This window comes from Roseibium sp. R5, from assembly GCF_055755305.1.
In genome coordinates this window covers 2,677,373-2,734,192 of sequence record NZ_CM146910.1, presented here as the reverse complement: position 1 = coordinate 2,734,192, position 56,820 = coordinate 2,677,373, and the positions used below count along the sequence as shown (strand labels likewise).

54 protein-coding genes and 1 riboswitch (2 of these 55 only partly in view) are annotated in these 56,820 nt (G+C 56.7%); of the genes, 25 read left to right on the top strand and 29 right to left on the bottom strand.

The genetic code is table 11. The annotated features are described in order from the left end of the window. On the top strand, positions 1 to 241 hold the 3' end of the coding sequence (dgcN, locus tag AC0J4F_RS12740) for an N-acetyltransferase DgcN (RefSeq protein ID WP_133946496.1). It extends 773 nt beyond the left edge of the window; the window shows 241 of its 1,014 coding nt (coding positions 774-1,014); the start codon falls outside the window, past its left edge; it ends in the stop codon at positions 239 to 241. Then, positions 238 to 1,221, top strand: a complete 984-nt coding sequence (dgcA, locus tag AC0J4F_RS12735; protein ID WP_473023652.1) for an N-acetyl-D-Glu racemase DgcA — start codon at positions 238 to 240, stop codon at positions 1,219 to 1,221. The genes dgcN and dgcA overlap by 4 nt, the downstream gene beginning before the upstream one ends. Positions 1,222 to 1,231: 10 nt before the next feature. Here dgcA and AC0J4F_RS12730 read toward each other — a convergent pair whose 3' ends face one another. Then, positions 1,232 to 2,407 carry an MFS transporter gene (locus AC0J4F_RS12730; RefSeq protein ID WP_133946491.1) on the bottom strand — a complete coding sequence of 392 codons (1,176 nt, stop codon included), beginning with the start codon at positions 2,405 to 2,407 and terminating at the stop codon, positions 1,232 to 1,234. Between the two features lie 119 nt (positions 2,408 to 2,526). Between AC0J4F_RS12730 and AC0J4F_RS12725 the strand changes: the two genes are divergently transcribed. Then, positions 2,527 to 3,699: a protein phosphatase CheZ gene (locus AC0J4F_RS12725; protein WP_473023651.1), complete on the top strand. Its 1,173-nt coding sequence runs from the start codon at positions 2,527 to 2,529 to the stop codon at positions 3,697 to 3,699. 173 nt (positions 3,700 to 3,872) lie between these two features. On the opposite strand, the gene AC0J4F_RS12720 is transcribed toward AC0J4F_RS12725, so the two are convergent. The 4 genes from AC0J4F_RS12720 to AC0J4F_RS12705 form a co-directional block, all read right to left on the bottom strand. Then, a complete protein-coding gene (locus AC0J4F_RS12720; RefSeq protein ID WP_209174100.1) occupies positions 3,873 to 5,204 on the bottom strand; it encodes a globin-coupled sensor protein in 1,332 nt (443 codons plus the stop codon). Positions 5,205 to 5,506: 302 nt separating this feature from the next. Continuing rightward, entirely contained in the window at positions 5,507 to 6,517 is a 1,011-nt protein-coding gene (locus AC0J4F_RS12715) for a threonine ammonia-lyase (RefSeq protein ID WP_473023650.1), read from the bottom strand. Positions 6,518 to 6,645: 128 nt separating this feature from the next. After that, positions 6,646 to 7,683, bottom strand: coding sequence for a glycosyltransferase family 4 protein (locus AC0J4F_RS12710; protein ID WP_209178633.1), 1,038 nt, complete (start codon positions 7,681 to 7,683; stop codon positions 6,646 to 6,648). After that, positions 7,680 to 8,483, bottom strand: coding sequence for a UDP-2,3-diacylglucosamine diphosphatase (locus AC0J4F_RS12705; RefSeq protein WP_133946480.1), 804 nt, complete (start codon positions 8,481 to 8,483; stop codon positions 7,680 to 7,682). The genes AC0J4F_RS12710 and AC0J4F_RS12705 overlap by 4 nt, the downstream gene beginning before the upstream one ends. Positions 8,484 to 8,744: 261 nt before the next feature. Here AC0J4F_RS12705 and AC0J4F_RS12700 point away from each other — a divergent pair, with 261 nt between their 5' ends. Then, entirely contained in the window at positions 8,745 to 9,524 is a 780-nt protein-coding gene (locus AC0J4F_RS12700; protein WP_473023649.1) for an SDR family oxidoreductase, read from the top strand. A gap of 59 nt (positions 9,525 to 9,583) precedes the next feature. Here AC0J4F_RS12700 and AC0J4F_RS12695 read toward each other — a convergent pair whose 3' ends face one another. The 4 genes from AC0J4F_RS12695 to thiM form a co-directional block, all read right to left on the bottom strand. Continuing rightward, the gene (locus AC0J4F_RS12695) at positions 9,584 to 10,897 is read right to left on the bottom strand and encodes an OmpP1/FadL family transporter (RefSeq protein WP_473023648.1); all 1,314 of its coding nucleotides are present in this window, start codon (positions 10,895 to 10,897) and stop codon (positions 9,584 to 9,586) included. Positions 10,898 to 11,499: 602 nt separating this feature from the next. Then, a complete protein-coding gene (locus AC0J4F_RS12690) occupies positions 11,500 to 12,609 on the bottom strand; it encodes a TRAP transporter substrate-binding protein (protein WP_473023647.1) in 1,110 nt (369 codons plus the stop codon). Beyond that, on the bottom strand, positions 12,606 to 13,418 hold the full coding sequence (thiD, locus tag AC0J4F_RS12685; protein WP_133946470.1) for a bifunctional hydroxymethylpyrimidine kinase/phosphomethylpyrimidine kinase: 813 nt from the start codon (positions 13,416 to 13,418) through the stop codon (positions 12,606 to 12,608). Before thiD ends, AC0J4F_RS12690 begins: the two co-directional genes overlap by 4 nt. A 33-nt stretch (positions 13,419 to 13,451) precedes the next feature. Continuing rightward, a complete protein-coding gene (gene thiM, locus AC0J4F_RS12680) occupies positions 13,452 to 14,225 on the bottom strand; it encodes a hydroxyethylthiazole kinase (RefSeq protein WP_473023646.1) in 774 nt (257 codons plus the stop codon). 68 nt (positions 14,226 to 14,293) lie between these two features. Next, positions 14,294 to 14,404, bottom strand: a riboswitch (TPP riboswitch). A gap of 137 nt (positions 14,405 to 14,541) precedes the next feature. Between thiM and AC0J4F_RS12675 the strand changes: the two genes are divergently transcribed. Continuing rightward, entirely contained in the window at positions 14,542 to 14,778 is a 237-nt protein-coding gene (locus AC0J4F_RS12675) for an Lrp/AsnC ligand binding domain-containing protein (protein WP_040450828.1), read from the top strand. Positions 14,779 to 14,822: 44 nt separating this feature from the next. Here the strand turns inward: AC0J4F_RS12675 and AC0J4F_RS12670 are convergent, their stop codons facing one another. Further along, complete coding sequence (locus AC0J4F_RS12670) at positions 14,823 to 15,824, bottom strand: DMT family transporter (protein WP_473023645.1); 1,002 nt, start codon at positions 15,822 to 15,824, stop codon at positions 14,823 to 14,825. Between the two features lie 357 nt (positions 15,825 to 16,181). Between AC0J4F_RS12670 and AC0J4F_RS12665 the strand changes: the two genes are divergently transcribed. Next, a complete protein-coding gene (locus AC0J4F_RS12665) occupies positions 16,182 to 17,195 on the top strand; it encodes a putative transporter (RefSeq protein ID WP_209178639.1) in 1,014 nt (337 codons plus the stop codon). A gap of 52 nt (positions 17,196 to 17,247) precedes the next feature. Here the strand turns inward: AC0J4F_RS12665 and AC0J4F_RS12660 are convergent, their stop codons facing one another. Beyond that, positions 17,248 to 18,321 carry a tartrate dehydrogenase gene (locus AC0J4F_RS12660; protein ID WP_473023644.1) on the bottom strand — a complete coding sequence of 358 codons (1,074 nt, stop codon included), beginning with the start codon at positions 18,319 to 18,321 and terminating at the stop codon, positions 17,248 to 17,250. Positions 18,322 to 18,460: 139 nt separating this feature from the next. Between AC0J4F_RS12660 and AC0J4F_RS12655 the strand changes: the two genes are divergently transcribed. Together AC0J4F_RS12655 and AC0J4F_RS12650 are read left to right on the top strand one after the other, a co-directional pair. Beyond that, complete coding sequence (locus AC0J4F_RS12655) at positions 18,461 to 19,375, top strand: LysR family transcriptional regulator (RefSeq protein ID WP_473023643.1); 915 nt, start codon at positions 18,461 to 18,463, stop codon at positions 19,373 to 19,375. 153 nt (positions 19,376 to 19,528) lie between these two features. Further along, the gene (locus AC0J4F_RS12650) at positions 19,529 to 20,524 is read left to right on the top strand and encodes a TAXI family TRAP transporter solute-binding subunit (protein WP_473023642.1); all 996 of its coding nucleotides are present in this window, start codon (positions 19,529 to 19,531) and stop codon (positions 20,522 to 20,524) included. 52 nt (positions 20,525 to 20,576) lie between these two features. Here the strand turns inward: AC0J4F_RS12650 and AC0J4F_RS12645 are convergent, their stop codons facing one another. Next, positions 20,577 to 23,543, bottom strand: coding sequence for an HD domain-containing phosphohydrolase (locus AC0J4F_RS12645; RefSeq protein WP_473023641.1), 2,967 nt, complete (start codon positions 23,541 to 23,543; stop codon positions 20,577 to 20,579). A gap of 176 nt (positions 23,544 to 23,719) precedes the next feature. After that, the gene (locus AC0J4F_RS12640; RefSeq protein WP_473023640.1) at positions 23,720 to 26,017 is read right to left on the bottom strand and encodes a xanthine dehydrogenase family protein molybdopterin-binding subunit; all 2,298 of its coding nucleotides are present in this window, start codon (positions 26,015 to 26,017) and stop codon (positions 23,720 to 23,722) included. 266 nt (positions 26,018 to 26,283) lie between these two features. Here AC0J4F_RS12640 and AC0J4F_RS12635 point away from each other — a divergent pair, with 266 nt between their 5' ends. Then, positions 26,284 to 27,279 (top strand): DMT family transporter, encoded by a 996-nt coding sequence (locus AC0J4F_RS12635; protein ID WP_473023639.1) that lies wholly within the window; start codon positions 26,284 to 26,286, stop codon positions 27,277 to 27,279. Between the two features lie 53 nt (positions 27,280 to 27,332). Here AC0J4F_RS12635 and AC0J4F_RS12630 read toward each other — a convergent pair whose 3' ends face one another. Together AC0J4F_RS12630 and AC0J4F_RS12625 are read right to left on the bottom strand one after the other, a co-directional pair. Then, entirely contained in the window at positions 27,333 to 28,994 is a 1,662-nt protein-coding gene (locus tag AC0J4F_RS12630) for a long-chain-fatty-acid--CoA ligase (RefSeq protein WP_166672607.1), read from the bottom strand. A gap of 285 nt (positions 28,995 to 29,279) precedes the next feature. Further along, on the bottom strand, positions 29,280 to 30,437 hold the full coding sequence (locus tag AC0J4F_RS12625) for an AAA family ATPase (protein WP_473023638.1): 1,158 nt from the start codon (positions 30,435 to 30,437) through the stop codon (positions 29,280 to 29,282). Between the two features lie 166 nt (positions 30,438 to 30,603). On the opposite strand from AC0J4F_RS12625, the gene AC0J4F_RS12620 reads away from it, so the two are divergent. Next, positions 30,604 to 31,149: a hypothetical protein gene (locus tag AC0J4F_RS12620; RefSeq protein WP_209174127.1), complete on the top strand. Its 546-nt coding sequence runs from the start codon at positions 30,604 to 30,606 to the stop codon at positions 31,147 to 31,149. A 12-nt stretch (positions 31,150 to 31,161) separates the two neighbouring features. Here the strand turns inward: AC0J4F_RS12620 and ade are convergent, their stop codons facing one another. Continuing rightward, on the bottom strand, positions 31,162 to 32,883 hold the full coding sequence (gene ade / locus AC0J4F_RS12615; RefSeq protein ID WP_473023637.1) for an adenine deaminase: 1,722 nt from the start codon (positions 32,881 to 32,883) through the stop codon (positions 31,162 to 31,164). A 380-nt stretch (positions 32,884 to 33,263) separates the two neighbouring features. Between ade and AC0J4F_RS12610 the strand changes: the two genes are divergently transcribed. From AC0J4F_RS12610 to eda, 8 genes are all read left to right on the top strand, one after another. Then, positions 33,264 to 34,583, top strand: coding sequence for an ROK family transcriptional regulator (locus AC0J4F_RS12610; protein WP_133946437.1), 1,320 nt, complete (start codon positions 33,264 to 33,266; stop codon positions 34,581 to 34,583). 25 nt (positions 34,584 to 34,608) lie between these two features. Then, the gene (locus AC0J4F_RS12605; protein ID WP_133946435.1) at positions 34,609 to 35,625 is read left to right on the top strand and encodes a sugar ABC transporter substrate-binding protein; all 1,017 of its coding nucleotides are present in this window, start codon (positions 34,609 to 34,611) and stop codon (positions 35,623 to 35,625) included. A gap of 79 nt (positions 35,626 to 35,704) precedes the next feature. Beyond that, positions 35,705 to 36,787 (top strand): ABC transporter permease, encoded by a 1,083-nt coding sequence (locus AC0J4F_RS12600; protein WP_473023636.1) that lies wholly within the window; start codon positions 35,705 to 35,707, stop codon positions 36,785 to 36,787. Further along, positions 36,763 to 37,560 (top strand): ATP-binding cassette domain-containing protein, encoded by a 798-nt coding sequence (locus tag AC0J4F_RS12595; RefSeq protein ID WP_208326655.1) that lies wholly within the window; start codon positions 36,763 to 36,765, stop codon positions 37,558 to 37,560. The genes AC0J4F_RS12600 and AC0J4F_RS12595 overlap by 25 nt, the downstream gene beginning before the upstream one ends. A 31-nt stretch (positions 37,561 to 37,591) precedes the next feature. Further along, positions 37,592 to 38,539 carry a carbohydrate kinase family protein gene (locus AC0J4F_RS12590; protein ID WP_133946428.1) on the top strand — a complete coding sequence of 316 codons (948 nt, stop codon included), beginning with the start codon at positions 37,592 to 37,594 and terminating at the stop codon, positions 38,537 to 38,539. 98 nt (positions 38,540 to 38,637) lie between these two features. After that, positions 38,638 to 40,113 (top strand): glucose-6-phosphate dehydrogenase, encoded by a 1,476-nt coding sequence (gene zwf / locus AC0J4F_RS12585; RefSeq protein WP_133946426.1) that lies wholly within the window; start codon positions 38,638 to 38,640, stop codon positions 40,111 to 40,113. A gap of 137 nt (positions 40,114 to 40,250) precedes the next feature. Further along, positions 40,251 to 42,071, top strand: coding sequence for a phosphogluconate dehydratase (edd, locus tag AC0J4F_RS12580; RefSeq protein WP_473023635.1), 1,821 nt, complete (start codon positions 40,251 to 40,253; stop codon positions 42,069 to 42,071). Between the two features lie 9 nt (positions 42,072 to 42,080). Next, the gene (gene eda, locus AC0J4F_RS12575) at positions 42,081 to 42,719 is read left to right on the top strand and encodes a bifunctional 4-hydroxy-2-oxoglutarate aldolase/2-dehydro-3-deoxy-phosphogluconate aldolase (RefSeq protein WP_473023634.1); all 639 of its coding nucleotides are present in this window, start codon (positions 42,081 to 42,083) and stop codon (positions 42,717 to 42,719) included. Positions 42,720 to 42,758: 39 nt separating this feature from the next. Here eda and AC0J4F_RS12570 read toward each other — a convergent pair whose 3' ends face one another. Next, a complete protein-coding gene (locus tag AC0J4F_RS12570; RefSeq protein WP_473023633.1) occupies positions 42,759 to 43,325 on the bottom strand; it encodes a PilZ domain-containing protein in 567 nt (188 codons plus the stop codon). Between the two features lie 111 nt (positions 43,326 to 43,436). Between AC0J4F_RS12570 and AC0J4F_RS12565 the strand changes: the two genes are divergently transcribed. From AC0J4F_RS12565 to AC0J4F_RS12545, 5 genes are all read left to right on the top strand, one after another. Continuing rightward, entirely contained in the window at positions 43,437 to 44,381 is a 945-nt protein-coding gene (locus AC0J4F_RS12565; RefSeq protein WP_473023632.1) for a delta-class carbonic anhydrase, read from the top strand. A gap of 165 nt (positions 44,382 to 44,546) precedes the next feature. Next, a complete protein-coding gene (pgi, locus tag AC0J4F_RS12560) occupies positions 44,547 to 46,160 on the top strand; it encodes a glucose-6-phosphate isomerase (protein WP_473026427.1) in 1,614 nt (537 codons plus the stop codon). Positions 46,161 to 46,416: 256 nt separating this feature from the next. Continuing rightward, complete coding sequence (locus AC0J4F_RS12555) at positions 46,417 to 46,686, top strand: membrane lipoprotein lipid attachment site-containing protein (protein WP_008189470.1); 270 nt, start codon at positions 46,417 to 46,419, stop codon at positions 46,684 to 46,686. A 56-nt stretch (positions 46,687 to 46,742) separates the two neighbouring features. After that, positions 46,743 to 47,012 (top strand): bacteriocin, encoded by a 270-nt coding sequence (locus AC0J4F_RS12550; protein WP_133946415.1) that lies wholly within the window; start codon positions 46,743 to 46,745, stop codon positions 47,010 to 47,012. A gap of 99 nt (positions 47,013 to 47,111) precedes the next feature. Further along, a complete protein-coding gene (locus tag AC0J4F_RS12545) occupies positions 47,112 to 47,384 on the top strand; it encodes a hypothetical protein (protein WP_133946413.1) in 273 nt (90 codons plus the stop codon). Positions 47,385 to 47,461: 77 nt separating this feature from the next. On the opposite strand, the gene ald is transcribed toward AC0J4F_RS12545, so the two are convergent. Then, on the bottom strand, positions 47,462 to 48,601 hold the full coding sequence (ald, locus tag AC0J4F_RS12540; protein WP_420340314.1) for an alanine dehydrogenase: 1,140 nt from the start codon (positions 48,599 to 48,601) through the stop codon (positions 47,462 to 47,464). 184 nt (positions 48,602 to 48,785) lie between these two features. On the opposite strand from ald, the gene AC0J4F_RS12535 reads away from it, so the two are divergent. Beyond that, on the top strand, positions 48,786 to 49,271 hold the full coding sequence (locus AC0J4F_RS12535; protein WP_473023631.1) for an Lrp/AsnC family transcriptional regulator: 486 nt from the start codon (positions 48,786 to 48,788) through the stop codon (positions 49,269 to 49,271). 85 nt (positions 49,272 to 49,356) lie between these two features. Then, positions 49,357 to 50,244 carry an SMP-30/gluconolactonase/LRE family protein gene (locus AC0J4F_RS12530; RefSeq protein WP_473023630.1) on the top strand — a complete coding sequence of 296 codons (888 nt, stop codon included), beginning with the start codon at positions 49,357 to 49,359 and terminating at the stop codon, positions 50,242 to 50,244. A gap of 41 nt (positions 50,245 to 50,285) precedes the next feature. Here the strand turns inward: AC0J4F_RS12530 and AC0J4F_RS12525 are convergent, their stop codons facing one another. The 11 genes from AC0J4F_RS12525 to AC0J4F_RS12475 all read right to left on the bottom strand — a co-directional run. After that, the gene (locus tag AC0J4F_RS12525) at positions 50,286 to 50,621 is read right to left on the bottom strand and encodes a hypothetical protein (protein ID WP_133946405.1); all 336 of its coding nucleotides are present in this window, start codon (positions 50,619 to 50,621) and stop codon (positions 50,286 to 50,288) included. Positions 50,622 to 50,855: 234 nt separating this feature from the next. Next, positions 50,856 to 51,440, bottom strand: coding sequence for a hypothetical protein (locus tag AC0J4F_RS12520; protein ID WP_473023629.1), 585 nt, complete (start codon positions 51,438 to 51,440; stop codon positions 50,856 to 50,858). Positions 51,441 to 51,539: 99 nt separating this feature from the next. Continuing rightward, a complete protein-coding gene (gene trhO, locus AC0J4F_RS12515) occupies positions 51,540 to 52,355 on the bottom strand; it encodes an oxygen-dependent tRNA uridine(34) hydroxylase TrhO (RefSeq protein ID WP_133946402.1) in 816 nt (271 codons plus the stop codon). A 138-nt stretch (positions 52,356 to 52,493) separates the two neighbouring features. Next, positions 52,494 to 52,862 carry a RebB family R body protein gene (locus tag AC0J4F_RS12510; protein ID WP_166672605.1) on the bottom strand — a complete coding sequence of 123 codons (369 nt, stop codon included), beginning with the start codon at positions 52,860 to 52,862 and terminating at the stop codon, positions 52,494 to 52,496. A 234-nt stretch (positions 52,863 to 53,096) separates the two neighbouring features. Further along, positions 53,097 to 53,426, bottom strand: a complete 330-nt coding sequence (locus AC0J4F_RS12505) for a RebB family R body protein (protein ID WP_133946398.1) — start codon at positions 53,424 to 53,426, stop codon at positions 53,097 to 53,099. A gap of 203 nt (positions 53,427 to 53,629) precedes the next feature. Next, positions 53,630 to 54,400 (bottom strand): hypothetical protein, encoded by a 771-nt coding sequence (locus AC0J4F_RS12500; protein ID WP_133946396.1) that lies wholly within the window; start codon positions 54,398 to 54,400, stop codon positions 53,630 to 53,632. Next, the gene (locus AC0J4F_RS12495) at positions 54,357 to 55,016 is read right to left on the bottom strand and encodes a hypothetical protein (protein WP_473023628.1); all 660 of its coding nucleotides are present in this window, start codon (positions 55,014 to 55,016) and stop codon (positions 54,357 to 54,359) included. The genes AC0J4F_RS12500 and AC0J4F_RS12495 overlap by 44 nt, the downstream gene beginning before the upstream one ends. Continuing rightward, positions 55,013 to 55,303 carry a hypothetical protein gene (locus AC0J4F_RS12490; RefSeq protein WP_133946392.1) on the bottom strand — a complete coding sequence of 97 codons (291 nt, stop codon included), beginning with the start codon at positions 55,301 to 55,303 and terminating at the stop codon, positions 55,013 to 55,015. The genes AC0J4F_RS12495 and AC0J4F_RS12490 overlap by 4 nt, the downstream gene beginning before the upstream one ends. Before the next feature lie 31 nt (positions 55,304 to 55,334). Beyond that, the gene (locus tag AC0J4F_RS12485) at positions 55,335 to 55,976 is read right to left on the bottom strand and encodes a hypothetical protein (RefSeq protein ID WP_133946390.1); all 642 of its coding nucleotides are present in this window, start codon (positions 55,974 to 55,976) and stop codon (positions 55,335 to 55,337) included. A gap of 36 nt (positions 55,977 to 56,012) precedes the next feature. Beyond that, the gene (locus AC0J4F_RS12480; protein ID WP_133946388.1) at positions 56,013 to 56,243 is read right to left on the bottom strand and encodes a RebB family R body protein; all 231 of its coding nucleotides are present in this window, start codon (positions 56,241 to 56,243) and stop codon (positions 56,013 to 56,015) included. Between the two features lie 77 nt (positions 56,244 to 56,320). Next, positions 56,321 to 56,820, bottom strand: the 3' portion of a protein-coding gene (locus tag AC0J4F_RS12475; RefSeq protein WP_209002121.1) for an RNA polymerase sigma factor. It continues 106 nt past the right edge of the window; only the last 500 of its 606 coding nucleotides appear in the window; its start codon lies off the right edge, out of view; the stop codon is at positions 56,321 to 56,323.

The window sequence follows — 56,820 nt, the reverse complement described above, 5'->3', positions numbered from 1 at the left end:
TGAAACACCGCTGCCAACGGTCGATCAAGTCATCGACATGACCATTCAGTGCGGCAAGCTCACCAATCCCGGCATTCGCTGTGTCGGCATTGCGGTAAACACCCAGGCTCTGGATGACGATGAGGCGCTTGCGCTTCTGGCAAAACTGGGCGAGCGCCATGGCCTTCCGGCAACCGACCCGATCCGCTATGGCATGGAAGCCGTGGTCGACAAGGTGTCCGCGGAGTTCGGCACCCCATGAGCCGCAGCGTCAGCATTGACCTTGAAAGCTTTGAGATCGCGGGCGGTTTTACAATCTCCCGCGGCAGCCGCACCCATGCCAATGTGCTCGTCACCACTTTGACGGACGGCGATCACATCGGCCGCGGCGAATGTGTGCCCTATGCGCGCTACGGCGAAACCATGGAAAGCGTTCAGGAGCAGATCCAGGAGATCTCACCGCTGTTGAAAGACGGTTTGAGCCGCCATGCGCTGCAAGAGGCAATGCCGGCCGGTGCTGCACGCAACGCAGTGGATTGCGCCCTTTGGGACCTTGAAGCCAAGCAAACCGGTAAATCGGCAGCAGAGATTGCCGGGATCGCGCCGCTTTCACCGGTCACGACCGCTTACACGATCAGTGTCGGCACACCGGAAACCATGGCAGAAAAAACGGCAAAGGCCGCACACCGCCCCTTGCTCAAGGTAAAACTTGGCGGGGCTGGCGACGATGAGCGCATCGAAGCTGTTCGCAAGGCCGCCCCGGACAGCACCTTGATCGTTGATGCAAATGAAGCCTGGGACGACAGCTGTTTCGCGACGAACATGGCAGCGTGTGAAGCCGCCGGCGTGGCTTTGATTGAACAGCCTTTGCCTTCGAAGGATGACAGCCGTCTCAAGGATTTCAGCTCAAAGATCACGATCTGTGCGGATGAAAGCCTGCACACGCGGGATGGTCTTGAGGATCTCCGCAGCCGGTATGATGCCATCAACATCAAGCTGGACAAAGCCGGGGGTTTGACGGAGGCCCTGGCGCTTCTGGATCAGGCCAAGGCGCTTGAATTTGAGATCATGGTCGGGTGCATGCTCGGCACGTCTTTGGCCATGGCCCCCGCGGTCCTCTTGGCGCAGCGGGCAGACTATGTGGATCTCGACGGGCCTCTTCTTTTAACGCAGGACCGCGAACCGGGACTGGTCTTCGAAGGCAGCACGCTGTTCCCGCCAAGACCGGAACTGTGGGGCTAACGCCTAAGTTTTAACGCACCAGGCTTGAAGCCATGCGCTGACGCACCATCGGCGTCAGCGCCAGCATCACAAGCGTTCCGGCCGCCGAAATTGCCGCCATCAGGTAAAACGGCAAATCCGGGTCCAACTCGTACAGCGCGCCACAGACACTCAAACCAATGGCCATCTGCAGGCCAATTGATGTGGCAAGCAGACCCTGGCCGGTCCCGGCCCATTTGCTCGGAACGACTTTTGCCAGAATTGCAATGGCGCCCAGATGGGCCGCGCCAAAGGTGAGCGCGTGCAGAAGCTGGATTGCGACCATCGACACCAGCGTATCCGCGAACGGGAACAGGCCCCAGCGGGCGACCGCGGCAACGCCAGCAACGATCAGGAAAACCGGCGGGTCGAAACGAAGCGCGATCTTTCCGGCAACAGTGAAAAGCGCAATCTCAGCGATCACGCCGACAGCCCACAAGATGCCGATTGTTTCGTCTGCTATCCCGGCGGCTTGCCAGTAGAGCGTCCCAAACCCGTAAAATGCCGCATGGGTTGCCTGGAACAAGCCAAGCAGGATGAGCACCGGCCAAAACCAAACCGTTTTGAAGGGCGCCTCCCCGGCCTTTTCGTCCAAACCTTCGCTTGACTCGGCTCCGCTTTGGCGCGGAAGTGACAGAACAACGCCGCCTGTCAGAAGCGATGCCATGCCAATCAGAAACAGCATCACCCAGACGGTGTCTCCGGTCGCCAGGAATCCGCCAGCAAGATTGGCAGCAACAAACCCCGCAGATCCCCAAAGGCGCATCCGTGCATAGTCCGCGCCCGTGTTGCGCGCTGCATCCAAGGCATAGGCATCACTGAGCGGAAGCACCGGCGCCTTGAAGACCATGTAGCCGATCACCCCGGCGCCCAGAACGTAAAGACCATTTCCAAGGGCGAAAAGCGCGATGAAGACGGTTCCAAGGAGAGAATAAACAAAGATGGACCACCGGCGCTGACCGGTCCGGTCCGCAAGATTTGTCAAAAGCGGGCTTGCGGCAATCCGGGCAACCGTCCCCGCGCCCAGCACAAATCCAATCTCGGCCGCGGAAAACCCCTCAAACTCCAAAATGACCGGAAAGAAAGGGAGAAACAGCCCATAGCCGAAAAAATGAACCCCGAACAGGGCGGAGACACGTGCACTGAGGGCCGACGTCAAATTCAACATGCAAACCGAACCGGATTTTGAGGCCCAAAAGAATATTAACGATTTTCAGTTTACCCTGATTTTGGAAGTGTCCGGATTGGATACCGAACGGCCCTTGCAGAGTTGAGAATCGCGCCCTGATGAAAGCGGAAACACAACAGGTAGAACCGGAGCTGATAGGCGAAGCCGAATATCAGACGCTTGAACAGACCTTGATGGAATCCGATCGAGGACGTCGGTTTCTAAAAGAGTTTTTGAACCGGAACAAGACCCCGGAAACGACCGAGATCCTCGGCGCGATCCACCGTCTTGAGAAAGTCGTCACCCGCCAGCGCAAAGTGCCGGATCTCGACAAGATTCGCCTGGATATTGCCGACATGCACGAGGCAATTGAGCGCACCAAGGCGGAGATCGCCAACATCAAGGATGACGGCGACGAAAGCAATCGCTTTGTCGACGCCTCTCATGAGCTTGATGCGATCGTGACGCAGACCGAAGGCGCCACCCAATCGATTCTGGAAGCTGCCGAGCAGATCCAGGAAAAAGCCTGGGTTCTTCGCGAAAACGGCGCAGACGATGCGACTTGCGACGATATTGATGCGAAGGCCACAGAAATCTTCATGGCCTGTTCCTTCCAGGATCTGACCGGCCAGCGCACCAACAAGGTGGTCCAGGTACTGCGATATCTGGAAAGCCGGATCAACCTGATGATCAACATCTGGGGCATCGAAGATCTGGAAGCAGATGACACCGCTGGTCCTGTCGACAGCCGCCCGGATGCCCACCTACTGAACGGCCCCCAGCGTGACGGCGCCGGTGTCTCTCAAAACAGTGTCGATGAGCTGATGTCTGTCAGCGGCGACGTGTTTGACGCCGCTTTGGACGAAGTCGCAGCGCCTGGCAACACATCTGCGAGCGAAGCTTCAGCACCAATGGGTGAAGCGGACATCGATGCTCTGATGGCGGGCGATAGCGAACCGATGGATGCGGCCGCGATTGATGACATGTTTGCATCCACGCCTGCGGCCGAGGAAACGGAGGCAGCAGATATAGCTGAAGTCGCCGATCCGGTCGCCGATGAGTTTGCTGCAGCCCACGCCGATGAAGTCTTGGACGAAGCCGCGATCGACAAACTGTTCGATGCGGAAGTCAGCGAGCCGGAAGCTGCCAACGACAGCGAACCGGCTGCGGAAACAGCAGAGGCAGAAGCTGATGCCGACTGGGCTTTGGTTGAGCAAGAAGCAGATGCCGACGACGGCGCTGACCCGCTGACGGAGCTGACCGAGGCCGAACGACAGGCTCTGTTCAACTGATCGAACTTCACACTATCAAGAGACAAGGGCGCCCATTCCAGGCGCCCTTTTTCTTTGCCTCAGCAAAGCAAATGCCACGCTCGTTTCCGTGCGCGGCATATGTCGGAGAGTTTTAAAGGCATCGTCGGCAGACCCGGAGATCTACCAACGATGCCTCCCCTCTTTGTTCAAAGTTATCCGGCTTTGATCTTGTCAAAGAACTGGTTCGCTTCTTCGCTCAGACGCGCAGCCCTGTTCTTCAAGGTCAATGACGTTTCATGGATTGTCTCAACCGTGCCATCGACTGAATCGATCGACCCGCGCACAGCGGCGATCTCATCAGTAAAGCTCTGTGTGCCCACCGCGGCTATCTGAACTGCAGAAGAAATCTCCGCCGTTGCAGACGACTGCTGCTCCACAGCCGCTGCAATGCTGTTGGCGATCTCTGACAATTCGCTGATGATCGTGGTGATCCCGTCAATATCCTGGACAGACTGCCGGGTTGCCTGCTGGATCGCCGCAATCTGTTCGGTGATCTCTTCAGTCGCCTTCGTGGTCTGACTTGCAAGCTCCTTGACCTCAGCCGCGACCACGGCAAAGCCCTTACCCATTTCGCCGGCCCGAGCCGCTTCAATGGTGGCGTTCAGCGCAAGGAGGTTGGTCTGTTCAGCAATGTCAGAAATCAAGCCGATGACAGACCCCACCTGATCTGCAAAACCGGCCAGCTTGGTGACCGATTCATTGGTGTTCTGGGCGCCTTGAACAGCTTGCTGAGCCTTTTCACGTGAATGTCCGGCCTGACGCCCGATTTCAACAATCGAAGCGCTCATTTCCTCTGTTGCCGTCGCGCTGGACTGCACACCGCTCGCGGTCTCCGCGGAGGAAGTGTCCATGGTCTGCATGCGGGTTGCGATCGAGCCGGTCTCCCGGCTGAGATCGCGGGAAGAGTTCTCCAACTCGTCAGACGTAGAGCTCAACTCGCCGACCACACCGCTGAGTGAAGTCTCGAACGTGGCAATCGCGGACTTCAGCCCGTCTTCCCGGGCAACAGCGTCCGCCACCATTTTTTCGTGGTAGGTCGAAATTGCGATGTCCATGTCCAACATCACCAGTTTGGTGATCACAGCCATGACCTTAGAGCGCTTGGCAGCAGTCATCATCCGCTTGGTCAGCAGCACTTCGGAGATCTGGGTTAAGGCAAAGGAATACCCGCCGATGTACCAGCTCGGATCAAGACCAATGCGCACATGGGCCAATCCGATCCGGATGGAGCGCTCAAGGTACGCCTCGGTCGGTCCTTCATTGAACATGCGCTCCCAATGAGAGAGCTGCGCCGAGATCAGGCGGGCCTCCTGGTCTCCGATCATTGTCGACAGATGCGGGACTGTTTTTACATGGTCGTAAAATCCGTCCATGATCCTCGGCAAATGAGAGGAAAGTGTCGGCCAGATCGATCGCGCCAGTGTGCGGTCTTCTTCGGTGAAACGGAAAAACGCCAGCCTGCCCTTTAGCGTTTGGTTCTGCATATTGGCTCCATAAACCCTGCAAGCCAGTGCTGGTCCCCCTCAGGCCAACGCTGTCCCGCGAATCAACGTAACGCGCCCCTACTTGAGGCGGGTTTTGACGGAACACCAGGTATTCAATGCCAAGGAAGACAGGACGGCAGCATCAGCAGAGATGCATATCCCCACGTTACGTAACCTCCTGGTTTTGCTTCGCAATTCAGCAGACACCACGGTTATTTCCGCACCATCCTTTCTTTCGCGAATCCTCCGAAAAAGAACAGGACAGATATTATCCGCCTAATGGGTCAGCCACTAACAGCGCGTTAACGCGAAACAGCCTTAAACAACATCTTAGGGTCGATGTTTCCGCCCGTCAGTACGACACCGACGGTCCGCTCCATTAGGTCAAGTTTCCCGGACAGCAGTGCGGCCAACGCAGCGGCGCCGCCGGGTTCGACAACCAGCTTGAGCTCGGAAAACGCAAACGCCACAGCGTCCAGAACTTGCTCGTCTGTGACCGTAAATCCTTCCCCAGCAAATTGACGCAGGATCGAAAATCCGATCTCTCCGGGACTTTCAGAAAGAAGCGCATCACAGATCGAACCGGATTTGGCGGGATTGGACAGCAATGCCCCTGCCTCCAAAGACCGTTTGTAGTCATCGAAGAATTGCGGTTCGACCGTATGGAACACCGTTTCCGCGGAAGTGTTTGCAAGCGCAAGCGCAATCCCGCTGGAAAGGCCTCCACCACCTGTGCAAGCCAGGACATCATCCAACCGCACACCAAGGTCTTTTGCTTGCGCTGCCAGTTCCAGGCCAACGGTCCCCTGCCCGGCAATAACGGCAGGATCATTGTAAGGGTGCACGAACGTCGCGCCGGTTTCGGCGCAGATCTCGGCAGCGATCTTGTCGCGGTCTTCCGTGGCCCGGTCATAACTAATGACCGTCGCACCATATCCGCGAGTGCGTTCCAGCTTCACCTGAGGGGCATCGGCAGGCATGACGATCGTCGCCGGCATGCCAAAGATCTTGGCACTGGACGCGATGCCTTGCGCGTGATTACCCGACGAGCAAGCGACGACACCCTTGGCCCGGACGTCCGGGTCCAATTGCCTCAAGCAATTGTAAGCGCCGCGAAATTTGAAAGAGCCGCTGCGTTGCAGGCATTCGGGCTTGATCAACACACGCCCGCCAACACGCTCGTCCAGAGCGGGGTTGGTCAAGAGCGGGGTTTTGACAGAAACGCCCACCAGGGCATCAGCTGCCTCCAATACATCGTCGAAATTGACGGCTACGCTGCCGGAGGAAGGTCGTTCTGCTGTCGCGCCGGTCATGGTGGCCACCTCATTCAGGATCTGAGGTGGACAGGAGTACCGGCTACCCCATGGCCTGACAACTGCAACATTGTGAGGGTTACAAAATCCCGCAGCGCCAATATCTTAAAACTTCAGAGGCTATAAGATCACTCTGCCGCGTTGGCCTGTGCCACGCCGCCAACGGCGGCGATACAATTGTCCAGGAACTGCCGGCTGCTGGCTGCCCAAGTGTAATTGAGTGCAATGTTCCGGCAGTGGTCGCGCGGAATATCGAGAGCGGCTTCACATGCCTCCGCAAGGTTTTCGGACAAAACACCAGCGCCGGTATCGCCGATCACATCCAGCGGCCCCATAACCGGGTAGGCAGCAACCGGCACCCCGCATGCCAGCGCTTCCAGCATGACATTGCCGAACGTGTCGGTTAGAGACGGGAAGACGAAAACATCAGCGCTGGCGTAATGACGCGCCAGGTCTTCACCGGTTTTCGCTCCCGTGAAGAGCGTGTCGGTGTATTCCTTCTGCAGCGTATCCAGCTGAGGCCCATCGCCAACAACGACCTTTGAACCGGACAGTTTCAGGTCCAAAAATGCCTTGATGTTCTTCTCAATCGCAACGCGGCCAACATACATGAAGACCGGCCCAGGCAAATCCTGCGGCAGGACAGAACCCTCGTAGGGTTTGAAGAGATTTTCGTCGACCCCGCGCGACCAGCGCATCAAGTTCCGGAAGCCGCGGTCTCTCAGGTCGTTCTCCAGCGAAGTCGTTGCCACCATGCAGCCGTTGCCGGCGTTGTGGAAGCGGCGCATCCAGGCGTAAGACCAGGAAAGCGGCACCGGCATCCGGGCAGAAACATACTCTGGAAACCGTGTGTGATAACTGGTGGTGAACGGCTGTCCGCGCTTTTTAGCGATCCCGGCCGCAAGCAGGCCAAGCGGCCCTTCGGTCGCAATATGCAGGTGTTCGCAGTCGAACTCATCCATCATCCGCCGCACAGTGCCCTTGTGCGTCAAAGACAAACGGATTTCTGGATATGTCGGGCAAGGAAGTGTCTTGAAAGCCTGCGGGGTCAAAAACTCCATACGAACGCCCATGGCGCGGAGTTCGTCAGCTGTGCGTTCAAGCGAGCGCACGACGCCATTGATCTGCGGATGCCAGGCATCCGTGACAACAAGAATGGAACTCATGCGGCGACCGGAGCTTCCTGTGGCTTCGCCGTTTGGGCTCCGGTTTGGGCCTGTTCTACCCATCTGATCACCTCAAAGGTTCCATCATGGTGTTCGGCAACCGCAGTGCAGCTTTCAACCCAATCGCCAGTGTTGATGTAGTGAATACCGTTGACGTCACGGCTTGCTGCATGGTGGATGTGACCGCAGATAACACCGTCAACGCCCTGACGACGCGCTTCGTCGGAAAGAGCCTCCTCGAAGCGCCCGATGAAACTGACTGCATTTTTGACTTTCAGCTTCGCCCAAGCTGACAAAGACCAGTAGGTCAGGCCAAGCCGGCGGCGCACGGCGTTCAGCACGGTGTTGACACCAAGCGCTGTGACGTAAGCCTTGTCCCCAAAGAACGCGAGCCACTTGGCATGGCGGATCACCACATCGAACTGATCCCCATGGATCACCAGATACCGCCGATTGTCGGCGGTTTCATGGATGATGCTGTCGGTGACTTCCACACCGCCGAAGTGCGTGCCTAGGAAGCTGCGTAGAAACTCGTCGTGGTTTCCAGGAATATAGACAACTCGAGAGCCCTTGCGGCCTTTTCGCAGGATCTTTTGAACCACATCGTTGTGGAGCTGCGGCCAATACCAGGACCGCTTCAACCGCCAGCCATCCGCAATGTCGCCGACAAGGTAAATTGTCTCTGCGTCATTGTCCTTCAGGAAGTCAAGCAGAAGCTCTGCCTGGCACCCGCGAGTGCCAAGATGTACATCTGAAATAAACAAGGCCCTGTAATGCCGCGATGTCTCCGAAGTGGACATTGCACGTCTCCTAGATCCATTGGACCGCTATAGACGCGATTCAAGTTTCACTATTATGACAGACGGGGTTTGAGGCGGCCTGACGTTGCGTTTTCCTAAAGTCATTGGAGGATCTTTCCCTTAGCCGCGCCAACATATGCGTTTCAGCGCGCTCACTCAGGGCCTCACAATCATGCAGGTTCATCGCTTAAGGGATAGCCGCAGCGGGTTTCCTTTCATATGGTCTCGCAAACCTCACCTTCGAAATTTGGGAGATCGATCATGGATTTGGGATTGCGCGGCAAGTCGGCAATCGTGTGCGCATCAAGCCGCGGACTTGGCAGAGGTTGCGCAGAAGCGCTTGCAGACGCCGGATGTGACCTGGTGATCAACGGGCGCGATATAGATGCCCTGGAAGCAACCCGCGCGTATCTGACGGACACCTTTCAGGTCAAGGTCAGTGTCATCGCTGCCGACGTTTCAACACCGGAAGGACAAACCGCTCTCCTGACGGTCTGCCCGGAGCCCGACATACTGGTCAACAACAATGGCGGCCCGCCTCGCAAGGACTATACAGAACTCAATCGCTCTGCCTTGCTGGAAGGCGCCATCCAGAACTTCGTGACCCCGATCGAATTGATCCAGGCGGTCACCCCCGGAATGAAGGCCCGTGGCTTTGGCAGGATCGTCAACATCACGTCCTTGTCCGTGAAGATGCCGATTGAAGGCCTGGACCTTTCCAGCGGCGCCCGCGCCGGTCTGACAGCATTCCTGGCAGGTGTTTGCCGCCAGCTGGCTCCGCATGGTGTCACGGTCAACAATCTGCTGCCAGGCAAAATGGATACGGACCGGCTGAGGGGTGGGTTTGAACGCTCCGCACAACAGTCCGGTCAGACAGTGGACGCCATTCGCGCAAGCCAGGCTGCGGAAATCCCGGCACGCCGTTTTGGAACAGCCGAGGAGTTCGGCCAGACCTGTGCCTTTTTGTGCTCCACACACGCCGGCTACATCACCGGGCAGAACATTCTCATGGACGGCGGCCTTTACCCGGCAGCATTCTGACAAAAAGCCGGCCCGCGATCGCGGGCCGGCAGAATTTTCAAAACCAGTCTGGCAGCTGATCAGAACTTGATGCGAACTGAAGCTGTCAGGATGTCGACGGAAGAGTCGACGGAACCGGTCAGCGATCCCTTCGAAGCGCTGTAGTCCTGGTGACCCGGGACAAGGTTCAGATCGGTGTCTGTACCAAAGATATGCGTGTAGCCGAGATCAAACGAGAAGTGCTCGTTGAAAACGTAGGACGCACCGGCGCTTACCCAGATACGATCGTTGTCCGGAAGGCGCGCAGACCGGATTTGATCATCGATCGGTGACCACTCATACGCTGCACCGGCGCGGAAGGTCAGCTTGTCATTGAAGTCGTACTCACCACCGAGCGCGACGAAGTAGCCGTCATTGTAGTTGAACGGCAGCGTGGTCACGGTGGCGCCGGTCGCATCAGCCGTGATCTGCGGCTCTTTCAGGCGGCTCCAGTTTGTCCACTCGAAAGTACCGAGGACACGAATGTCGTCGGTGATGCTCTGCTTCGCCGAAAGAGTGACCATGTCCGGCGTTGCAAGTACGGTTTTCACGTTCGTGACGGCCGTCGTGAACGGGTTCGCCGGGTTCGGAGCAGCGATCGTGCCATCGATGTCGGTAAAGATCGCGGAGCGGTAACCGATGCCGATTTCCGTGGTCGCGGTTGGTTTTATAGTGACACCTGCCGTCATACCAACGCCAACACCGTCACCATCAAGCTGCTGACCCGGAAACAGGGTGGCGCCAGGAATAGACGGAGAGAACGACGCGTTCGTCAGACGAACATCCGCATACTGGATCTGCGGACCAATCGCGACGGAGAACATCTCATTGATCTTGTAGCCGACAACCGGGTTCAGGTTGATCGAGAAGATCTTTGAAGAGCGGTTATAGCCTGCACCGGTCCAGTTGCTGTCGTCCGGCTTTGTGGAAAGACCGAACGGACCATTAATCCCAACGCCAAGGTAGATTTTGTCGTTGAAGTTGTAAGACGTGTAGGACGCCGGGATCCAAGCATCGTGGCCGATATCACCGGTGTCAAAAGACGTCGTGATCAGACCGGTCGGCGTGGTCAGTGAATTCGGAACGGTGTTCGAACCGGTAATGTCGGACTTTGGAATGATGAAGGCGTTGTGAGCCTCAAATACGATCTTACCGTCCATCGACGTGATGGTTGCCGGGTTCCAGAACATGGACGAAATCGACGAACTGGATGTACCGTTACCGGCGAAGGAAGTCCCTTGGTAGTATGCGCTCTGCTCGCGCAGGGCGAAACCGCCCGCAGAGGCTGCACTTGCGACGATCGAGGCAGCAATGGCTGTCGACGTCATAAGTACGATTTTCTTGGTTGCCCGCATTTTTACGTTTCTCCCAATCCTCCTCCCCCCGGGAGGAATTTGACACTGACTGCAGGGTCTAAAAGAAACGGTCGCCTTTCAACCACGAAATGCGATCTCTAATTGCAGCGCACACGGTTGCTGCGTTGCAATATACGGGTTTTCACGAAAGCCCGGCGCACGCACCAAGTGCTCGTAGCCGGATAAACATATCATCAGACACTGCTTTTGGAGGATGACCGCGACCAACCATACAAATGCACATTTTTTAGGCACATTACCAAAAGGTCACACTTAACTTTCTTTCTTTGCTGCGCGTTGCTTTCTTGTCACACATAACCTTAGGGAATACCGGCGTTTTGCGCGAGCCTGGAGTATTTTTTGGTGAGTGAATCGCTTCATTGGCAAACCAAAAAATCCCAAATCAGCATTATACACCGCCCACGATATGGCCAACCGAGTGAGATGAAAAAGTCATTCCGATGTCAGAAATGCGGATATATTTATGGTCCAAATACCCGCATTTCAGACACGATACATATGGAGTTTCGGGCTTTACGAGCCGAAACTGTAGACAACACAGGTCATGCCGCGCCCACGGCGATACTCTCTATAGTTGCAAATCAGACAAGTCCATCACGCGCGCTCAAAAACCGCCGCATGGCAATATCGCTCCAAGGCGAAAGACGCTTCAAAGCGGTCTGGTGGCTTTGATAAATGCGGTTACTCATCGGATCCTGACGGGACGTGTCCAGCAGCACTTCTCCAGTCGTTACGCGCAAGGCGTCAAGAATGTCCTCCGGATAGGAAAGGACTTCAACGCCATCTTCTTGCTGGAGCAACTGCAGGCTTCCGGCATTTTCCCAATCGCTCTCAGCAAGCGCACGTCCATTCTCAGCGCGGCACGCCTCCAATAGAATTGTCTGGAATTCCTTGGGTAAAGCATCAAAAGCTGACTGATTGAACAGTGCCTCGCCCGTCCCGTTCGGTTCGTGGAAACCAGGTGAATAATAATATTTCGCGGCCTTATGGAACCCCATGGCCCGATCCGACCAGGGGCCGAGAAATTCAGTTGCATCCAGAACACCTGTTTGGAGTGCTTGAAACAACTCACCCGGTGGCAAACCAACCGGAGCGGCCCCAAGTCTGCGCATCACCTCTCCACCCAGGCCCGGCATCCGGATCTTCAGGCCGCGCAGATCATCGAGGTTCTGGAGGGGTTTCTTGTACCAGCCGCCCATCTGAACACCGGTGTTACCCGCCATCACCGGTTTGATACCGAACGGCGCGTAAAGCTCATCCCAGAGCGCCTGCCCGCCGCCTTGCTCGATCCAGCTGATATGTTCATGCGGGAGCAGACCGAAGGGGACCGCGGTGAAATAGACGGAGGCCGGGATCTTGCCTTGCCAGAAGAACGAGGCTGTATGCGCCATGTCCGCAGTGCCGTTTGAGACGGCATCAAACACACCGAGCGCCGGCACCAGTTCGCCGGCAGCAAACAAACGGATCTTGAACGCACCACCTGAGAGCAACGCGATCTGATCAGCGATCCGCTGCGCCGTGACACCCGGACCTGGCAGGTTTTTCGGCCAGGATGTCACCAGCTTCCATTCGGTGACCGTACTTTGTGCCATCACCGCTGGGGCAGATAAAACCGATGCGCTTCCAACGGCACTGCCCACAAGCATGTCCCGGCGGCTGACGCTCTTTTTATGTTTAGAAGCACCACTCATTGTGGGCCCTCCCAAAAAGCGTGGAAGTGATGGACCGGTCCATGACCCTGTCCAATCTTGAGTTCGTCTGCATGGCGGATCGCTTCGTGGATATAGGTTTTTGCACTGGAGACCGCGCCACCAAGCGTTTTTCCCTTGGCTAGTCCCGCTGCGATAGCGGAAGACAACGTACATCCAGTGCCGTGGGTGTTGTCCGTTGCGATGCGGTCCTCACGCAACCAGAGGCTTTCATCGTCTTCAGTTATCAAAAGGTCAGCGCTTTCCGCACTGTCGCCGTGTCCGCCCTTCAACAAAACAGCCTTTGCCCCGAGGTCGATCAGCTGTTTGGCCTGGCGCTGCATGTCGATTTCGCTATGGGCGACTTCGCCCTCAAGCATGCGGGCTGCTTCATGAAGGTTGGGCGTGATGATGTCGGCCAAGGGCACCAACTTGGAAATCAGGGTTGCGACCGCACTTTCCGCCAAAAGCGGATCTCCGGATGCGGCCACCATCACGGGATCCAGGACGACCGGTCCTGTTTGATGGCGTTTCAAACCTTCAGCGACTTCCTCAATGATCGGCACCTGCGAGAGCATGCCAATCTTGGTGGCTGTTACCGCTAGGTCGGAATAGACGGCATCGATCTGCGCGCGTACGAATTCGACCGGCACATCATGGATTGCCGTGACACCAAGGGTGTTTTGTGCCGTGAGCGCCGTTAAGACGCTCGCCCCGTAAACGCCATTTGCCGAAAAGGATTTCAAGTCCGCCTGAATGCCGGCCCCACCGCCGGAATCCGAGCCTGCTATTGTCACCGCGATTGCGGTCATGGTGCCCTCCGCACAATACTATAGGAATGGATGTCAGCCGGTTTGAAGACGGCTTTCGATATCGCGGGCCGTTAGGCTGTACAGCGTGTCGAGAAGCTCTGGAACCAGACTGCCAGGTCCCCCGCTCCGGGAAGCGGCGATTTCGCCCGCAATGTTGAAGACGGACAGGCCAGATGCCGCGGCAAGCGCTGTATCTGGCTCAACGCTCGCAAACGCTGCGAGGACCGCGCCCCCCGCACAGCCGGTGGCCGTCACTCTGGCCAAAAGAGGATGACCATTGCGTAGCCGGTAGTCTTCGCCCCGGCTCTCGATCTGATCCTCTTCTCCGGTCACGGCAAAGACCGCTCCCTCCGAAATCAAAGCGTCAACCTCGGCCCGCGCATCAAAGAGCGCGGTCATCTCGGCTTCATTCGCCCGGACAAGAGACGGTAGCGTTTGCAAAAGCTCTTTGGCATAGGTACAGCGCTGCGGCGACCGATCCGCGAACACCGGATCAATGGTGATTGGCCGCCCAGCTTCCTTGGCCGCATCAATCGCAACCGGGATCGCTAAACGGCGGCTGTTGTCCAGTGTTCCGAGGTTAATCAGAAGAGCATCGGCAGATGCTGCAAAGCTCTGAACTTCCTCTGGTGCGATCGTCATGGATGGCACAGCGCCGAGCGCCAACAGGACATTGGCCGTAAAGCCCTGCGCAACCGTATTGGTGATGGCATGAACACGGGGTCTTTTTGCCCGCACCCGCTCCAGCGAGGAAAAGACCGCATCCGCCGACAGCGCCTGCGTGCTCGCGGCAATCGACAAACTCATGCCTGGCTCCTTTTCAAGTTCAAAGAGCCGGCGTTCCGCGCCATCGTTTTTCGGATAATACGTAAAAGATCAGTCATGATCTCAAATCCCTCCGCCGGTACAAGCCGGATCAGGTTCTAGGAGTTGGCCGTTCGCCTCTCAGCCCGATCCACAATTGCCGGGCACCCCCATGAGACAAAATCTGTCTACCAAGCCAGGCGCGGGTTTTCAAGTCCCACTTAGCTATCGCCGTGGTTCGAGCGCCGACAGCCGATTGACTGTTTGTTTGAGATAGGCGATGTCGGGGCACAGTTCGTTTTTGCCCGCAGGAGCCCCCATGACCCCGTTTTTCGTGATGATCAAATGTCAGCTCGGCAAAACCTATCAGGTTGCCAATGCAATCGCGGATGCCGAGATCGCTTCGGAAGTCTACTCCACCAGCGGAGACTATGATCTTCTCGTGAAGTTCTATATCGAAGACGGCACTGACATTGGACACTTCGTCAATGAGAAGGTGCACCCGATCGACGGCATCCAGGACACCAAGTCAATCATCACGTTCAAGGCGTTCTGACCATTCCGCATGTAGCCGCGCGAACTTGTCCGTGCGGCATGTCTTCAAGACTTCGAGGGTGTCGATGCCCGGCGGTCCTTGGTCCGGTCAAGGCCAAGCCGGTGCTCCCGGTAAATCACGAAGATCCCGGCGGCCATAACGATCACCGCACCCACAATCACCTCAAGAACCGGCACTTCAGCAAAGACGACCCAGCCGACCAGGATCGCCCAGAGCATGTTCACATAGTCAAACGGCGCGATGGTCGACGCATCTGCATACCGGTAGCTCTGGGTCAACAGGATCTGTCCCACACCGCCGAATAGGCCAATCATCACCAACAGTGCCGCTGTTTCCAGATCCGGGATGATCCAGGCTTGGTCCGGCCAGATCCAGCCGGCTGGAATGGTCAGAAGTGAGATCACGGTCGCCGACAAGGAAAACCAGGTGACAATGGTCGAGGTGCGCTCGGTGACGCACAGCTTCCGGACCGTGATCATGGCAAGAGCCGCAAAGGCAGCCCCCATGAATCCGACGATGGCCCCAAAGGTGGCGGAGTTGTCGAAATCCCCCTCTCCCAGATGCGGTGACAAAACGACGAGGATGCCGACAAAACCAACTGCGACCGCGCTCCACCGATAGATCCGGACAGTTTCGCCCAGCATGAAGAAGGCCAAAACAACAACAATTAGCGGTGTTGCAAAGTTGATGGCTGTGGCATCAGGCAGCGGCAGCAGGTCATAAGCGGTGAACATGCACACCATGGCCGTCAAACCGATGCAGGCGCGCACAAGATGTCCTTTTGGGTTCTGCGTCTGGAACGCAAGGCCAAGCTCTCTCCGCACCCCGACCATCATCAGAACCGGAAAGACGCCGAAAAAATTCCGCGCAAACACGAGTTCCCCGATCGGCACACGTTCAGCGGCGATCTTGAGCACCGTCACCATGGCAAAGAACACGATCGTTGAGGCCAGCTTCAGCCCGATGCCGATCAGAGGAGCCTGACGTGTCATACCTGTCGGCGCTGGCGCGCGGGACTGTTGGGTTGCGGTGTTTTTTGACGCCATAAATCGGATCCAGATACTGGCTTACACCCAGCGCTTTCCGCGCCACGCACCAGTTTTGAAAGAATAATAGAACAGCGAAGACAAAAGCGCCGCAAACAGGTTCAAATCGGTCTGCCGAGCATTTAGGTTAAGATTTGCGCAAATCGCTTCAGAAGTGAGGGGCCAGTATCTACCCCGGCCTCAATTTTTGCAATCTCGCGCGTAGCCTTGGCAAATTAAACAGGGTCTGCCGATAAAATCGGCGTGTATGACCAACGTTTCCTCTTCAAAAGCAACTGAAAACCCGGCACATACCTGCTCCTGCCGTTACGGGCTCCTATACTTATAAAAAATCCCCGATTCGAAAGGCGCCGCCCCATGTTCCGATCGTTTTTCTTGAACCGTAAATGGTTCTTCTGGGCCTGGATCATCTCGGTGGTCATCCTCGGCGCCACCCAGTACCAGGTGAACCTTAACGTCGAGATCAACGAATGGTTCGGCAGCTTTTACGATCTCATTCAGCGCGCCTTGAGTGAGCCCGGCTCCGTCACGTTCGGCGAATACATGCGCGAATTGATGACGTTTTTGTATATTGCCGCGATTTTCGTGATTGTTGCGGTGATCCTGGACTTCATCACCAAGCACTTCGTCTTCCGTTGGCGCACAGCCATGAACGACTATTACATGGCCCATTGGCATGTGGTGCGCCACATCGAGGGGGCCTCCCAGCGCGTTCAGGAAGATACCATGCGCTTTGCGCGGATCATGGAGAGCCTTGGCGTCTCTTTCCTGCGCTCTGTCATGACACTGATCGCCTTTTTGCCGATCCTCTGGGAGCTGTCAGCCAACGTCACCGAACTGCCCTGGATCGGTCCCGTGGCTCACTCACTGGTCTACGTCGCGATCATTTCAGCTGCATCCGGTACGGTGTTGCTGGCCGTGGTCGGCTTGAAATTGCCGGGCCTGGAATTCAACAATCAGAAGGTTGAAGCGGCCTACCGGAAAGAACTTGTCTACGGCGAAGACAATGAGGAGCGCGCCGATCCGCCCTCGGTGGATGAGCTCTTCGGTCATGTCCGCAAGAACTATTTCCGGCTCTTCTTCCACTACCTTTATTTCGACATCGCCAAATGGTCGTACCTGCAGGCAACTGTCCTTGTGCCCTACATTGCGCTCGGACCGACAATCGTGACCGGCGCCATTACCTTGGGCGTGATGCAGCAGATCGTGCGTGCGTTCTCACAGGTCGAAAATTCGTTCCAATACCTGGTCAATGCCTGGACCACGATCGTCGAACTGATCTCCGTCTACAAACGTCTCAGAGCCTTTGAAAGCCACATTTGGGAATACGAGCGCAACGGCAGCGTCCCACAGGAAATGCCAGCGGAGTAACAGTGGTCATGGGGAAACCGGCAGACGGGAGCCTCAGGACCTGTCTGCCTGACTACTCGTTTGATCCGTGGATCGCCCGAATAACGGCATCGGTGACTTCCCGGGTGGTGGCTTTGCCCCCGACATCGGGCGTCACAATACCTGCGTCGCAGACGCGCTCAACCGCTGTCATAAGACGCTGACTGGATGCCGCCTCACCCAGATGGTCCAGCATCTGCGACGCGGTCCAGAAGGTTGCAACCGGGTTTGCAATGCCCTTGCCCGTGATATCGAAGGCAGATCCATGAATGGGTTCGAACATCGACGGGAAGCGGCGCTCAGGATCAATGTTTGCTGTGGGGGCGACACCCAGGCTTCCGGCCAAGGCACCTGCCAGGTCAGATAAAATGTCCGCATGGAGATTGGTTGCAACGATGGTGTCGAGGCTTTTCGGGTTCTTGACCATGCGCACGGTCATTGCATCGACCAGCATCTTGTCCCACGTCACATCCGGAAACTCCTTAGCGACCTCGGCGGCGATCTCATCCCACATGACCATGCCGTGCCGTTGCGCGTTGGATTTGGTCACCACCGTCAGCTGTTTACGCGGACGGGATTGCGCAAGCTGAAAGGCATAACGCATGATCCGCGTGACACCAACGCGGGTGAAGATGGCGACCTCTGTGCCCACCTCTTCCGGCAGCCCGCGGTGCGCTCGCCCGCCATTTCCCGAATACTCGCCTTCCGAGTTCTCGCGCACGATCACCCAGTCCAGGTCTCCAACACCCACGTCGCGCAGTGGCGACGTTACGCCCGGTATAATCTTTGTCGGCCGGACATTGGCGTATTGATCGAACCCCTGACAGATCGGCAAGCGGAGCCCCCAAAGGGTAATATGGTCTGGCACATCCGGTGCGCCGACAGCCCCGAAATAGATCGCGTCGAAAGGTTTAAGCTGTTCGAGGCCATCAGACGGCATCATCTCGCCGTGCTTCTTGTACCGCTCTGATCCCCAGTCGAAAAAGGTCAGTTTGAAATCCACGTCACCGGCCCGCTGACCAAGCGCGGCCAACACTTCAGCACCCGCTTCGATCACTTCAGGCCCGATGCCGTCTGCCGGGATGGCTGCAATCTGGTAAGTGCGCATTTCAAATTCCTGTTTTCGTGAAAAGGGCTGAGAGCCCGTGCTCAAAGACCGCCGCGTCTCTTCGCACAGTTTGCAACTCCATGCAGTTGCAGCAATAGCAAATTAATCATATAAATAATTAATATAATCGAGATGCAACATGGAACTTCGTCAACTCAGGTGCTTCATCGCTGTAGCGGATACGCTGCATTTCGGCAGAGCCGCTCAAAAACTGAACATTCTTCCAGCTTCTTTGGGCCGCCACATCAAATTGCTGGAGGACAGTCTTGGTAGCCGATTGCTCACCCGCACAACCCGTAGCGTTGTTCTCACACAGTCAGGCAGCGATTTCTTGGCCGCCGCGCGAGAGATCGTGGAAAGAGCGGACAAATTGGAGGCGTCATTTCGTGAAAGCCAACGCGACAAGACATCGGTGCTGCGGATTGGAGCTATTGATAGCGCCGCAGTTGGCCTGATCCCACAGATAATCCCTCATTTCCGGGAGGCGTATCCGGGCATTGACATCCAGCTTCTTGAGCAAAAAACGATACGGCTCTTGCCGCGTTTGCTGACCGGACGTCTTGATGTTGCAATCGTTCGGCCGCCTGAAATCGTTGACCAGCGCCTGATGCTGAAGTCCCTGTTTCATGAGACAGCTGTCGTCGCGGTTCCAAGCAGCCACCCGCTGGCTGCAAAGAAAAAAATCTCGGTCGAGGACATGGCGGACGAACCCCTCATCGTTCCGGACAAGGGATCGCGGCCTCACAGTCACGATCTAACAATAAAGCTGTTTCTGGAAGCTGGTTTGAGCGCGCGCGTTGCACAAATTGCCGAAGAAAAACAAACCATCGTCAACCTGGTCAGCACGGGGGTCGGCATAGCCATTGTTCCGCGTTGGATTTCCCGGCTCGCAGTCGGCGGCGTGAAATTTGTCTCCCTGGATTTGCCATCGGGATCGGCCAGAACCAGGCTTGCGCTTTCAGTTGCCTGGGTCAGAGACACGAGAGATACGGCACGGGATGCGTTTCTTGAGATATTGCACCAACAGACGGAGCAGCTGGCCCTCTCTGCGTGACAACTATTATTCACAAAATTTATATAATCAATACGATCTGTGTCGGCTGGAGAGATCTGACTAGGCTGCTCTTTCGGTGAGAGCTATGTCTCTACCCCGCGAAGGAGGCTGCGGGGCGAGACAACAGGCTTTGCCCAAGACCCGGAGGAACACATGAAATTCAATCTGATTACCGGCGCCGTTGTGATCGCCGCCATGACCGCACTACCAGCTGCTGCCGACAATCACAGCGTGGACAAAACCGGCTGGCCGGAGAGCTTTACAGTTGGAACCGGCTCACAAGGCGGAACTTACTTTGGATACGGAACTGGCTGGGCAAACATTGCTGGCGAGGAACTCGGCGTTTCCGGCGGCGCAGAAGTCACGGGCGGCCCGATGCAGAACATGGCGCTTGTGCATTCTGGAGATCTGCCGTTCGGCATGACCACGATGGGACCTGCTGCAGAATCCATTGCCGGCTCCAACCCGATCGCGCCTGGCCTGAAGATGGACAAAGCATGCGCCATGTTCCCGATGTATCAGACGCCCTTCTCCATCACGGCTTTGAGCTCGTCCGGCATTACATCCGTTGCCGACATTCCGGAAGGGGCCCGCATTGGGTTCGGACCGGCAGGCTCAACGTCTGACACCTACTTCCCCCGCATGATGGAGGAGTTGGGCGTAAAGTTTGAACGACGCAACGGTGGCTGGTCTGATCTCGGCGGTCAGTTGCAGGATGGTCTGCTCGATGTGATCGCATTTGCAGCCGGTGTCCCGGTTCCAGCGGTGAGCCAGCTCGAAGTCCAGACCGACATCAACATCATCGAATTTTCCGAAGACGAGCAGGCCAAGATTACTGCGGCATTCCCGGTGGCTAATTTTGACATAGCCGCAGACACTTACACCACTCTGGAAAACCCGGCACGCTCCGTTTCCATGTGGAACTTTGCGATAGCAAACTGTGACCTTCCCGAGACATTTGTCTACGGGGTGGTGAAAGCCGTGATGTCAGACAACGATCGTATGGTACAAACCCACAAGGCTGCCCGGTCGACTCTGCCGGAATTCTGGGACCGTAACACAGTGATGAAATGGCACCCGGGTGCAGCCCGCTGGTTCCAGGAAAACGCCAGCGCGGACATTCCTGCCGACATGATCTACAGCAACTGATTGCTTTATATGGTCGTGCGGACAAAATGATCCGCGCGACCAGTCAATCTTGTCACCCAACAGCCCGTCTTTCAGCTTCGTCCGGCCTTAGAGCCGCAACATCAACCTCATCGATCTGATCCGGCTTCATGAACCTGGACGCGTAGTCGGCCCAGACGCGCGACGTTAGAAACAGGTCGTAAAGTTCGGCATCGATGTGCCCGTCCTTGACCATGAAGCCCATGATCTTGAGCGCTTCCGACACGGTTTTGCCCTTCTTGTAGGGCCGGTCGGCGGCAGTAAGGGCTTCGAAAATATCGGCAATCGCCATCATCCGTGCGACCGGACTCATCTCGCTACCCTTTAAGCGCTTCGGGTAGCCCGTTCCATCCATCTTTTCATGGTGACCCCCTGCAAGTTCAGGCACCTGGCGCAGGTAAGACGGGAACGGCAGCCGCGACAGCATGATGATTGTCTGTACGATATGATCGTTGATCTTGTAGCGTTCTTCAGCGGTCAAGGTGCCACGCGCAATTGAGAGATTGTAGAGCTCCCCACGATCATAAAGGTGCTCCGGTTGGTCCAGCTTGAAGCCCCAGGGATTGTCTGCGGTGAAGAGATCCTTCGGCCGGCGCTCAAGAACGTGCTCTGGTCGATCAGCAAGCAGCGGCTCGCGGACCGGCAAGTCCGGCTCAGGAGTTTGCTGCTTGCGATTCAGTTCCTCGTGGCTGATCCCGACCCTGTCTGAGAGTGTTCGGGTCCAGGTCCGCTTCGCGATTTCCTGGAGCCGGTCAAGCCGGTCGGGTGACATAAACTCGCCGCCCTCATTGCATTCGGCCACAAAGGCAAAGTCCGCATCAAGCGCGGCCAGCTCCGCGTCGCGCTGTTCGGCCAAGTCTTTCAGGTCGTCGCCGTTGGCGACACCTTTCCAATAGGTGATTTCCGCATCGCGTTTCAGAACTTCAAAACGCATTCGGATTTCATGGATGCGATCATACAGCGTCTCCAGTTTTGTCGCCTTGTCGACCACATACTCCGGTGTGGTCACCTTGCCACAATCATGCAACCACGCGGCCACATGGATGGCTTCCCGGTCGTCATCCGTCAGCTTCAAATCCGCGAAAGGCCCGTGGTTTGCGGCATTGGCGGCCTCAGCCAGCATTTTGGTGAGTTCGGGCACACGCGCGCAGTGCCCTCCAGTATAGGGGCTCTTGGCATCAATCGCGTCGGCGATCATGCGGATAAAGGCCTCGAACAGAGCCTTTTGCGACGCAATCAACTGGCGGGTTTCGAGTGCGATGGCAGCCGACCGAGACAATGCGTCGACAAAACGGATCAACGAGGTATTGGCTTTTGCTTCCTGCACCAGGGTCATGATGCCGATCATCGCGTTGTTACGGTTAAACAGAGGAACAACCATGGCATTGCGGGCCGGATTCTCCCCAGCACCAGGATCCCCGCCACAGACAGCCAACGCTTCGCCGTCAACTCTGGTCGCTCGAATGTCATCCCGATCAATGGCCTCGCGCAGGACATGCGGCAGACTGTTCAAGGGATGGCGGTGCAATGTGTCGACTGGCCCCCCCATGGCCGCAACCGGTTCAAGGGCAGTCTCATCTGCACTGATCAGGTAGACAGCCCCCTGCTCTGAACCAACGATATTTCCCATTCCGTCCAGCAGGGTCTGCAACAGCCGCTCAAAATCCGTTTCCTCGGAAATGGACCGATTGATCTCCAAAAACTGCCGGATCGTGGACTTCATGTCGTCCATTGACCGTGAAAGGTCCTCAATCTCGATGATGAAGCTCGGGACATTGACCGGGTCTGCGAAGTCGAACCGCTGAATCTTTTCAGCTTCTCCCGATAGCGCCTGCACCGGCTTGGAAACCAGTCGTGCCACAAGCATCGTGATCGGGATGGAGATCAGCAAGATGATCCCAATCGCAATTCCGCCCTGCTGAAGAAGCTGCCGGGCCTGGACCAGAAGTTCCACTTCGGGAACCGCGATGGCCAGATAATATGGCGTCGATCCGCGAACTTTAAGCGGGGACACCTGCACCCGCCACGGCTCATCGTCGAGGACAAGCCTTTCATTCAGCGTCTTGTCATCAACACCGGTCACGCCAGCCTCAACGGCAGCCTTTGCGACATCCGGCAAGACAGTTCCGTCCAGCTGATCCATGGAAAGCCGGCCGAGCTGAGGCGCCGCGCCCGTAGCCGACGGTGTCAAAACCTCCACAACCCGCGACTTGTCCGGATGCGCAATCATGCCGAGATCGCTTCCAAAAAGCGCAAGCTCGGTGTTTTCGGTGATCCGCTCTTTGCGCAAGGATGCGGCCAGTGTGTCCAATGAAATGTCAGCGCCAACCGTGGCACCGCTACCCAAAGCCCGAACTGCGATGGTTTGCCCCAGCTCTTGTGACGTGAAGAATATATAGGGCCGCGTCTTGATTTGGCCGGCGGACGCCTTTGCCTGTTCAAACCAGGGCCTGGATCGTGGATCAAAGCCCGCAAAGCTTGCCTGCTCCCGCTCGCCAAGCGTGTTCATCGCAATATCAAGGAAAACATACCGGCTTCGCACTCCGCCATTGGGGAAACGCTCTATCGATTGCACAACAAAAACAGTATCGGTCGGCGCGTTGTATCGGCTTCTCGCCTCATCGTTTTCTGTCGGCACCAGCATGATAAAATCGCCATCGTCATAGCCGACATAAACGGAAGACAAAGCCGCCGATTGGTCAAGAAAGCCCGCAAGAAATGCCACATGCGGAAGACGTTCAGAAAGCGTTTCAGCCCGCGTGATGTCGTGAAGTGCAATGATCTCAACAGCCAATTCCGCCGGCGCATAGAGGCGCTCCAACCCGGCGACAGCCTCTGTACTCGTCAGACTGAAGAGATTGCGCGACGCCTCCGTGATGACGGCATTCATTCTGGAATAGGTCAACCAGCCGATCACAGATCCGACGGTTAGAACAAGGAGCAGAAATACAACGCTCAGATGAAATTGCAGCGTCTGACGCACACGAGAAAAAATATTCATGATCATCTAACCTAGAGTTAGAAATGAATTACAACTCCCTAATATCTCGGACATCTTAAAATTGCGTAGCACCGATCGAAACCTTGAGAATGGAGCCCTCCCCAAAACGTTACAACTAAAAAGAAAAACGCCGGAAATTATCCGGCGCGATTCCGTTTTCAACTATGAAAGCATGTCTATTTCGCCGCTTGGATTGCATCCCAGACCCGGTGCGGGGTTGCGGGCATATCAAGTAGTTCGGTGACACCCGCTCCGTCTTTTAAAGCATTCTGGATCGCGTTCATGACAGCCGCGCAGCCACCGATCGTGCCCGCTTCACCGGCACCCTTGATCCCCATCGCGTTGGTCGTCGACGGCACATTTCGGGTCTGGAAGTCGAAATTCGGGACATCCGCCGCCCGCAGAAGCCGGTAATCAAGCAAAGACGCAGTCAAGAGCTGGCCGTCCTCGTCGAAAACCGTGTGCTCGCACAAGGCCTGACTGATGGCAGACGCCGCCCCGCCATGAACCTGACCGGCCAACAGCAGCGGGTTCACGGTGACGCCGAAATCATCGACGATGACGTAGTTCTGGATATCGACATCGCCGGTGTCCGGATCTACTTCCAGTTCGCAGATGTGGGTGCCGTTCGGATAAGTCGCCTCGGTTTGTTTGACCTCTTCGCGTGCTTGCAGAGGCTCACCGGCCCCGGCAGCGATTTCGGCAAGGGTCACCTGCTGGTCGGTACCGACAACACGGACCATGCCGCTGTCGAGTTCAAGATCGTCAATGCCCGCTTCCAGCTTGTCGGCAGCGAGTTCCTTAACCTTCTTGACCAAGGCAACGCTGGCTTCCTTGACGGATGGCAGCCCGAGCGGAATAGAACGCGACCCACCGGTGCCGCCGCCTTTCCGAACCCGGTCGGTGTCGCCCTGAATGACCTCGATATCCTCGATGTTGACGCCGAACTGCTCCGCAACGACCTGGCTGTAGGCTGTCGCATGGCCCTGTCCGTTGGTCTGGGTACCGATCAGAAGCGTCAGGTTGCCGTTCGCACCGATCTCGACGGTCGCCTCTTCGCCGCCCGGGAAAGCACAGGCCTCAATGTAAGAGCAAATGCCGAAGCCGCGATACTTACCGGAAGCTTGGCTTGCCTCCTGGCGCGCCTTGAAACCTGCCCAATCGGCGGTCTCCAGAGCCTTTTCCAGATGGCCCTGATAATCTCCGGTGTCATACATCCGGCCGGTCTGGGTGGTGTAAGGAAGCTGTTCCTTCTTGATGAAGTTGAGCTTTCGGAACTCAACCGGCCCAAGCCCGGTTTCCTCACCCGCCTTGTCGATCAGCCGTTCAATCAAGTAGGCCGCTTCCGGACGCCCGGCGCCCCGGAATGCGTCGGTCGGAACCGTGTGACTGTAAACGCCTTCCACCTTCGCAAACACGGCTGGAATGTCGTAAAGGCCGGATGTCATGGTGGTGCCGACCCAGGGAATAAACGGGCCGAACTGATGCAGATAGGCGCCCATAGCCGCCTTCACATGCACCTTCATGCCCAAAATCTTGTTGTCTGGATCCAGAGCCAGCTCGGCATGGGAGAGATTGTCCCGGCCATGAGCATCGGTGACAAAATGATCCATTCGCTCACCAGCCCAGCGCACCGGAACGCCGAGCGCCTGCGCCGCCAGCATCGCCAGCGGATATTCGCGGTAACAGAAAATTTTGGTGCCAAAACCACCGCCGACTTCCGGCGTTACAACCTGAACCTTGTCTGCTTCAAGGCCGAGGATCTGGCAAAGCACATCCCGCATCCCGTGCCCGCCCTGTGTGCCAAGGGTCAGCTTGAAACGGTCGCTGGCACTGTCAAATTCGGCCACACAGCCGCGCAGTTCCATGTAGTTGGCGACAATCCGGTTGTTGACGAGATCGATTGAAACCGTTTTCACCGCGTTGGCAAAAGCCGCATCGGTTTTCTCTGCATCGCCGTGCCCGAAGGTGAAGGCAACATTTGTTCCGAACTCCGGCCAGACTTTGACAGCATCGGGCGCAAGCGCGTCGTCCATTTCAACCACGACATCCAGCGGATCGTAGTCGACCTCCAGCATCTCGGCGGCATCACGTGCGCCTTGCAATGTATCCGCTACCACAAAGGCAATTGCATCGCCGACATAACGAACCGTGTCGGAACACAGCAGCGGCTGCGTCGGCAGATTGAAATTGCTGCCGTCGATCTGCTTCAAGATAGCGCGTGTCGGCATGGACTTTCCGGCCACGTCTGCACCGGTCAGCACCATACGGACGCCATCCATCGCCCGCACTTCATCTGCGTTTGCGATGGTAATCTTGGCATGAGCCATCGCCGAGCGCAGGACAAAAGAATGCACGCATCCGTCCGGCTGGTAATCGCCGGTATAGATCCCCTCTCCCGTAATGAGCGGCAGATCTTCTTTGCGGCGCAACGGTGCGCCAACACCGAATTTCGGAGTAGCCATTTGGTTCATGGAAGAGGCCTTCAGTTGACTTAAGTCTTTGCCGGTTGTCTGCAGCGCCTGGGATGCGCCAGCGGCGGGTTGACCACAATATAGTCCGGCGCAATTAAACTGACCAGTGCACTTTTTTGCAAGTCCCGGCAGCAAAGCCCTTCCCTTCTTACCGAATTCCAGTAGGTTTGTTCGCACACTCTCTTTTTGACCGTCGCTCTGCCCGCCTAGCCGGAACCCAAACTCTTCTCGGTCAAATGCCTCTGATAAAACGCGACACGCCCTAAATGGATTCCACACCCGATAAAACGACGGCAGACCCGGCGGAACCCAAACCGTCATCACCGAACCATTTTATCGGGCGTTTGGCGGAGCGCATCGGTCAACTGCCGCCAAACACGATTGGTGCGCTGTGGATTCTGCTCGCCGCTTTCCTGTTTTCCATCATGGTGACGCTGATCAAGTTTCTCGGTCAGGATCTCTCCGTGTTTCAGATCCTTGTTGTCCGACAGGCGCTGATGCTGCTGATCGTGGCGCCCAAGATCCTGCCGGGACTGCCGGGCTCGCTCGCCACAAAACGCCCGGGGCTCCAGCTGACCCGGATTGTCTTTGCGACCTCTGCCATGCTGCTTGGTTTCACCGCGATCATTGAGATGCCCCTTGCAGATGCGACGGCGATCAGCTTTTCAAAAACGTTTTTCATCACCATCTTCGCCATCTGGTTCCTGGGTGAGCAAGTCGGCAAACATCGCTGGGGGGCGACCATCGTTGGCTTTTTGGGAGTGCTGTTGATGCTCCGGCCAAGCGGCGAAGGTCTTGTTGATCCATTTGCCCTGATGGCGCTTGGCAGTGCGGCTTGCGCCGGGATGGTGATGATCGTCATCCGCATCCTGACCCGGACCGACCCGCCCAACACGATCCTCACCTATCAGGCGATGGGCGTTGGCCTCATCATGATCGTACCTGCATGGATGACCTGGCAAGCGCCGACCCTGGAACAATGGGCCTTGCTGGCGGCTGTTGGGTTCTTTTCCTGGGCCGGGCAAATGGCCAACATCAAGGCGTTCCAGGCCGGCGAAGCCACAGCCATCGCATCGCTCGACTATACCCGCCTGCTCTATGCCACCTTGTTCGGGGCCTTGATCTTCAGCCAGTGGCCCGGGGTTGAAACACTGATCGGTGCCAGCGTGGTCATCGCGGCCTCGATCTACACTGTCCGCCGCGAAGCCATCCGGGGCCGCCAGCTGGCCCGCGCTTCGGATGGTCGCGGGTATTCCAACTAAAAACGCGCCCGAATGGGGCGCGTTTTCGGTCTGATTTCCAAGAGCGGAAGACCTTAAGCGGCGGCAGCGGCGCGCTTGGCAGCCTCTTCTTCCACGAGTTCCTTCTTCGACAGTTTGCCAACCATTGTTTTTGGCAACTCGTCACGGAACTCGATTTCCCGCGGCAGTTCAATGGCTGACAGGTGATCCTTCAGGAAGGCCTTCAGGTCACCGGCGGTCAGAGAATGACCGTCTTTGAGCTTGACGAACGCTTTCGGCGACTGGCCACGGTATTCGTCAGGGATCGCGATCACGATGGTCTCGTCGACCGCCTCGTTTTGATAAATCGCTTCTTCAATGACACGCGGATAAACATTGTAGCCGGAACACAGAATCAGGTCCTTGATCCGGTCGACCAGATAAATGAAGCCGTCTTCGTCCTGGTAGCCGACGTCCCCGGTGTGCAGGTACCCATCTTCCGTGATGGTTTCTGCCGTCGCGTCGTCGCGCTTCCAGTAACCCTTCATCACCTGCTGGCCGTGGATCAGGAGTTCGCCCTTTTCGCCTTGCGCGACCTCGGTCTTGCGATCCTCAATGTCGACAAACCGCACCTTGGTGCCGGGGACCGGACGTCCGATCGATCCTGCGCGGCGGTTCTCGTCCAGCGGATTGACCGCGGCAACCGGAGACGACTCGGTTAGGCCATAACCTTCGACCAGAATACAGCCAGTCAGTTTTTCGAAGTTTTCCTTCACTTCAACCGGCAGCGGCGCACCGCCGGAGATGCACAAGTTGATGCTGGAAAGATCGTATTTCTTGGTCTCATGCGAGTTGTTAATTGCCGTGTAGATGGTTGGCACCCCCGGGAACAAGGTGACTTTCTTCCGAACGATCGACTCCAGCAGCATCTTCAACTCAAACCGCGGCTGCAGCACCATCTCCGCCCCGAGAATGACGGAGAGATTCTGCCCCACCGTCATCGCGAACACATGAAAGAACGGCAGCACACAGAGCATCTTTTCCTCGCCCGGCTGGGCTTTTTCAAAGATGTCGCGCATCTGTTCGATATTGGCGCACAGGTTCTTGTGCGTCAGCATTGCCCCTTTCGGCACACCGGTTGTCCCACCGGTGTATTGCAGAACGGCGATTGTTTCTTCCGGATCGATCTCAACCGGCTTCGGTTTGCTGCCCTTGGTCTGCAGGTCTTCAAAGCGGATATGCGCCTCGTCCTGCGGGATCGCGGCAAGTTCCTTGCGCTTGAACAAGCTGAAGAGTGTCTTTTTGATGGTCGGCAGACAGAACGTCATCGGACAAACGATGATCTTGTCCAGAACACGTTCTTTCCGGACGTTCTCGACTTTGTCGTAGATCACTTTCAGATCCATGGTGACCATGATGCGCACATCGGCGTCGCGGGCCTGGAAAGCAATTTCGCGCTCAACATAAAGTGGATTGAAGTTGGCGACCGTGCCGCCGATCTTCAGGATCGCGAAGTAGAAGATCGTATAAAAAGGGGTATTGGGCAGGCACAACCCGACATGTACGCCGGGCCCTACGCCCATGGCTTGCAATCCGGCCGCGGTACGGTCGACCAGGTCGCCCATCTCACGATAGGACCAGACCTTGCCCATGAAGTCGGCCGCCGGCCGGTCTCCAAAGCGTTCCGCTGAATTGTCGAGGTATTCGTGAATTGGACGGACCTTAAATGCCGCGTTCCACTCCTCCGCACTCGTCATGACGTTCTCCAACGCGTTTTCTCCGGCTCCTTTTACATGCAAGCCGGTTGATCGATTCAGCCCCCCTACTGCTGAATCCTCCTCCCTGATCGGCAATGCATATCGCGATGCCGACGCCGGTGTTCCCTACTGACATGACCCAAGCTTCCGTTCACGTCAACCAGCGACGTAACGACACCCCCGCAACTTTTTTGCACTTCTAGGTATAATTTACCCCAAAATTGGGCAGACCCACACTCAATAGTTGCTTTCATAGGTCATGTCGGCTCCGAACGAGGACGCTTTCTAGCGGCTTGGCCAGCGCCAGCGGGGCGGTTCCGCATCGGCGACTTGCGTCTCACCGAGTTCCTTGTGGAGATGATGATGAAGGCACCCTCGCTCTCCGGCAAGAGCATTCACCAAAGGTTCCGCATGCGAGACCACCAGCACCTGGGTCTTTTCGGCAGCTTTCGAAATCAAGCGCGCCAACGGTTCCAGGAGCGAGGGATGCAGGCTGGTTTCCGGCTCGTTCAAAACGATCAATGGCGCCGGGCGCGGAGACAAGAGCGCAGCCGTCAAAAGCAGATACCGCAATGTACCGTCAGAAAGCTCAGCGGCCCGTAGTGGCCTCAACAGCCCTTTTTGCCGCATGAGCAGTTCAAAGTACCCCTCATTGACGGTGATCTCGACCTCCGCTCCGGGAAAAGCATCGTCAATCGCCTCCGCCAAGGCGACTTCATCGCCAATCTCCAAAATAGTCTGAAGGGCGGCCGCCAGGTCTGCGCCATCAGCGGAAAGCGCGGGCGTACGTGTCCCGATCTTCGGAAACCTGGCCGGTGCCTCCCGGTCGGTACGCAGATGATCATAGAACCGCCACGCACGCATCCGTTCCCGGAGAACCAGGAGCTCCAGACCGTCTTTCGGGTCGGCGGCATGGGTCATCATGCTGTCAAACCGGGCCAGATTTTGGACCACCGGCAGGCGTTGCCCTTGTTGGTTCAAGACCCGAACTGACGGTCCGTTGCGCCCGGCAATCTCGTTGGACCGTGACAGCGCCTCTCCCGCCCAAAGCGCTTCGCATTTGATTTCAGGGTCCATTGAAAAATAGGAACGGCCGGCATCAGCGGGCAGTCCGAGGTCGATCGCGTAACCGTAATCTTCGTCCGCAAATCCCAGTTTAAGGGCAACAGTTCCCTTTCGAACCGTGCCTTGCACCGGCACCTCTCCCCGCTTCATGGCGCGTGACACGGTTTCCGGACCAGCCCAAAGCGTTGAATTCAAGCCACCTTCGGAAGCGAGCGATGCGATCGCACGCCCTTGAGCCACTTCGGCCAGGAGCCGGATCGAGCGGTACAGGCTGGATTTGCCGCTGCCGTTGGCGCCGGTGATCAAGGTGATCCGGTCGAGCGGTAATATGAGGTCACGCAAGGAGCGGTAACCGGAGACGGCAAAAGTAAGAAGCATGCCTGGATCCTAAAACTGGCCAGAATTCGTTTTGGACTTTGCAGAAACCCGAACTAAGCTGGAAGATCAGCGGGCGTTAAATCGGGATCGATCTCACGCCTAAAGCTGATCGCTCTTAAAGGAGCACCGAGGCAGCCTGTTGCCTGAATGCAGAAATTGAAAGGCCATGTTTAATCCCAAAGAGGCGGCGGACGATAGCCGCGCTTTGAACATTGTCATATTATTTTTCGTTGCCGTTGCGGTGATCTTCTCGATCGGTCTCCACTTCGACAGCGCCCTCAAATACTGGCTACTCAGCAAATTCGGTGAAACTGCGACCGGGACCGTTGTGCAGATCACCAAGCCCTCGACCGATCCGAATGAGATGCGTGACCTCGCCCGGCAAAGCCCGCGCAACTATTTGAAAAACCGCCAGACTTGGGTGACCGGTGACAGCCTGCTGATTGAGTTTCAACCAGAAAGCGGAACGTTTGAATATGTCTCTTTCAAGCGGCCGCCCGGGAGCACTGTCGGCCAGGCAGGCAAAGCAATCGACATCGTCTACTTGCCGCTCAATCCGCGGATCGCGCACCCGCACGCCCATCTTGCCGACTTTGCTTTTGACGCCAAGATCATGATGGGCTCTCTCATTGCCGCGATGATCACCTTTTGGCTGCTGGTCGAAGCATTTGTCTCCTGGATCAGGTTCCGGAAAACCATGCGCCATTACTGACGGCCAGAAGCGCTATGACCCCTGATCAACCAGCTCGAACTTGTTGACATCAAACACACCGAAATCTGTGATTTTGAGATGCGGAATAACCGGCAGCGGCAAAAACGCCACTTGAAGGAACGGTTCCGCCAGTGTGCAGCCAAGCGCCTTCGCGGCATGTCGAAGGTCTTCCAGCTCATGACGCACCGTCTCGAACGGTTCCAGGCTCATGAGGCCAGCTAGCGGCAGCGCCAGCTCGGCCTTCACGCCGTCCGGCCCGGCGACCGCAAACCCGCCCTTCATCGCAATGACCCGGTTGACCGCATGGGCCATCGCCGCTTCGTCAGCGCCAACAACACAGATGTTGTGACTGTCATGGCCAACCGAGGAAGCAATAGCTCCTTGTGTCATGCCGAACCCGTGGACGAACCCGAGGCCGATGTTGCCGGTGCCTTTGTGGCGCTCAACGACTGCGACCTTCAGAACGTCCTGCTCAAAATCCACAAGGGTCTTGCCGCCATTTACCGGCAACGTGCGCTTCAGGTGTTCCGTGATGATCTTGCCGGGGAGGACACCAATCACATCGGCTTCGCTGTTACGGGCCGGAATGTTGAATGATGCAGCACTGACCTCATTGGCCTTGACGCTATCAAGCCCAACCGGCGCGACAATGCTGCGGGTCGCAAAGGCGGCATCATCGGCAACAACACCGCCACAGATCGCGGTTTCAACACGGCAGTCTTTAATATCGCTCAACAAGGCAATGTCGGCGCGTTTTCCGGGAGCCAACACGCCTCTGTCTTTCAGGCCAAAGGCATTCGCCGCTGACCAGCTGGCGGCGCGATAGACGTCAAGCGGGCGGATCCCCTTGGCAATCAACCGCCGGATCATGCTGTCGAGATGCCCCTCCTCCGCAATATCCAGCGGATTGCGATCATCGGTGCAAAGCGCAACGAAAGCCGAGGTATCGGACGTCAAGACCGGCGCCAATGCATCGAGATCCTTGCAGACCGACCCCTCCCGCATCAGCACTGCCATGCCTTTGGAAAGCTTCTCCTGCGCTTCTTCAGCTGACGTTGCCTCGTGATCGGTTCGGATCCCGGCCGCCAGATAGCCGTTGAGCGGTTTGCCACCGAGCAATGGTGCATGGCCATCGATATGTCCATCCTGGAAAGCTGCAAGCTTGGCAAGCACCTTCGGATCACGCGCCAGAACACCCGGAAAATTCATGAATTCCGCAAGACCAATAACGCTTGGATGGTCTTTGAACGGCAGAAGGTCTTCTATTTCCAGACAGGCACCAGCTGTCTCGAACGCGGTTGCCGGAACACAGGATGACAGGTTCACCTTCAAATCCATGATGGTTTGCAATGAACTGTCCAGAAAGTAGCGAATGCCCTCTGCGCCCAGAACGTTGGCAATCTCATGCGGGTCACAAATCGCAGTCGTAACCCCATGAGGCAGCACGCAGCGATCGAATTCAAAGGGCGTTACCAATGAAGATTCAACATGGAGATGCGTGTCGATGAACCCGGGCACCGCTGTAAGACCCGTTCCATCGATGGTGTTTTCCGCCTCATAGGTGTCATGCGTTCCAACAATTCGGTCTCCGACGATGGCAATATCCGTCGTCACAGTCGCCCCGTCGACGACGCTGAACATCTGCACGTTCTTGATGACCAGATCCGCCGCAACCTCCCCCGCACCCGCGGCTATAGCCTTGTTCAAAAAGCTCTCGTCGTGGCGGTGCGGCATGGTTCGGATCTCCTGTTCTTTTTCTAGAAGCGGACCTTAGCGTTCAGCAGCCCGGATCAGAAAGCCCCAAGCGGCATTTTCCACGTGGCAGATTTCTGCGCGCACTTCACCACCCCTGTCAAAGGGCAATCGAGCTCCAACCTCTGTCCAAATCGAGCGCATTATTCCGAATTTGATCTTCAACGTCACTTTCGATTAATTAAATCACATTTAATAATTATCGAAAACTCAATCACCTACCGCAGGACAGCAACGAAACGCTGCGGCGCAGCACGGAAATCGAATTGACAGTTTCCCGAATGGCGAGAATAATTTTTCCAAAATAAATAATTATGGTCTCGCAGTGAAAGCGGACCCGGAATGACCGAGGGAGGAGGCCAATGGATGAAATCCGGAAAAGCGGCCGCGGCTCGAATTCTGTCCAGCTGAGACGCTATAACGAGCGGATCGTCTTACAGATATTGCGGCGTGCGGGAGAAGCGTCGAAGGCCGAACTCGCCCGGGCTGTGCAACTAACGAATGCGGCTATTGGCGCGATCATTCAGACCCTCATCGAAGAGGGCCTCATCGTGGAAGCTGGCAAACGCCATGATGGCAGCCGCGGTCAGCCCGCGACAATTCTGAAACTCGCGCCGCGGGGCGCATTTTCTTTTGGCGTTCGTCTGGACCGGACGAGCCTGGAAACGGTGCTGATGGATTTTTCCGGTCAGATCATCAATCGCCGAACGCATGAGATGATCCTGCCGGAGCCCGCAAAAGCCCTTACGATCCTGACTGATGACCTGGAACAGTTGCGGGAAGACCTAAGCGAGGGAGAACAGGATCGCATCACCGGCATCGGGCTTGCTCAGCCCTTTAATCTCGGCGCATGGCTCCATGAACTCGGCTTGCCTGAGGCGCATTTCAAGGACTGGGAAGACTACGATCTTGCGAGCGCCCTTGAAGAGGAAACCGGTCTTCCGGTCTTCAGTGAAAACGACGGCACGGCAGCAGCTGTTGCAGAGCTTTTTTATGGTGTTGGGCGTCAGAACGACAACTTTCTATACCTGTTCCTGGGACCCGCAATTGGCGGCGGCTTGGTGATGAACGGTGATGTCGTTCGCGGTGTTTCCGGCAATGCGGGTGACGTTGCGATGATTCCGGTTCCGCCGAGCAAATTGCCGACCGCCAACGCCCCGCGTCAGGAATGGGACTTGCTCCTGGCAAGGGCCAGCCTTGTTGCTCTGGCTCGGCATATGTCACCGGAGAACTTTTCCAATTTGAGCCGCACCGATTTGCGCCATGCCATAGAGGCAGCGGACAGCAAGGCACGCGAATGGACAGAAGACTGTGTCAGCGCACTCGCCGTTGCGCTCCGCTCAGCCTTTGCGATCCTCGACATGCCTCTGGTCGTTTTGGACAGTGACCTCGGGAATGATTTCAACACAAGCTTTGCAGAAGCGATGGCGTCAGCTGTTGCAGATGCAGCGCCGGAGAGCCGGACCTCGCCTCAGATGGCAACCGGCAGCTTCGGACAGGATGCCGGTGCCGTCGGCGCGGCCAGCCTGCCACAGTTTTTCAACTTCTCGCCCCGGACAGCGATCCTTACTGGAGGCAGGTCACTTGGACCTGCCGGATCTGGCCGAAGCGAAGACCGCGCCGGTTTTCCGGCGCGGGCAGCACGGTTGGGGTCACATCTGGCCACACCCAACCGTGTTTAGAAACAGGCCAGGGAGGAAACATACAATGATCCGCAAACTACTCGCGACCGGTTCCGTTCTTGCCGCAATGGCAGCGACACCGGCCATGGCGGCTGACCTGTCCGCCTGCCTGATCACCAAAACGGACACCAACCCGTTTTTCGTGAAGATGAAAGAAGGCGCGACGGCAAAAGCCGAAGAACTCGGCATTGAACTGAAGTCTTTCGCTGGCAAGGTCGATGGCGACCACGAGACCCAGGTTGCAGCGATTGAAACCTGCATCGCAGATGGCGCCAAGGGTATTCTGCTGACGGCATCTGACACCTCTTCCATCGTACCTGCTGTCCAGCAAGCGCGCGACAATGGGCTTCTGGTCATTGCACTCGACACACCGCTGAACCCGATCGACGCAGCCGATGCCACGTTTGCGACCGACAACTTCCTGGCCGGTGAACTGATCGGAAAATGGGCGGCCGGTTCGCTCGGCGATGAGGCGGCAAATGCCAAGATCGCAATGCTTGATCTTGCCATCAGCCAGCCAACCGTCGGCGTGTTGCGCGACCAAGGCTTCCTTCAGGGCTTCGGCATCGATCTTGGTGATCCGAACAAGTGGGGCGATGAGACCGATCCGCGGATCGTTGGCAACGATGTCACGCAGGGCAACGAAGAAGGCGGCCGCCGGGCGATGGAAAATCTGCTCGCCAAAGATCCGATGATCAACGTCGTCTACACGATCAATGAACCGGCTGCAGCCGGCGCCTATGAAGCTCTCAAGTCAATTGGCCGGGAAAACGATGTTCTGATCGTCTCCGTCGACGGTGGCTGCCCAGGTGTTCAAAACGTCAAGGACGGCGTCATTGGCGCAACCTCGCAGCAATATCCGCTGTTGATGGCCTCGCTCGGCATCGAAGCCATCAAGGAGTGGGCGGACAACGGCAACAAGCCGGAACCGACACCGGGCAAGGACTTCTTTGATACCGGTGTTGCACTTGTCACCGACAAGCCGGTGGACGGCGTTGAATCCATCGACACCACCGAAGGCACAAATCTTTGCTGGGGCTAAACCGGTAAAGATGCAAGCGAAGCGAAAGGGGCAAGGCCGCCTCGCCCCTTTTACAACAGGCGCATAGAGGGAAACGGGCATGACCTCAGAAACGAAGACGGACCGCGGCCCTGCAGCGTTTGAATCTGCAGCATCAAAAGGCCCGCAATTCGTTGCCGAATTCGACGATCACCACCAGACCATCGGCCAGAAGATCCAGCATACTCTGCATCAGACGCCGTCCTTGGTGCCCCTGATCGTGCTGCTGTTGTCCATATTGATTTTTGGACTGTTGCTGGGTTCGAAGTTCTTCTCCCCCTTCGCCATGACGCTGATCCTTCAACAGGTTCAGATTGTCGGTATTGTGGCCGCAGCCCAAAGCATCGTGATCCTCACAGCGGGGATTGACCTGTCGGTTGGTGCGATCATGGTTCTGTCGTCTGTGGTCATGGGCCAATTCACGTTCCGCTACGGGCTCCCCGTTGAAGTCGCCATTGCGGCTGGACTCATTTGCGGAACGATCTGCGGCTATATCAACGGTTTCCTGGTGGCTGTCGTCAAACTGCCGCCCTTCATCGTGACGCTCGGAATGTGGCAGATCGTTCTGGCGACCAATTTCCTCTATTCCGCGAATGAAACCATTCGCTCCCAGGACATCTCAGAGCAAGCCCCCCTACTCCAATTTTTCGGCAACAAGGTTGCGATTGGTGGAGCGATATTCACCTACGGCGTGATCTTCATGGTGCTTCTTGTGCTGGTGCTGGCTTACGTGTTGCGCCAAACCGCCTGGGGCCGGCACGTCTATGCCATCGGTGATGATCCGGAGGCTGCGCAATTGTCCGGGGTTCAGGTCAAACGCGTGCAGATTTCCGTCTACATGCTCTCAGGACTGATCTGTGCCTTCGCCGGCTGGGCAATGATCGGGCGGATCGGGTCCGTCTCACCGACAACCGGTCAGCTGGCCAATATCGAATCCATCACCGCTGTGGTGATTGGCGGGATCTCGCTGTTCGGTGGACGCGGATCGATCCTTGGAACCCTGTTCGGGGCCTTGATTGTTGGCGTCTTCACGCTTGGGCTGCGTCTGCTCGGGGCAGACGCCCAATGGACCTATCTCCTGATCGGCCTTCTCATCATCGCGGCGGTTGCTGTCGACCAATGGATCAGAAAGGTATCTGTCTGATGGAACCTGTTCTTCAAGCAAGCAATCTGGTCAAACGCTACGGCCGTGTCGTTGCCATGGACCATGCCGACTTCGAGCTGTATCCGGGTGAAATCCTGGCCGTGATTGGCGACAACGGTGCCGGCAAATCAACCTTGATCAAGGCGCTCAGTGGCGCAGTTCAGCCGGATGAAGGAGAAATCCGGCTCGACGGCAAACCGGTGCATTTCCATTCACCCATCGATGCGCGATCTGCCGGGATCGAAACCGTCTACCAGACGCTCGCCATGTCTCCGGCCTTGTCGATCACCGACAACATGTTCATGGGCCGCGAGCTGCGCAAACCAGGCTTCCGCGGCAAATGGCTCCGCCAACTCGACCATAAAAAAATGGAACAGATTGCCCGGGACAAATTGAACGAGCTCGGCCTTTTGACCATTCAAAACATCAACCAGGCCGTCGAGACCCTGTCCGGCGGCCAGCGCCAAGGGGTGGCGGTCGCGCGTGCGGCTGCGTTCGGCTCGAAAGTTGTCATTATGGATGAACCCACCGCGGCCCTTGGCGTCAAGGAAAGCCGGCGGGTTCTGGAGTTGATCAAGGACGTGAAAGCGCGCGGTCTGCCGATCGTTCTGATCAGCCACAACATGCCGCACGTTTTCGAAGTCGCAGACCGTATTCACATCCACCGGCTCGGCCGGCGCGCTTGCGTGATCAAGCCGGACGACTTTTCCATGTCGGATGCCGTCGCGATCATGACCGGTGCCATGGATCCGCCAGAAGACATGGCAGCGTGAGCAACCGGCGACGATAAGAATAGGACCAACAATGTATTTGATTTGCGGTGAAGCCTTGTTTGATCTCTTTGGGGCGGACACCTCGGGAACTAGCGTCGGCTTTGACGGCCGGATCGGCGGATCGCCCTTCAACGTCGCCATGGGGCTTGCCCGTCTCGGCGACGACGCCGCGTTTTTCGGCGGCATATCGAACGACGTCCTTGGCGAGAAGCTGGTTGGGAAACTGAGAGACGAAGGGGTTTCTGATCGCTTTGTCGTACGCAGCGACAATCTGACGACCTTGAGCCTGGTCCAACAGGATCCTGACGGGCAACCCGCCTATACATTCTATGGCGCCAATGCGGCTGACAGGATGATAACCGAAGCGGATCTCCCGGTTTTCGAGGTTCCGCCGTCGTTCATTCACATCGGGTCTTATACGGCGCTCACAGAGCCTGTGGCTTCGGCACTAAAGACCCTGATCGCAAGAGAGCATGCACGGTGCCTCATCTCCTTTGACCCCAATATTCGGCCCACTGTGGTCGCCGAAATGGACAAGTGGCGGACCAACACGACCGCGATTGTTCCTTACACTGACGTCATCAAAGTCAGCGATGAAGACCTCGCTTTGATCGCCCCGGGAGAACCTGTCGAGGCGATTGCTCGTGATTGGCTCGCAGAAGGCGCCAAGCTGGTGATTGTCACACGCGGGAAAGACGGTGCCTCCGCCTACACAGATCAATCCGAAGCAAGTGTACCCGGCGTTGCAGTCGACGTGGTTGACACTGTCGGTGCCGGGGACACCTTTCAGGCAGCTCTATTGTCTGGACTGAAAATTCTGGGTGCAAACAACCGCGAGGGCCTCACGGCGCTCGACCCTGTGCAACTCACACGATTGCTCACGTTTTGCACCCAAGCCGCAGCCATCACCTGCTCGCGGCGCGGGGCGGATCTCCCAACCAAAGCAGATCTTGAAAAAGAGGGCTGCTCTTTGGTTTGAGGGGCTGACAAGAGAATTAAATCGATTTAAAAGACATCCGAATGTCACGATGCTTAGACTAGAACGGCGAAATTCGCCGGCTTGGAAGGGATGAGAACATGGCGGTCCGCGTCATTGAAGTAGCCGAATTCGATCTGGTTGTGTTCGGTGCCTCCGGAGACCTTGCACATCGCAAGCTGTTGCCGGCCCTTTACCACCGGGATGCGGACGGACAAATGCCCGACAACGCGCGGATCATTGCCAGCGCGCGCCGTGATTATTCGGACGATGATTATCGCGACTACGCTCGGAAGGCCTTGCAAGAGCATGTGTCCGACCTCGACGACGCGCATCTGGAAAAATTCCTGAAACGCATCCGGTACGTGAAAATCGACATCGGGACCGCTGAAGGCTTCGAAGACCTCAAGACCGTTCTGGAAGAACGCGAAGATGTCATCCGCGCGTTCTACCTTGCTGTCGGCCCGGACCTTTTTGGCACCATATGCGAAAATCTCGGCAAGATCGGCGTTGTGAACTCCCATTCCCGCGTGGTTATGGAAAAGCCGATTGGCAAAGACGGCGCATCGGCCAAGGCGTTGAACGCAACGGTCGGTGCCGTGTTCAACGAAGACCAGATCTTCCGGATCGACCACTACCTCGGCAAGGAGACCGTGCAGAACCTCATGGCTCTGCGGTTCGCCAACGCCCTGTTCGAGCCCCTTTGGAATGCGGCTCACATTGACCACGTTCAAATTACAGTCGCCGAGTCGCTGGGGACCGGTGGCCGGGCCGGCTATTACGACACGGCGGGCGCACTCCGGGACATGGTCCAGAACCACATTCTGCAGCTTTTGTGCCTGGTGGCCATGGAACCGCCAGAGTCGATGAACGCCGACAGTGTGCGCGATGAAAAACTGAAGGTTCTGAAAGCCCTCGCCCCGATTGGCGAGCACAATGCCGACAAACTGACTGTCCGCGGCCAATACCGCGCCGGAGCATCAGCCGGTGGCGCAGTTCCAGGTTATCTGGAAGAACTCGGCAATGATCAAAGCGGAACGGAAACCTTCGTGGCCCTGAAAGCGGAAATTGCCAACTGGCGATGGGCCGGTGTGCCGTTCTACTTGCGCACCGGCAAGCGCCTTGCCCAACGGGTTTCCGAGATCGTCGTTCAGTTCCGCCCTATTCCCCACTCGATCTTCGACGAGGAAGCCGGTGCGATCACTGCAAACCGCCTCATCATACGTCTTCAGCCAGATGAAGGCGTACAGATGAAGGTGATGATTAAGGACCCGGGCCCCGGCGGCATGCGCCTGCGCCAGGTGCCGCTGGACATGAGCTTTGCAGAAGCCTTCAAGGTCCGGAACCCGGATGCCTATGAACGGCTGATTATGGATGTGATCCGCGGCAACCAAACCCTTTTCATGCGCCGCGACGAAGTCGATGCAGCCTGGGCCTGGATTGATCCAATTCAGGCGGCCTGGGCGGCTTCCAAGGAAACGCCAAAGGGGTACACGGCCGGAACGTGGGGGCCATCAGCCTCCATCGCCCTGGTTGAACGTGACGGCCGCACCTGGGCGGAAGACGAACTGGTTTAAACGCCGGAAAGTGTGTCAAGAGACGCATATTTCCTGGATTTAAATCGATTAAATGACACAAACAGTCATTACGCTCTATCTAAAGAGTTGAGAGAGAGACCGGCTTCAACACTGCCGGAGGATGAGGGAGACAAGCCATGGCCATCAGGGATCGTGTCGGCGAGGTCACCGAACGGATCGTCAAACGCAGCCACGACAGTCGAAGTGCCTATCTTGAACGCATCGGCAAGGCTGCAGACCAAGGCCCGCAGCGTTCGCGATTGTCCTGCGGCAACCTTGCCCACGGATTTGCCGCATGCGGCCTGTCCGATAAAGCCGCCTTGTCCGGTGATGTGGTACCGAACCTCGGCATAATCACCGCATACAACGACATGTTGTCCGCCCATCAGCCTTATGAGACCTATCCCGACCTGATCCGGCAGGCAGCGCGGGAGGTCGGAGCGGTGGCGCAGGTCGCAGGCGGCGTACCGGCCATGTGCGATGGGGTCACCCAAGGCCAGGACGGCATGGAGTTGTCCCTGTTCTCGCGCGATGTGATTGCTATGGCGGCAGCTGTCGGCCTGTCGCACCAGATGTTTGATGCGGCCGTGTTTCTCGGCATCTGCGACAAGATCGTGCCTGGCCTCACGATAGCAGCTCTGTCTTTCGGCCATCTGCCGGCTGTCTTCATTCCGGCAGGCCCAATGACCACAGGGATCTCGAACGACGAGAAAGCGAAGGTCCGCCAGCTCTATGCGGAAGGCAAGGTTGGCCGTGACGCGCTTTTGGAATCTGAGTCCAAGGCCTACCACTCTCCCGGCACCTGCACGTTTTACGGCACAGCGAACTCCAACCAGATGCTAATGGAGATCATGGGCCTGCACATGCCGGGGGCATCTTTCGTCAATCCGGGCACGCCCCTCCGCGAAGCTTTGACCAAGGAAGCGGCCAAGCGTGCGCTGGCAATCTCTGCCCTTGGCAACGAGTTCACCCCTGCCGGTGAAATCATCAACGAAAAAGCCATCGTCAACGGGGTTGTCGGCCTCCACGCCACCGGCGGCTCAACGAACCACACCATGCATTTGGTGGCGATGGCCGCAGCGGCCGGGATCCGGCTGACCTGGGACGACATCTCCGACCTATCGGATGTGGTTCCACTGCTGGCACGTGTTTACCCGAACGGGAAAGCCGACGTGAACCACTTCCAGGCAGCCGGTGGTCTTGCGTTCCTGATCCGCGAACTCTTGGGCGACGGATACCTCCATCAGGATGTGAAAACCGTCTACGGCAGTGACCTCTCCGGTTATACGGTCGAGGCAAAACTCGACGCGGACGGCAATGTTATCCGGGACCCCGCCCCGCAAATTTCCGGCGATGAGACGGTTCTGGCACCAGCCAACAAAGCATTCCAGCCGACGGGCGGTCTGAAAATGCTGACCGGAAACATCGGCAAAGCAGTGATCAAGATCTCTGCAGTTGCCAAAGAGCGCCATATCATTGAGGCCCCTGCCCGCGTCTTTCACTCGCAGGAAGACTTCCTCAAGGCGTTTTCCAACAAGGAACTCAATGGAGACGTTGCAGCTGTTGTCCGGTTCCAGGGCCCGAAAGCCTGCGGCATGCCGGAGCTTCACAAGCTGACCCCATCCCTTGGCATCCTTCAGGATCGTGGTCATAAGGTCGCGCTCATTACGGATGGCCGCATGTCCGGCGCATCGGGCAAGGTTCCAGCGGCCATTCACGTGACACCGGAAGCTGCCAATGGCGGCCCGATCGCAAAGATCCAGGACGGTGACCTCATCCGCATCAATGCGATTACCGGTGAACTAGCGGTTCTCGTTGATGAAGCCGAGTTCGATGCGCGACCGGTTGCACAAGAGGACCTAAGCCATCATCAATTCGGTGTCGGCCGCGACCTGTTTGCCGCCTTCAGGGCCAATGTCGGCACCGCTGATGCCGGCGCGCATGTCTTTGACGTTTAAGGAAAGATAATGGGACAAGATATTTCAAAAATCGAAGCGGTCATGATAGCGGCACCGGTGATACCGGTACTGGTGGTCGAAGACCCAAAAAAAGCTGTCCCGGTGGCGAAGGCTCTGGTTCGTGGCGGATTGCCGGCTATCGAAATCACGCTCCGTACACCGCATGCCCTCGAAGCAATTGCTGCTGTCAATGAGAACGTGGAAGGCGCGATCGTAGGGGCTGGAACTGTCCTGACGCCTCAGCAGTATGACGCCGTTGTTTCCGCTGGCGCGCGGTTTGTTGTTTCGCCCGGTGCGACGGATACGCTTCTGGACGCGGCTGATGAACACGGCGTGCCGCTGTTGCCGGGAGCAGCAACAGCTTCGGAGGTTATGAAGCTTCTGGAACGCGGTTATGAACGGCTGAAGTTCTTTCCGGCGGAACAAGCAGGTGGTTCGCCTTACCTCAAGTCTCTTTCCTCGCCCCTGGCTGCCGCAAAATTCTGCCCAACCGGTGGTGTCAGCCTTGAAAAAGCGCCTGACTATCTGAGCCTGCCAAATGTTATGTGCGTGGGTGGTTCGTGGATTGCGGATGCAAAGGCAATCGCTTCAGAAGACTGGGGTGGGATTGAGGAACGGGCGCGGGCGGCATCCCAACTCGGCAAGTAGCCGTCGGAATACGATGCTCAGCTATCGCGCGAATGTTTATTAGGCTGAGGCGGCCTCTGATTCCGGCGCCTCATCCTCGCTTCCATCGACTTTGCGGTCCCAAAGAAGGCGCAGCCCACCGGATGTGTCATTCCGCCAGGCAAATTCGGCAACGACAGGCTTGCCGAATTTTTTCATGGTCAAAAGTACCTCGTCCGGCAAAGCGGGCAAGCTTTTCGCCATAACGCGGCAACCGTTGTTACCCGCGTCCACGATCGTGCCGGAAATCTCGGTGATCCCCTCAAAGTCGGAAATCTTCACCGGAATGCTGACGTTGTTCCGTTTCTCTCGGCGTTTATCGGAGAAACTTTCAGTCGATTTCACAAATAGGACGGCCGCATCAGAGTCTTTGCGGGACGTGATCTGGCATTTCACGAGTTTGTCGGAGTCTTTCGGGCGAATACCGATATTCTTGCTCAGCTCCTGAATATCGGGAGAAGTCAGGCGGCATCCCCATTCCCCGACATTAGAAACAACACCACTGATCACTGACAGATTGTCAAAATCTACAACGAGAACCTCTTCTTCGGCCTCGGGTTTATCCTGCAAGTGCGCAAGTGCATTCATTACCGCCTCCAACAACCCATTTTACTTAGGGTTATTATCATTTCAAATCGCTTAACATCTTCAATTTTAGGTGCTTGATCTCAAAGGCAATTGGCACTTACCCTGAGGTTCGTGGCCGCCGACCCGTTTGGACTTGCAGAAACTCCCCCACACCAGAGTTCGGCCCGGAATGAAAGTACATCCCATCTTCTAGGAATTCAGGTTGCCGAAGACCTCACTCCGTCCAATGAACTGGCGTATTTTCATCCAATACAGATGGAGACGAATATGACAGCGTATTTTATGGCTCCGATTGCAGCCTTGGCTCTTCTTACGGTTCCCGTCGCGGCGAATGCAGAGAACCTGTGTCAGGGATATGGCCCGCAAACGCCGCGCGATATCTCAAACACGGCGGGCACAAATACCGCCACGGTCGCTTTTGCGGCGGAAGCAGCAACACTCAACCTGTGTAATTTGCATACCCATACGAATGCTGAGCACAAGGGACCGGGTTTCTCAGTTTTTGTCGACGACAGCGACCATGGGGGATATCGCTGCAACGAAACTGACACGTTGACCGAAGCCGAGCTTACGGCACCAGAGTCCGAAGCCTTTCATGGCGTTAAACCAGGCGACACAATTGAAGTTCACTGGGTCTTTTCCTCTTGCGACGTATCACCGGGAAAAGGTCTCGGCTCCTGTCTAAGCGACTCCTGCGTAAATCCGCAACTGCGTGTAGAAGCCCAAACATTCCTAGTCGTCAATGATTCAAACGCCCTGAATTTCATGGACTTCGCTTACCAGGACAACATCGTCAACGGCCTCCATCAGCCAAAAGCGCTGCCCACCGGCACAGGGTCTCCTGTCACCTTTATTGGTTCAACGACGGGCCCCAGCTACACTCAGGCAAAATGCTCGCCGTTCCAGGTAACTTGGAGCGTCCGCCCACAATGCGCCAAGGTCGACATCAATTCCCTGAACGCCTGGGCAGAAGCGGGAAACATTTTTCAGGAAGATCATTCTCATGGTGTCCGCCAATTGGTGACCGCCGAAGAACTGCTTGCGCCGATCAATTGACCTTTGCTCGCCGGCCAGTTGCTGGCCGGCAGCCACTTCCGGCAATCGTATCTTTCAGGATCCTGGCAGCTGTGCTATCTGAAGCAGCGACATTCAAATTGCCCAGAAATACGGGGCCTAAATCGATTTAAGGAGAGCCGCGTGACGCTCGAAACGACCTTCACCATGCTCGCGCAGCAAGCCGAAAACCTGTCCGCGACCTCTCTTCGAAACATGTTTCAAGAAGACCCTGACCGGTTTGCGAAGTTTTCCGCACGCTGTGACGATCTTCTGCTCGATTATTCGAAAATCAAACTGGATGCCAAGACCCTGGAGCTGTTGCTGCAAGTCGCGCGCGAGGCGGAAGTCGACGTAAAACGGACTGCAATGTTTTCGGGTGAAAAGATCAACGCCACCGAACACCGCGCCGTCCTGCACACGGCCCTGCGCAACCAGTCCACCGATCCGGTTCTGGTCGACGGCGAAGATGTGACGCCAGACATTCGCGCGGTCCTTGATGCGATGGCTGATTTCTCGGAGGCTGTAAGATCCGGGGACCTAACATCTTCAGCCGGAACCGCATTCACCGATGTCGTCAACATCGGCATTGGCGGGTCGGACCTTGGCCCTGCAATGACCACTTTGGCGCTCGCGCCTTATCATGATGGGCCGGAGCTCCACTACGTTTCCAATGTCGACGGTGCGCATATTGCCGACACGCTGAAGAAGCTGGATCCAGCCTCAACCCTGATCATCGTGGCGTCCAAGACATTCACCACGGTTGAAACGATGACCAACGCGCAGACGGCGCGCAAATGGATCGCAGATGCTCTGGGTGAAGAAGCTGTTGGTGCGCATTTCGCTGCCGTCTCAACAGCCCTCGACAAGGTTGAAGCCTTCGGGATCGACGAAAAGCGCGTTTTCGGTTTCTGGGACTGGGTTGGCGGCCGATATTCCATCTGGTCGGCCATTGGCCTTCCGTTAATGATCGCAATCGGGCCGGACGCCTTCAACGAATTTCTGGAAGGCGCATATGTGATGGATGTGCATTTCCAGGATGCACCGATGGAAGAGAACCTTCCCGTTCTGATGGCCCTGATCGGGATTTGGCATCGCAACGTTTTGGGTTATGGCGCGCGTGCCGTTCTTCCGTACGATCAGCGCCTCGCCCGGCTTCCCGCCTACTTGCAGCAGCTTGACATGGAATCCAACGGCAAGCGCGTCAAAGTGGACGGCACATTGGTCGACACTGACACCGGCCCGCTCGTTTGGGGAGAACCCGGCACCAACGGTCAGCACGCCTTTTATCAGCTGCTTCATCAGGGCACGACCGTAATCCCATGCGAGTTCCTGATCGCGGCACGAGGTCATGAAGACGACCTGACGCATCAGCACGAGCTATTGATCTCCAATTGCCTGGCCCAGTCCGAGGCATTGATGCTTGGCCGAACACTTGAAGAGGCCGCAGCGCAACTCTCATCCGCAGGCCTCGATGACGATGAAGTGGCACGCTTGGCGCCACATAAGGTTTTTCCGGGCGACCGGCCGTCACTGACACTCGTCTATGACGAACTGACGCCGTTTGCGCTCGGCCGGTTGATTGCCCTTTATGAGCACCGTGTCTTTGTCGAAGGCGTGATCTGGGGCATAAACTCCTTCGATCAGTGGGGTGTGGAATTGGGCAAGGAGTTGGCAACGGCTCTGTTGCCGATGGTCAAGGGCGAAGCTGAACCTGTGACAAAAGACTCCTCAACAAAAGGGTTGCTTGCCGCTTTGCAGTCAGCAAGCGCAGACGCCTGACGAATTGGTGAACTGGGCGGAGGCAGGCTCACAACGCCATACTTTCGCCTCACGGCACAGGTCTTTGTGCGTCAACAGCCGAACGTGTTGCTTTGCGAACTCCTTAGGGCATGACTACAACCACGACTTATGTGGCGATTGCCGGTTTGGCAAAACCAACTTACGCTGTGTTCATTGATTTACGCTCCGTGATTCGCCATTGTGGAGCGAAAAGAGAGGTGCCGGCAGGCGTCCTTATAATGAGGAGATCTCGGTTTTGAAAAAGCTTGTATTGCTCGCAGGCATCACCCTTGCCCTGGCCGGGTGCCAATCTGACAGTTCGCGCGATCGCGCACTCGTCGGCGGCGGTCTTGGCGCCGCTACCGGCGCTGCAATTGGCGCAGCAGCCACGGGCGATGTCGGCGGCGCACTTGTTGGCGCAGCAATCGGCGGCGCAGGCGGCGCGATTGTTGGCGGCGCAACAACGCCGAAAAATTGCGTAGCGTATGACCGCTACGGCAATCCATATCGGGTGGCTTGCCCGTAACTCTAAGCATGTCCGGCCACGAACATGCAGTGCACTGAACAAATGAGAAATAGACGATGAAAAAACTCTTCTTGGTTGCAGCAACCGCTGCCCTCCTTGCCGGCTGCCAGTCCAGCAGCCAGACGGATCGTGCCCTCGTCGGCGGCGGTCTGGGTGCAGCGACCGGCGCAGTAATCGGCGCGGCGACAGGCGGCGGTGCGGGTGCAGCGCTTGCAGGTGCTGCAATTGGTGGCGCTGGCGGTGCCGTTGTCGGTGCGGCGACAGCGCCGAAAAACTGTGTTGCCTACGACCAGTACGGCAACCCGTACCGGGTCGTTTGCCCGTAGTACGGCTGCACTGGGCGTTGGATAACCGGCCTCGTTAAGAATTGGTTAACCATCGCCCTTTCACCCTAGGCGAACCTGTTTACCGAAGGAACGCCCGGGATGAAGTCCGCCATTGCCCTGCTATCGCTGACCCTTTTGCTTGCTGGATGCGTCAACACGGAAAGCCAGCGGGATAGAATGCTGATCGGCGCAGGTCTGGGAGCGGCAACAGGGGCGACGATTGGTGCTGCTGCGGGATCAACCGGCGGCGCAGCCTTTGCCGGAGCAGCCTTGGGTGCAATTGGCGGTGGTTTGATTGGCGTCGTGACATCTCCACGCAGCTGCATTGCGCGCGACCCGGAAGGCACACCCTATACAGTCCCCTGCCCCTGAAAACGGCACCATCGACAAAAACAAAAAAGGCCAGCCCAATTGGGATGGCCCTTTCTTTTTGAGTGCTTCGAACCAGCTTAAGCCGCTTGGCTTGCAGCAACTGAATTCAAGGCGCTTTCCGGATCGACATAGTCATATCCCAGCGCGGTCGCCACAGCTTCGCAGGTGATTTTGCCCTGATGAACGTTCAAACCCGGAAGAAAGTTTGCATCATCCAGCAACGCTTTCTTCGCACCCTTGTCGGCAAGTGCCAGAGCGAATGGCAGCGTGGCATTGTTCAGCGCATAGGTCGAAGTCCGTGGGACTGCGCCTGGCATGTTGGCAACGCAGTAGTGAACAACCTCATCAACGATGTAGGTCGGCTCTGAGTGCGTGGTCGCCTTGGATGTTTCAAAACAGCCACCCTGGTCGATCGCAACGTCGACAACGACAGAGCCTGGCTTCATCTTGCTGATCATCTCGGCAGTTACCAGCTTCGGCGCAGCAGCACCTGCGACCAGAACGGCGCCAACGACGATGTCAGCGGCAAGAACCTGCTTTTCCAGGGCTGCTTTGGTTGAGTAGACGGTTTTGAGCGCGGAACCGAAGGTCTGCGACAGGTTGGACAGAACCTGCGTATTGCGGTCCAGAACAGTTACATCCGCACCGAGGCCCAACGCCATGGTGATGGCATGCGAACCGACAACGCCGCCGCCAATTACAACGACCTTGGCAGGCTCAACACCCGGAACACCACCAACGAGGACACCGGAGCCGCCGTTGATCTTCTCAAGGCATTTCGCACCAGCGGTGACAGACAGCCGGCCGGCAACTTGAGACATCGGAACCAGAAGCGGCAGGCCGCCTTTGGAATCCACGACAGTTTCGTAGGCAATACAGGTTGCCCCGGACTTCACCAGATCAGCCGTCTGAGCCGCATCGGGCGCGAGATGCAGATAGGTGAACAGGATATGGTGCGGGCGCAGCATGGCGCGCTCAACAGCCTGCGGCTCCTTCACCTTGATGATCATTTCGGCAGCGTCGAAGATTTCCTGAGCGGTTGCGAGGATTTTGGCGCCGCTGGCTTCATAGTCGGCATCGCTGGCGCCGATCCCGGCACCAGCGTTCGTTTCTACAAAAACCTCATGACCATGAGCTGTCATCTCATGAACGCTGTCCGGTGTCAGACCGACCCGAAATTCGTTGTTTTTGATTTCCTTAGGTACGCCAATCCGCATGGTTCCGTCTCCTCTGGTGCGGCTTGTTTATTGTTTTTGATAATACCACTGAGAAAGACGCAGGTGCTTGCGTTCAAGGCCTCCTGAAATGGTGTTTGTGCAATTTAATTGCGTACATTCAACTCAACATCGAACTTTATGGTATTAATATAAAAATCAATCGAATTATGTGCAGCGCAACATCATGATCCTCGACAGACTTGACCGTAAGATATTGAACGTCCTGCAACGCGATGGGCGGATCGCAAATGCGGACCTTGCCGAAAAAATCGGTTTGTCACCCTCTGCCTGCCTGCGTCGCATGCGGGCGCTGGAAGAAGCCGGTGTCATCGACAGCTATGTTGCTCTGCTCGACCAGCGAAAACTTGGCCGGCGGATGGACGTGTTCGTTGAAATCTCACTGACTGGCCAATCCAAAGAAACACTGGAGAGTTTTGAACGGGCCGTTGCCCGCTCTGAAGAGATCATGGAGTGTTTCCTGATGGCGGGTGATGCTGATTACATCCTGCGCCTGACTGCAGCGGACCCGATTGATTTTGAGCGCATTCACAGGGATCACCTGTCGCAACTCCCGGGCGTGTTGCGTATGAAATCATCCTTTGCCATCCGCCCGATCGTCAAACGCACAGCGCTCCCCTTATCCGAAACAGCGGACGTAGCAGACCGATAGGCCGCGTATGTGAGGCTATCGACGTTCCGGTTCTTGCCCGCTATAGTCGCGACCCTTCTTAGAGGCTTTACAGGAACCCCGTCTGGTGTCCCACACGATTACCCGTTTTCTTGATACGACTTACCAACTTGCTGAATGTCCAACCTGGGACGAGCGCACCAACAGGCTGCTTTGGGCCGATATCCAAGGGCGCAGCATTCAATCGATGGATTGGGACACACGCGCCATCACCACATGGCAATTCGACAACGAAGTCGGGTCCTTCGGCCTGTGCGATGATGGTCGGCTGATTGTTAGTGTCTGGGACAAAGTGGTTCTGTTCGATCCTCAAACCGGTACTCAAGAGGTTTTGGCCGAGGTCGAAGCCAACATACCTCAGACGCGGTTGAACGACGGGAAGGTTGGCCCGGACGGTGCTTTCTGGGTGGGTACAATGGACACAAGCTCCCCGCGGGAACCGATCGCCGGTCTCTACCGCGTCGACAGCAGTGGTGAGGTTGCGGAAATCCGGGACGAACTGCAGTGCTCGAATGGCCTCGCCTGGACGCCGGAGGGCGACTACATGTACCACTCCGACACGTCACCTGGATGGATCGAGTGCTATGCCTTTGATGCGGCAACCGGCTCTTTGGGCGCGAAAATGTTGTTCGCGCAGCAAACCAACGCCACGGGTCGGCCGGATGGCGCAACGGTCGATGCTAGCGGCAATTACTGGAGTGGCGGGGTTTCGTCCGGCGTGGTCAATTGTTTTGCACCGAACGGAGAATTGCTGGAGGCGATCAAGATGCCCGTGCAACGGCCGACCATGCCCTGCTTTTGTGGGCCAGACCTTGATCATCTGATCGTTACCAGCATCAAGCAGCCGTCCGATCCGACCTCCGTCGAACCGGATACACTGTCCGGCGGGTTATTCCTGATCGAAGGCCACGGTCAGACTGGCTTGAAGACCTATCGCTTCAAAACCGCTCAATAGAACCGGAATTCAAGAACCGGGCTTGGGCCCTTGAAGCAGCATCAAAAATTGCTGTAGATCCGAGCGTTTCGGGTGCAGTCGCGAGCGCTCACGCGTTTCAAAACCGTCCGTGCCGGCTGTATGAGCGTGTTTTGAACAACGGTCTGATAGACTGCGGGCCTGTGCACTTTGCAAAGCACCTGCCGTCCGTTGATGGTTTGGTATTCCCAACGTGTGTGGGCCCGATGGGTCATGATGGTGCGTTTGATGTTTTTATAGACCGCAGGCTGGTGAACTTTCTCGTAGCAGGCCTTTGTCATGCTGCTGCCAAATGCTGGCCCAGCCCCCAGAACGGCCGCTGCCAAGACCATCACTTTGACGCTGATTGGATACCGCATACTGTTTCCCTGTCTTGAAGTGACTGAAAAGACGACTTCACCCTAGGAAAAATCTTGTTTGAGAGAAAGCAATTCTCCGAATTCTACTTAAGGCTTTCCTGCGACGCCTCCAATGCATGGCAAATTGCAATGATCCATGCTTAACCCGCTCTTTCCAAATTGGCGGAGAAAGAGTTAAAGCGTCTTGGAGATACTGACTTCTGCCGCCGGCCGCGGCTTAGCCCTATATAGCCCCTAGCGGCAGCCTTTTGCCCTGATCGGTTGCCATACCGTGCGAGCCGGTTGCACCAACACATTCCGGCTCACAGTCCGATAGACGGCTGGCTTTTGTACACGGTGTGAGGTTGCCGGTTGTATCAGCACCTTTTCCTTCACGTGGCTGTAAACGGCAGGATGTCGTACCGCGACTTTTGAAGCCGGCTTCACCAGTACGCGCTGCGATGCCGTCTGATACACAGCTGGATAGTGCACCTTGCACAAGATCCGGCGGCCTTTGATCGTGCGGTACTCCCAGCCACTAGACGTCGGCTTCACTTGCACCTTGTGATGCTGTGTCTGGTAGACGGCAGGACTGGTGCGATACGTGACGCGCTCCGGCTGAACAAGCACACGGCGGGTTTGATACGCATACTTTGCAGGTTGCTGAACCACATAACTGCTGGCGGCTTGAACCAGAACACGCTCATTGACCGTCTTGTACACGGCGGGCACAACGGCCTGTTCATAGCAAGACGATGCATACCCGCCCGCTATTGCGGCATTTAGCGCGAGTGGGCAAAACACGAGCGCGGTAACCGCGCTCCAGAAGGTGCGACGCATAACATTCCCCCAGTCTGGCGCAAGGTAGCGCCTGCCCCATGACAGTAGGGAAGCTTCACTTGGGGGAAAAGCAAAAAGTTAACAGCTGTTAACTTTTCTTCAGCCTGTCTTTGGAAGGTCCTGTTGCGCCGGCCCTTTCTCGTAATCGGTGTCTTCATTGATGATATGCCGTGCTTCTTCCGGCACCCATTCACCCCACCGTGGCTCCAGTTTATGATCGACCGAAACACGGTCATCGAACACAAAGCACTCGCCCTTCCAAAGACTTTTGTCTTCCGGCACTTTCTCCAGATAGTTCAAAATGCCGCCTTCCAGGTGGTAGACGTCCTCAAAGCCGTTCTTGAGCATCCAGGCCGTTGCTTTCTCGCAGCGGATCCCACCGGTGCAGAACATGGCAACCTTTGGCTTGGTTTTCAGATTTTCCTGATCGTGCACCCAGTCCGGAAATTCCCGGAAAGACTGGGTTTCCGGATTGACCGCCCCTTCGAACGTTCCGAACGCATACTCGTAATCGTTCCGCGTATCGATAACGACCACACCCGGCTCTGAAATCAGCGCATTCCAGTCTTCAGGGTTGACGTACTCGCCCACGACTTCGTTCGGATCTATGTTGTCGACCGCAAGCCGGACGATTTCCTGCTTCAATCGCACTTTCATGCGTTTGAAAACATGGCGGTGTGTCCAGGACTCTTTGTGCGTGAGCTCTGCGAGACGCGGATCGGACCGCAAGTATTCAAGGACAGCACGTACACCCGTTTCAGGACCGCAAATGGTGCCGTTGATGCCTTCGGACGCGAGCAGAATGCTGCCGCGCACATCTTGAGAGACGCAGAACGTTTTGAGCGGATCCCGCATCTCCTCGAAATCATCGAGCGGCGTAAAATAATAAAGGGCTGCGACAAGAAAGTCGTTCATGGGGCTTTGTCTTTTTGTTTGAAAGGCGCCATCGGGCCAGGCCCGTTTGGCGCCCTCTATACAGCGACAGCCCCCTGCCTGAAAAGTCCGCAGTTTCTCGGACCCTTCACAAACACCCGTCAAGGCCGCCGTTGGCGGTCATTGAACCGCAGTTTTTACAGCCTTCAAAAGGTCCAGGAGATTCTGATCCGGGTTTTCAGCGGCCGCGGCAGCAGCGCTGCTGCTTTCGGTGACCTTGTGCAGCTGCGCGATGCCGGCTTTCAATGCGCTTTGGGCCAGTTGGGTCTGCTGTTGCTGCGTCGCCACCGCATTTTCATACAAGATGCTAAGCGAGTTTGCGTTGGAAACATACAGGCTGGCCACTGCGACAGCGGGCGACAGTCCGAGAACGAGATCATTGAGACTTGCCGCCTCGCCGATCTTGGCCAGGGTCTCCATGTCAGATTCAAGGGTATTTAGAGGCGCATCAGCCGATTGCTCCGGCTGCGCTTGAGATTTGCTTGGCATGATATCTTCCTTCACTTGCCGGATCATCCGGTCTGGAGGGGCTTCACCTGCCCTCAACGCCTTATCCCGATGGATCCACTCTTTTGGATGCGCCCAATATTCATCAGGGTTACCGGGATGAGGCTGCAGAAAGTATCAACCTATAGTTGTTAATTCTTTATTGCTCCACGCATACGTAATGGCTCCGTTCCAGAAACTGGAACAGAGCCAATGGCTTATAAAGCGGATTTTGGCTTACCGGCCGCCACTGAACGCCTGAAGGACCGTCATAAGACCGGTGAGGTTGTCGGCAACGCCGGTCTGGCCAACCTTCTCGGTTGCACCTGCACCAGCCATGGTATCCATGCTGTAGATCTGCATGACGCCCTGGTTCACCGCAGCTTGCGCCAGAATGTTTTGCTGCTGTTGTGCGGCCACCGCATTTTCGAACAAAATGCCGGTTGAGTGTGCCATCGACTGGTACAAAGTGCTGATGGCCATGGCCGGGGATTCACCAACCACCTTGACGTTGGATTGGGTCACGGCGTCCGTGACCATCGGGTTCACTGTTACGGGATCTGCCATATTTGCTACTCCTTGAGCTGAGCCGGTTCACGTTCGGCTATCGGCACTTGGTTAGACGCCCGCAAATCTTGTGTGTGAAAGCAAACCTGACTTATCTGATTGATAAAAATAGAAAAACAGCAATTCGGACCCAAAAAATCCCGCTCAACGAAAAGCCCGCCGACGATGGCGGGCGGGCTCATACAATCCTCATGCAATCCAGATTATGGTTTTGGTCTGTTTTGTTGCTGGCCCGCATTCGCTTGAGACCGGAGGCCCGCGATCTGGCGCTCAACCTCTCTGGCAACCATCGAGTTGATATTCCCCATCAATGTGTTGAGCTGATAAGCAACCTTTGGATCAGCCAGTGCTGCTGCGCCTGGCCCGAATTGCGGCACTCCCTGGAACGCCTCCCCCTTTTTTTGCTGACTGGCTTTCAAAAGCTCAGTGAGGGAGGCCTTGTCATTGAGAAGTTTTTCAAGGGCAGCCTGTTGTGCGGACATGGTATTGGAAAGTTGCTCTGCCTTGTCCCGCGCATCGGTCAGGACGCGTTCTACCGCTTGCATCCCTTCATCCAGCGCAGCATCCCCGGCTTCCTTTTTCTTCAAAATTTCGGCTGCGATCCCGACAACTGTCGGCAATGACCTGTAGAGGGATTGGTAGTCGGACTGCAAAGTCGAGGTCTTCAGGAAACTCTCAAGAATTTCCTTGAGGAGGTCTGAGCCTCCGCTGCTTCTTCGGCCAGAGCCAGTGCCAGTGCCTGTAGCTGATCCGGGAGCGGCGTTTTGTTGACCTGTACTACCTGCCTCACCAGAAGCTGCGTTTGATGCAGTTTGTTCAGCATCAGCTGCTTGACCACTGGTTCCGTCGGCAGGCCCAGTTTTCTGCGTTGGCGTATCGGCTGCCGCAGCCTCCTGCGTGCCTTTGGCGCCTTGGGCGGAGGCCTTTGGATCACCCGCGCCTGCGGGGGCGGCTGGACTTGGTTTGCGGACCATTTTCCGGCTCCTTTATCTCATCGCTCGGCTCTGACGGTTGTTGTTCCCATTCGGGTAGTGGGGGCTCACGGTCCTGCAATCTGGAAACCATCTGCTCGCGGATGGACGCAATCCGCCGCGCCCTCAATGGTCCCGACTTTGGTTCCGTCCAATCGGCGCTATCGGCTCCCGCCTTCTTCCCGTACCTGCATGCAAGGATATCCCGGTTCCAGTCGCGGATTTGACCTCGGCAATGCTCTTGAGGGCGCTGTGGGCGGTCCGGCCGCGAACTGGACACATCCGCTGGAAGACTGTGATTGGCGTCGCCCGGAAACCCTGGATCCACACAGCCGCACCGGCCATGTTTTTGCGACCATCCATTTGCCGGATCGCCTACCCGAATGCTGGCAACTGCCTCAGGTGCAATCGGATCATTGATACCTTCCAGCGCCCGCAGAGCTGCTTCCACGGATGCCCGGGCCTCAACCAGGTAGCTGGATCGTTGGGCAAACTCGATATGGACTTCCGGTTCCGTAAAGCTGCCGCGAACCTGTTCGGCAACTTCGGCCCAGTTCACAAGACACTCAAGAATAAGGTCATCAATCTCGTGATAAGCGGTTATGAGATGTGCGGTCATTTCTTTCTCCCGGTCATGCGGTCCAACAGGCGGTTGACCGTCTCCTTTTCTTCCGCGCTCAGGTCTTCAAACGCTTCTGAAATCGTTTTTTCCTTCCGAACCTTTGGAAGCTTCCCTCGCTCGCTATCGTCTCCCGGAACGCTTTTGTCGCTACCTGTTTCATCCCGCCCCCGGGTTTCGTCATCATCACCCGCAAGAGATCGGGGCGGGTTCATGGGCCAGAGAGTAGTTTCCTTCGCGACGGCCGGAATTGACGCCCACGGGCGCACTTGATGATATGCAAACATTGGCTGCCTCCTGTTGGTTCAGCCCGCAATACTATGACCCCGTTTTGAAATCAGAGATCACCGTTTTGGACGAGGTTCCTGCTGTCGTACTTACGCTTCCATAAACACCCACTGCCTGCGTCACCATTTGCTGGATGTCGGTCAAAAGCGGGATTTCCTCGCCGGCAAGCGGCGGATTCTCGGCCGCTTTCTTGATCGCAACCGCCTGTGCCGCCACCGCAATCTGCATGATTGCATTCATGTAATTTGCAGCGTCTTGAACCGCGAGGCCGGTTGTCTGGCCAACCATCAGCTCAGGCGGTGTCGACACCATGGTCGGTGCATACTCGGCGTTTTCATAGTTGGAAAACTCGGCAGCTTGAACGGCTTGCTGATTGAGCGCACTGGTGGTCGGCGCAGTGGGCGCAGTCTGAGTAGGTTGCGGATTAGTCTGCCCCCCGGTGTCATTGCCTTTTCCGGGACCGGCTCCGCTTGGCGCGCCGTTATCAGGCTTTTCGCCGTTGCCATTCTTAGAAGCTGTCATGGCCTGTGTGTCCTTTTGCGCCGCAGGTTTAAGGTGACCGTTTGCATCGCGTGATAATCCCGGAACGGCGGCATTGGCCTCTGTTGCCGGTTCCGCCGGTTTCGAAACCGGCTTGCCTTTGCCCATCAATGACTTGAGCGCGCCAAACATCACTGGTTACTCCCTGATTGACGCCTCTCACGACCGTTAGCCGGATTCGCCGATATCCATGATCAGCTGGCACGCCTTGGAAACCACCGCGGTGGTGATCTGGTTCATGGCCTGTTGACTATGGACTGCGTTCTGGATGGACAAACCGGAAGCGTGGCTTGCCACCTGATAAAGGCTGGCGATCGCCTGGGCAGGGGCCTCGGCGACAACTTTGACGTTGGTTTGTGTCACCGCATCCGTGATTTGTGCATTGACTATGTCAGCCATCTCTTCATCCAGTTCCGTGTTGATCGCGATCCAATCGGCCTGTGTATCCGGTACGAGCCGTCAGGAGAGTGGACGCTTCATTGCACCGCCTGTGACACCGGGCGGGTTTGTTTGCCGGGCGCAGTGTCTTCTCCGACGGCCTCGCGCAAATGTTGACGCAGATGCTGGACACGCTTGCGGGCAAGCGGTTCCGAAATGGCCATGGTCACGGCAATTTCCTTGTAGGTACACTCTTCGCAAAACCTCAGGCGAAATATGCGCTTGAACTCCGGTGTCAGCGCATCGACTGCCGTCAAAACAGCCCGCAAAGCATCCTGATGCCGCAAAGTGTTCTCTTGGTCCGGCTGCCTGTCTGCAAGGTCAGCTTTGTGATCCTGATAGATGTCAGCGCCAAAATCCCGAACCTGGCGTTCGGACGTCTCTTTACGCAAGCGGCTGATATATTCGTTCTTCATGGCAAACAGCAGGAAAGCCCGCGGTTCACGAATAGCCGTATGGTGCCGCTCAACGTGGCTGACCGCCTTAATCAAAGTCGCCGACAACAAATCCTCAGCAGCCTCCCGATCTCCGCGCGTCA

Coding starts and splice junctions, on each gene's coding strand:
- AC0J4F_RS12635 (WP_473023639.1), top strand. CDS start 26,284: ATGGATTCCACACCCGATAAAACGACGGCAGACCCGGCGGAACCCAAA.
- AC0J4F_RS12655 (WP_473023643.1), top strand. CDS start 18,461: ATGGAACTTCGTCAACTCAGGTGCTTCATCGCTGTAGCGGATACGCTG.
- AC0J4F_RS12730 (WP_133946491.1), bottom strand. CDS start 2,407: ATGTTGAATTTGACGTCGGCCCTCAGTGCACGTGTCTCCGCCCTGTTC.
- AC0J4F_RS12720 (WP_209174100.1), bottom strand. CDS start 5,204: ATGCAGAACCAAACGCTAAAGGGCAGGCTGGCGTTTTTCCGTTTCACC.
- AC0J4F_RS12600 (WP_473023636.1), top strand. CDS start 35,705: ATGACCTCAGAAACGAAGACGGACCGCGGCCCTGCAGCGTTTGAATCT.
- AC0J4F_RS12725 (WP_473023651.1), top strand. CDS start 2,527: ATGAAAGCGGAAACACAACAGGTAGAACCGGAGCTGATAGGCGAAGCC.
- thiD (WP_133946470.1), bottom strand. CDS start 13,418: ATGACCGCAATCGCGGTGACAATAGCAGGCTCGGATTCCGGCGGTGGG.
- AC0J4F_RS12490 (WP_133946392.1), bottom strand. CDS start 55,303: ATGTTTGCATATCATCAAGTGCGCCCGTGGGCGTCAATTCCGGCCGTC.
- AC0J4F_RS12670 (WP_473023645.1), bottom strand. CDS start 15,824: ATGGCGTCAAAAAACACCGCAACCCAACAGTCCCGCGCGCCAGCGCCG.
- AC0J4F_RS12500 (WP_133946396.1), bottom strand. CDS start 54,400: ATGGTCCGCAAACCAAGTCCAGCCGCCCCCGCAGGCGCGGGTGATCCA.
- AC0J4F_RS12640 (WP_473023640.1), bottom strand. CDS start 26,017: ATGAACCAAATGGCTACTCCGAAATTCGGTGTTGGCGCACCGTTGCGC.
- AC0J4F_RS12480 (WP_133946388.1), bottom strand. CDS start 56,243: ATGGCTGACATAGTCAATGCACAAATCACGGATGCGGTGACACAAACC.
- AC0J4F_RS12710 (WP_209178633.1), bottom strand. CDS start 7,683: ATGAGTTCCATTCTTGTTGTCACGGATGCCTGGCATCCGCAGATCAAT.
- pgi (WP_473026427.1), top strand. CDS start 44,547: ATGCTCGCGCAGCAAGCCGAAAACCTGTCCGCGACCTCTCTTCGAAAC.
- AC0J4F_RS12535 (WP_473023631.1), top strand. CDS start 48,786: ATGATCCTCGACAGACTTGACCGTAAGATATTGAACGTCCTGCAACGC.
- AC0J4F_RS12590 (WP_133946428.1), top strand. CDS start 37,592: ATGTATTTGATTTGCGGTGAAGCCTTGTTTGATCTCTTTGGGGCGGAC.
- AC0J4F_RS12495 (WP_473023628.1), bottom strand. CDS start 55,016: ATGACCGCACATCTCATAACCGCTTATCACGAGATTGATGACCTTATT.
- AC0J4F_RS12545 (WP_133946413.1), top strand. CDS start 47,112: ATGAAGTCCGCCATTGCCCTGCTATCGCTGACCCTTTTGCTTGCTGGA.
- dgcA (WP_473023652.1), top strand. CDS start 238: ATGAGCCGCAGCGTCAGCATTGACCTTGAAAGCTTTGAGATCGCGGGC.
- AC0J4F_RS12520 (WP_473023629.1), bottom strand. CDS start 51,440: ATGCGTCGCACCTTCTGGAGCGCGGTTACCGCGCTCGTGTTTTGCCCA.
- AC0J4F_RS12705 (WP_133946480.1), bottom strand. CDS start 8,483: ATGTCCACTTCGGAGACATCGCGGCATTACAGGGCCTTGTTTATTTCA.
- ade (WP_473023637.1), bottom strand. CDS start 32,883: ATGCCGCACCGCCACGACGAGAGCTTTTTGAACAAGGCTATAGCCGCG.
- AC0J4F_RS12550 (WP_133946415.1), top strand. CDS start 46,743: ATGAAAAAACTCTTCTTGGTTGCAGCAACCGCTGCCCTCCTTGCCGGC.
- AC0J4F_RS12645 (WP_473023641.1), bottom strand. CDS start 23,543: ATGAATATTTTTTCTCGTGTGCGTCAGACGCTGCAATTTCATCTGAGC.
- AC0J4F_RS12650 (WP_473023642.1), top strand. CDS start 19,529: ATGAAATTCAATCTGATTACCGGCGCCGTTGTGATCGCCGCCATGACC.
- AC0J4F_RS12630 (WP_166672607.1), bottom strand. CDS start 28,994: ATGACGAGTGCGGAGGAGTGGAACGCGGCATTTAAGGTCCGTCCAATT.
- AC0J4F_RS12660 (WP_473023644.1), bottom strand. CDS start 18,321: ATGCGCACTTACCAGATTGCAGCCATCCCGGCAGACGGCATCGGGCCT.
- AC0J4F_RS12525 (WP_133946405.1), bottom strand. CDS start 50,621: ATGCGGTATCCAATCAGCGTCAAAGTGATGGTCTTGGCAGCGGCCGTT.
- AC0J4F_RS12570 (WP_473023633.1), bottom strand. CDS start 43,325: ATGAATGCACTTGCGCACTTGCAGGATAAACCCGAGGCCGAAGAAGAG.
- thiM (WP_473023646.1), bottom strand. CDS start 14,225: ATGAGTTTGTCGATTGCCGCGAGCACGCAGGCGCTGTCGGCGGATGCG.
- eda (WP_473023634.1), top strand. CDS start 42,081: ATGGGACAAGATATTTCAAAAATCGAAGCGGTCATGATAGCGGCACCG.
- AC0J4F_RS12675 (WP_040450828.1), top strand. CDS start 14,542: ATGACCCCGTTTTTCGTGATGATCAAATGTCAGCTCGGCAAAACCTAT.
- AC0J4F_RS12700 (WP_473023649.1), top strand. CDS start 8,745: ATGGATTTGGGATTGCGCGGCAAGTCGGCAATCGTGTGCGCATCAAGC.
- edd (WP_473023635.1), top strand. CDS start 40,251: ATGGCCATCAGGGATCGTGTCGGCGAGGTCACCGAACGGATCGTCAAA.
- AC0J4F_RS12510 (WP_166672605.1), bottom strand. CDS start 52,862: ATGCCAAGCAAATCTCAAGCGCAGCCGGAGCAATCGGCTGATGCGCCT.
- trhO (WP_133946402.1), bottom strand. CDS start 52,355: ATGAACGACTTTCTTGTCGCAGCCCTTTATTATTTTACGCCGCTCGAT.
- ald (WP_420340314.1), bottom strand. CDS start 48,601: ATGCGGATTGGCGTACCTAAGGAAATCAAAAACAACGAATTTCGGGTC.
- AC0J4F_RS12690 (WP_473023647.1), bottom strand. CDS start 12,609: ATGAGTGGTGCTTCTAAACATAAAAAGAGCGTCAGCCGCCGGGACATG.
- AC0J4F_RS12505 (WP_133946398.1), bottom strand. CDS start 53,426: ATGGCAGATCCCGTAACAGTGAACCCGATGGTCACGGACGCCGTGACC.
- AC0J4F_RS12620 (WP_209174127.1), top strand. CDS start 30,604: ATGTTTAATCCCAAAGAGGCGGCGGACGATAGCCGCGCTTTGAACATT.
- AC0J4F_RS12715 (WP_473023650.1), bottom strand. CDS start 6,517: ATGACCGGCGCGACAGCAGAACGACCTTCCTCCGGCAGCGTAGCCGTC.
- zwf (WP_133946426.1), top strand. CDS start 38,638: ATGGCGGTCCGCGTCATTGAAGTAGCCGAATTCGATCTGGTTGTGTTC.
- AC0J4F_RS12605 (WP_133946435.1), top strand. CDS start 34,609: ATGATCCGCAAACTACTCGCGACCGGTTCCGTTCTTGCCGCAATGGCA.
- AC0J4F_RS12595 (WP_208326655.1), top strand. CDS start 36,763: ATGGATCAGAAAGGTATCTGTCTGATGGAACCTGTTCTTCAAGCAAGC.
- AC0J4F_RS12625 (WP_473023638.1), bottom strand. CDS start 30,437: ATGCTTCTTACTTTTGCCGTCTCCGGTTACCGCTCCTTGCGTGACCTC.
- AC0J4F_RS12695 (WP_473023648.1), bottom strand. CDS start 10,897: ATGCGGGCAACCAAGAAAATCGTACTTATGACGTCGACAGCCATTGCT.
- AC0J4F_RS12485 (WP_133946390.1), bottom strand. CDS start 55,976: ATGTTTGGCGCGCTCAAGTCATTGATGGGCAAAGGCAAGCCGGTTTCG.
- AC0J4F_RS12665 (WP_209178639.1), top strand. CDS start 16,182: ATGTTCCGATCGTTTTTCTTGAACCGTAAATGGTTCTTCTGGGCCTGG.
- AC0J4F_RS12610 (WP_133946437.1), top strand. CDS start 33,264: ATGGATGAAATCCGGAAAAGCGGCCGCGGCTCGAATTCTGTCCAGCTG.